Source organism: Mesorhizobium sp. LNHC229A00, assembly GCF_000502415.1.
GTDB lineage: Bacteria > Pseudomonadota > Alphaproteobacteria > Rhizobiales > Rhizobiaceae > Mesorhizobium.
The window spans coordinates 55521-113191 of the sequence record NZ_AYWQ01000012.1 but is presented as its reverse complement, the minus strand read 5'-3'; the positions used below and the strand labels follow the sequence as shown (position 1 = coordinate 113191).

Annotated in this window: 52 protein-coding genes, 1 tRNA gene and 4 pseudogenes (2 of these 57 cut by a window edge); 23 read left to right on the top strand and 34 right to left on the bottom strand. The window is 61.6% G+C overall.

Annotated elements, in window-relative coordinates; translation table 11 throughout:
* The 6 genes from pcsA to X742_RS148185 all read left to right on the top strand — a co-directional run.
* Window positions 1–288 carry the 3' portion of a phosphatidylcholine synthase gene (pcsA, locus tag X742_RS148160; protein ID WP_015317886.1) on the top strand. It extends 531 nt beyond the left edge of the window, so 288 of the gene's 819 nt are visible here — the last part of the coding sequence; the start codon falls outside the window, past its left edge; its stop codon occupies window positions 286–288.
* 27 nt (window positions 289–315) lie between these two features.
* Window positions 316–1293, top strand: a complete 978-nt coding sequence (locus X742_RS148165) for a quinone oxidoreductase (RefSeq protein ID WP_023773715.1) — start codon at window positions 316–318, stop codon at window positions 1291–1293.
* A gap of 217 nt (window positions 1294–1510) precedes the next feature.
* Window positions 1511–3088: an ABC transporter ATP-binding protein gene (locus X742_RS148170; RefSeq protein WP_023773714.1), complete on the top strand. Its 1578-nt coding sequence runs from the start codon at window positions 1511–1513 to the stop codon at window positions 3086–3088.
* A complete protein-coding gene (locus tag X742_RS148175) occupies window positions 3085–4215 on the top strand; it encodes an ABC transporter permease (RefSeq protein WP_031248185.1) in 1131 nt (376 codons plus the stop codon). Before X742_RS148170 ends, X742_RS148175 begins: the two co-directional genes overlap by 4 nt.
* The gene (locus X742_RS148180) at window positions 4215–5135 is read left to right on the top strand and encodes an ABC transporter permease (protein WP_031241293.1); all 921 of its coding nucleotides are present in this window, start codon (window positions 4215–4217) and stop codon (window positions 5133–5135) included. The genes X742_RS148175 and X742_RS148180 overlap by 1 nt, the downstream gene beginning before the upstream one ends.
* 51 nt (window positions 5136–5186) lie before the next feature.
* A complete protein-coding gene (locus X742_RS148185) occupies window positions 5187–6254 on the top strand; it encodes a BMP family ABC transporter substrate-binding protein (RefSeq protein ID WP_023773711.1) in 1068 nt (355 codons plus the stop codon).
* 78 nt (window positions 6255–6332) lie between these two features.
* Here the strand turns inward: X742_RS148185 and rimO are convergent, their stop codons facing one another.
* From rimO to X742_RS148205, 5 genes are all read right to left on the bottom strand, one after another.
* Window positions 6333–7646, bottom strand: coding sequence for a 30S ribosomal protein S12 methylthiotransferase RimO (rimO, locus tag X742_RS148190; RefSeq protein WP_023773710.1), 1314 nt, complete (start codon window positions 7644–7646; stop codon window positions 6333–6335).
* Between the two features lie 158 nt (window positions 7647–7804).
* A complete protein-coding gene (locus X742_RS148195; protein WP_023773709.1) occupies window positions 7805–8491 on the bottom strand; it encodes a TerC family protein in 687 nt (228 codons plus the stop codon).
* A 184-nt stretch (window positions 8492–8675) separates the two neighbouring features.
* Entirely contained in the window at window positions 8676–9083 is a 408-nt protein-coding gene (locus X742_RS148200) for a DUF930 domain-containing protein (RefSeq protein WP_032922542.1), read from the bottom strand.
* A 72-nt stretch (window positions 9084–9155) separates the two neighbouring features.
* Window positions 9156–9836 carry a DUF2161 domain-containing phosphodiesterase gene (locus tag X742_RS0137685; protein WP_031248184.1) on the bottom strand — a complete coding sequence of 227 codons (681 nt, stop codon included), beginning with the start codon at window positions 9834–9836 and terminating at the stop codon, window positions 9156–9158.
* Window positions 9837–9932: 96 nt separating this feature from the next.
* Window positions 9933–10739, bottom strand: coding sequence for an alpha/beta hydrolase (locus X742_RS148205; RefSeq protein ID WP_023773707.1), 807 nt, complete (start codon window positions 10737–10739; stop codon window positions 9933–9935).
* Window positions 10740–11069: 330 nt separating this feature from the next.
* Between X742_RS148205 and X742_RS148210 the strand changes: the two genes are divergently transcribed.
* The 3 genes from X742_RS148210 to X742_RS148230 all read left to right on the top strand — a co-directional run bounded on the left by X742_RS148210 (window position 11070) and on the right by X742_RS148230 (window position 15340).
* Window positions 11070–11303, top strand: a complete 234-nt coding sequence (locus X742_RS148210; RefSeq protein WP_023773706.1) for a hypothetical protein — start codon at window positions 11070–11072, stop codon at window positions 11301–11303.
* 2563 nt (window positions 11304–13866) lie between these two features.
* Complete coding sequence (locus X742_RS148225) at window positions 13867–14991, top strand: acyltransferase (protein WP_198019227.1); 1125 nt, start codon at window positions 13867–13869, stop codon at window positions 14989–14991.
* Between the two features lie 58 nt (window positions 14992–15049).
* Window positions 15050–15340: a hypothetical protein gene (locus tag X742_RS148230; RefSeq protein ID WP_023773701.1), complete on the top strand. Its 291-nt coding sequence runs from the start codon at window positions 15050–15052 to the stop codon at window positions 15338–15340.
* Window positions 15341–16220: 880 nt separating this feature from the next.
* Here the strand turns inward: X742_RS148230 and X742_RS148235 are convergent.
* Window positions 16221–16550 carry a hypothetical protein gene (locus X742_RS148235; protein ID WP_023773699.1) on the bottom strand — a complete coding sequence of 110 codons (330 nt, stop codon included), beginning with the start codon at window positions 16548–16550 and terminating at the stop codon, window positions 16221–16223.
* Between the two features lie 7 nt (window positions 16551–16557).
* Window positions 16558–16794 carry a helix-turn-helix transcriptional regulator gene (locus X742_RS148240; protein WP_023773698.1) on the bottom strand — a complete coding sequence of 79 codons (237 nt, stop codon included), beginning with the start codon at window positions 16792–16794 and terminating at the stop codon, window positions 16558–16560.
* Between the two features lie 120 nt (window positions 16795–16914).
* Between X742_RS148240 and X742_RS148245 the strand changes: the two genes are divergently transcribed.
* Complete coding sequence (locus X742_RS148245; protein ID WP_023773697.1) at window positions 16915–17109, top strand: hypothetical protein; 195 nt, start codon at window positions 16915–16917, stop codon at window positions 17107–17109.
* Window positions 17078–17581 carry a hypothetical protein gene (locus X742_RS148250; protein WP_023795152.1) on the top strand — a complete coding sequence of 168 codons (504 nt, stop codon included), beginning with the start codon at window positions 17078–17080 and terminating at the stop codon, window positions 17579–17581. Before X742_RS148245 ends, X742_RS148250 begins: the two co-directional genes overlap by 32 nt.
* Window positions 17582–17778: 197 nt before the next feature.
* Here X742_RS148250 and X742_RS148255 read toward each other — a convergent pair.
* Window positions 17779–17868: transfer RNA gene (locus X742_RS148255), tRNA-Ser, on the bottom strand.
* 265 nt (window positions 17869–18133) lie between these two features.
* Here X742_RS148255 and X742_RS148260 point away from each other — a divergent pair.
* From X742_RS148260 to X742_RS01000000170380, 8 genes and pseudogenes are all read left to right on the top strand, one after another.
* Window positions 18134–19354, top strand: a complete 1221-nt coding sequence (locus tag X742_RS148260; protein ID WP_023773695.1) for a septal ring lytic transglycosylase RlpA family protein — start codon at window positions 18134–18136, stop codon at window positions 19352–19354.
* 94 nt (window positions 19355–19448) lie between these two features.
* Window positions 19449–20612, top strand: a complete 1164-nt coding sequence (locus X742_RS148265) for a D-alanyl-D-alanine carboxypeptidase family protein (protein WP_023773694.1) — start codon at window positions 19449–19451, stop codon at window positions 20610–20612.
* Between the two features lie 80 nt (window positions 20613–20692).
* Complete coding sequence (gene tmk / locus X742_RS148270; RefSeq protein WP_023773693.1) at window positions 20693–21367, top strand: dTMP kinase; 675 nt, start codon at window positions 20693–20695, stop codon at window positions 21365–21367.
* Window positions 21364–22419, top strand: coding sequence for a DNA polymerase III subunit delta' (locus tag X742_RS148275; protein WP_023773692.1), 1056 nt, complete (start codon window positions 21364–21366; stop codon window positions 22417–22419). Before tmk ends, X742_RS148275 begins: the two co-directional genes overlap by 4 nt.
* Window positions 22420–22558: 139 nt before the next feature.
* A pseudogene (metG, locus tag X742_RS01000000170385) lies at window positions 22559–24188 on the top strand (methionine--tRNA ligase).
* Window positions 24188–24982: a TatD family hydrolase gene (locus X742_RS148280; RefSeq protein WP_023773691.1), complete on the top strand. Its 795-nt coding sequence runs from the start codon at window positions 24188–24190 to the stop codon at window positions 24980–24982. The pseudogene metG and the gene X742_RS148280 overlap by 1 nt, the downstream one beginning before the upstream one ends.
* On the top strand, window positions 24979–25800 hold the full coding sequence (locus X742_RS148285) for an MBL fold metallo-hydrolase (RefSeq protein ID WP_023773690.1): 822 nt from the start codon (window positions 24979–24981) through the stop codon (window positions 25798–25800). Before X742_RS148280 ends, X742_RS148285 begins: the two co-directional genes overlap by 4 nt.
* 258 nt (window positions 25801–26058) lie before the next feature.
* Window positions 26059–27482 (top strand): annotated as a pseudogene (locus tag X742_RS01000000170380) (ISNCY family transposase).
* Between the two features lie 808 nt (window positions 27483–28290).
* Here X742_RS01000000170380 and X742_RS148290 read toward each other — a convergent pair.
* The 5 genes from X742_RS148290 to X742_RS148310 form a co-directional block, all read right to left on the bottom strand.
* A complete protein-coding gene (locus X742_RS148290) occupies window positions 28291–29175 on the bottom strand; it encodes an aldose 1-epimerase family protein (protein WP_023773688.1) in 885 nt (294 codons plus the stop codon).
* Window positions 29176–29362: 187 nt separating this feature from the next.
* Window positions 29363–30079, bottom strand: a complete 717-nt coding sequence (locus X742_RS148295) for a Bax inhibitor-1/YccA family protein (RefSeq protein ID WP_015317911.1) — start codon at window positions 30077–30079, stop codon at window positions 29363–29365.
* Window positions 30080–30102: 23 nt separating this feature from the next.
* Entirely contained in the window at window positions 30103–30876 is a 774-nt protein-coding gene (locus X742_RS148300; protein ID WP_023773687.1) for an anti-sigma factor, read from the bottom strand.
* Window positions 30873–31421, bottom strand: coding sequence for a sigma-70 family RNA polymerase sigma factor (locus X742_RS148305; protein WP_084569587.1), 549 nt, complete (start codon window positions 31419–31421; stop codon window positions 30873–30875). Before X742_RS148305 ends, X742_RS148300 begins: the two co-directional genes overlap by 4 nt.
* Before the next feature lie 71 nt (window positions 31422–31492).
* Window positions 31493–32104: a histidine phosphatase family protein gene (locus tag X742_RS148310; protein WP_023773685.1), complete on the bottom strand. Its 612-nt coding sequence runs from the start codon at window positions 32102–32104 to the stop codon at window positions 31493–31495.
* Between the two features lie 130 nt (window positions 32105–32234).
* Here X742_RS148310 and X742_RS148315 point away from each other — a divergent pair, with 130 nt between their 5' ends.
* Window positions 32235–33419 carry an amino acid aminotransferase gene (locus X742_RS148315; RefSeq protein ID WP_023773684.1) on the top strand — a complete coding sequence of 395 codons (1185 nt, stop codon included), beginning with the start codon at window positions 32235–32237 and terminating at the stop codon, window positions 33417–33419.
* An 89-nt stretch (window positions 33420–33508) separates the two neighbouring features.
* Window positions 33509–34333 carry a nucleoside triphosphate pyrophosphohydrolase gene (gene mazG / locus X742_RS148320; RefSeq protein ID WP_023773683.1) on the top strand — a complete coding sequence of 275 codons (825 nt, stop codon included), beginning with the start codon at window positions 33509–33511 and terminating at the stop codon, window positions 34331–34333.
* Between the two features lie 62 nt (window positions 34334–34395).
* Here mazG and hflX read toward each other — a convergent pair whose 3' ends face one another.
* The 8 genes from hflX to dusB all read right to left on the bottom strand — a co-directional run bounded on the left by hflX (window position 34396) and on the right by dusB (window position 44519).
* Window positions 34396–35787: a GTPase HflX gene (gene hflX, locus X742_RS148325; protein WP_023773682.1), complete on the bottom strand. Its 1392-nt coding sequence runs from the start codon at window positions 35785–35787 to the stop codon at window positions 34396–34398.
* The gene (hfq, locus tag X742_RS148330; RefSeq protein WP_006202172.1) at window positions 35788–36033 is read right to left on the bottom strand and encodes an RNA chaperone Hfq; all 246 of its coding nucleotides are present in this window, start codon (window positions 36031–36033) and stop codon (window positions 35788–35790) included.
* A 144-nt stretch (window positions 36034–36177) separates the two neighbouring features.
* On the bottom strand, window positions 36178–37041 hold the full coding sequence (locus X742_RS148335; RefSeq protein WP_023773681.1) for a D-amino-acid transaminase: 864 nt from the start codon (window positions 37039–37041) through the stop codon (window positions 36178–36180).
* 87 nt (window positions 37042–37128) lie between these two features.
* Window positions 37129–38490 carry a sigma-54 dependent transcriptional regulator gene (locus X742_RS148340; protein WP_015317919.1) on the bottom strand — a complete coding sequence of 454 codons (1362 nt, stop codon included), beginning with the start codon at window positions 38488–38490 and terminating at the stop codon, window positions 37129–37131.
* Window positions 38480–40765, bottom strand: a complete 2286-nt coding sequence (locus X742_RS148345; RefSeq protein ID WP_023773680.1) for a PAS domain-containing sensor histidine kinase — start codon at window positions 40763–40765, stop codon at window positions 38480–38482. Before X742_RS148345 ends, X742_RS148340 begins: the two co-directional genes overlap by 11 nt.
* Before the next feature lie 129 nt (window positions 40766–40894).
* Window positions 40895–42355, bottom strand: a complete 1461-nt coding sequence (gene ntrC, locus X742_RS148350; RefSeq protein ID WP_023773679.1) for a nitrogen regulation protein NR(I) — start codon at window positions 42353–42355, stop codon at window positions 40895–40897.
* Window positions 42352–43494, bottom strand: a complete 1143-nt coding sequence (locus X742_RS148355) for a nitrogen regulation protein NR(II) (RefSeq protein WP_023773678.1) — start codon at window positions 43492–43494, stop codon at window positions 42352–42354. Before X742_RS148355 ends, ntrC begins: the two co-directional genes overlap by 4 nt.
* Complete coding sequence (gene dusB, locus X742_RS148360) at window positions 43491–44519, bottom strand: tRNA dihydrouridine synthase DusB (RefSeq protein WP_023773677.1); 1029 nt, start codon at window positions 44517–44519, stop codon at window positions 43491–43493. The genes X742_RS148355 and dusB overlap by 4 nt, the downstream gene beginning before the upstream one ends.
* Before the next feature lie 140 nt (window positions 44520–44659).
* On the opposite strand from dusB, the gene X742_RS148365 reads away from it, so the two are divergent.
* Together X742_RS148365 and X742_RS148370 are read left to right on the top strand one after the other, a co-directional pair.
* Entirely contained in the window at window positions 44660–45889 is a 1230-nt protein-coding gene (locus X742_RS148365; RefSeq protein ID WP_023773676.1) for a bifunctional 2-C-methyl-D-erythritol 4-phosphate cytidylyltransferase/2-C-methyl-D-erythritol 2,4-cyclodiphosphate synthase, read from the top strand.
* Window positions 45886–46395 carry a CinA family protein gene (locus X742_RS148370; protein ID WP_023773675.1) on the top strand — a complete coding sequence of 170 codons (510 nt, stop codon included), beginning with the start codon at window positions 45886–45888 and terminating at the stop codon, window positions 46393–46395. Before X742_RS148365 ends, X742_RS148370 begins: the two co-directional genes overlap by 4 nt.
* Here the strand turns inward: X742_RS148370 and X742_RS148375 are convergent.
* From X742_RS148375 to X742_RS1000000176755, 13 genes and pseudogenes are all read right to left on the bottom strand, one after another.
* Window positions 46371–46829 (bottom strand): type II toxin-antitoxin system RatA family toxin, encoded by a 459-nt coding sequence (locus X742_RS148375; RefSeq protein ID WP_023773674.1) that lies wholly within the window; start codon window positions 46827–46829, stop codon window positions 46371–46373. The genes X742_RS148370 and X742_RS148375 overlap by 25 nt on opposite strands.
* A 10-nt stretch (window positions 46830–46839) precedes the next feature.
* Window positions 46840–47805, bottom strand: coding sequence for a lipoyl synthase (gene lipA / locus X742_RS148380; protein WP_023773673.1), 966 nt, complete (start codon window positions 47803–47805; stop codon window positions 46840–46842).
* 137 nt (window positions 47806–47942) lie between these two features.
* The gene (locus X742_RS148385) at window positions 47943–48200 is read right to left on the bottom strand and encodes a GlsB/YeaQ/YmgE family stress response membrane protein (RefSeq protein ID WP_023773672.1); all 258 of its coding nucleotides are present in this window, start codon (window positions 48198–48200) and stop codon (window positions 47943–47945) included.
* Window positions 48201–48299: 99 nt separating this feature from the next.
* Window positions 48300–49748 carry a dihydrolipoyl dehydrogenase gene (gene lpdA / locus X742_RS148390; protein ID WP_023773671.1) on the bottom strand — a complete coding sequence of 483 codons (1449 nt, stop codon included), beginning with the start codon at window positions 49746–49748 and terminating at the stop codon, window positions 48300–48302.
* A 16-nt stretch (window positions 49749–49764) separates the two neighbouring features.
* Window positions 49765–50400: an SGNH/GDSL hydrolase family protein gene (locus X742_RS148395; RefSeq protein WP_023773670.1), complete on the bottom strand. Its 636-nt coding sequence runs from the start codon at window positions 50398–50400 to the stop codon at window positions 49765–49767.
* Between the two features lie 4 nt (window positions 50401–50404).
* Entirely contained in the window at window positions 50405–50818 is a 414-nt protein-coding gene (locus tag X742_RS148400) for a hypothetical protein (protein WP_023773669.1), read from the bottom strand.
* A gap of 14 nt (window positions 50819–50832) precedes the next feature.
* Window positions 50833–51177, bottom strand: a pseudogene (locus X742_RS0137660) (2-oxo acid dehydrogenase subunit E2); the annotation flags it as partial.
* Window positions 51147–52430 (bottom strand): pyruvate dehydrogenase complex dihydrolipoamide acetyltransferase, encoded by a 1284-nt coding sequence (locus X742_RS0137655; RefSeq protein ID WP_245275586.1) that lies wholly within the window; start codon window positions 52428–52430, stop codon window positions 51147–51149. The pseudogene X742_RS0137660 and the gene X742_RS0137655, both read right to left, overlap by 31 nt.
* Before the next feature lie 18 nt (window positions 52431–52448).
* Complete coding sequence (locus X742_RS148405; RefSeq protein ID WP_023773668.1) at window positions 52449–53879, bottom strand: pyruvate dehydrogenase complex E1 component subunit beta; 1431 nt, start codon at window positions 53877–53879, stop codon at window positions 52449–52451.
* A gap of 14 nt (window positions 53880–53893) precedes the next feature.
* Window positions 53894–55006, bottom strand: coding sequence for a pyruvate dehydrogenase (acetyl-transferring) E1 component subunit alpha (locus X742_RS148410; RefSeq protein WP_023773667.1), 1113 nt, complete (start codon window positions 55004–55006; stop codon window positions 53894–53896).
* 191 nt (window positions 55007–55197) lie between these two features.
* Window positions 55198–55521 carry a septum formation initiator family protein gene (locus X742_RS148415; protein WP_023773666.1) on the bottom strand — a complete coding sequence of 108 codons (324 nt, stop codon included), beginning with the start codon at window positions 55519–55521 and terminating at the stop codon, window positions 55198–55200.
* 149 nt (window positions 55522–55670) lie between these two features.
* Window positions 55671–56945: a phosphopyruvate hydratase gene (gene eno / locus X742_RS148420; RefSeq protein WP_023773665.1), complete on the bottom strand. Its 1275-nt coding sequence runs from the start codon at window positions 56943–56945 to the stop codon at window positions 55671–55673.
* Window positions 56946–57327: 382 nt separating this feature from the next.
* Window positions 57328–57671: pseudogene (locus tag X742_RS1000000176755) on the bottom strand (PRC-barrel domain-containing protein); it runs 123 nt beyond the window's last position.

The following is a 57671-nucleotide window of genomic DNA, read 5'->3' as shown; positions in this document are numbered from 1 at the left end:
GTGGTGGTGGTGGCCGGCATTCTGACTTTTGTCCCGATAAACTTCATCCATCCGGTGCGGGTGAAGAGGCTGCGGCCGATCAATCTCGGCATGACGCTGTTGTGGTGTGCTTTCGGCGCGCTCGCGCTTGCGCAGGCCGCACTCGCCGCTTTCTACGACCAGATCGGCGTGCTGGGCGAGCAAGTCGGCACTTTCACCAAGATCGGCATCACCGTTACCGGGCTCTACCTCGCAACCATTGGTGGCCTCATGCAGTTCTTTCCGAACCTCGGCGCCAAAAAGGCCTGACCCGCCGCTCTTCAAGGAATCCTCTCCATGTCCAAAGCCATCCGCATCCACGCCAATGGCGGTCCGGAAGTCCTGATCTATGAGGACACCGATCCTGGCCAACCTGGTTCGGGGCAGATCCTGATCAGGCATACCGCGATCGGCCTCAATTTCATCGATGTCTATCATCGCTCGGGTCTTTATCCGCCGCCCGGCGGATTTCCGCTCGTTCCGGGCAGTGAAGCCGCCAGCGTGGTGCTGGAAGTCGGCGGGGGCATCGACTGGCTGAAGCCGGGCGACCGGATTGCCTATGCCGTGACGACGGGCGCTTACGCGCAAGAACGCGTCATTGATGCCAGCAAGGTCGTCAAGATACCGGACGGCATCAGCGACGAGCAGGCCGCCGCCATGATGCTGAAAGGCATGACCGCGGAATACCTCCTGCGCCGCACCTTCAAGGTGAAGGCGGGCGACACCATCCTGTTTCACGCCGCGGCCGGCGGGGTCGGCCTGATCCTCGGCCAATGGGCGAAGCATCTCGGCGCGACTGTCATCGGCACCGCCAGTTCCACCGACAAGATCGAACTCGCCAAGGCGCACGGCTTCGACCATGTCATCAACTACAAGGAGCAGGATTTCGTCGCCGGCGTAGCAGCCATCACCGGCGGCAAGAAGTGCGACGTCGTCTACGATTCGGTGGGTAACGACACATTTCCGGCATCGCTCGAGTGCCTGAGGCCGCTCGGCATGTTCGTCAGCTTCGGCCAGTCCTCGGGACCCATCCCGCCGTTCTCGATGTCGCTGCTGGCGCAGAAGGGCTCGCTGTTCGCAACCAGGCCGACGCTGTTCGTCTACAATGCCAGGCGCGAGGACCTCGATGCCTCCGCCGCCGCACTGTTCGAGGTCGTGCTCAGCGGCGCCGTCGAGATCAAGATCAATCAGCGCTACGCGCTGAAAGACGCCGGCAAGGCACATGCGGACCTTGAAGGCCGCAGAACGACAGGTACGACTATCCTGGTTCCCTGACGACAATCTGCCTGGGTTTCCAGCGCGCTGCCGCAGCCGCAGGCATGGTTTGCCCGAAAAGCCGGCCCGCCATATGCTTGTGCGAAGGAAGGCTGATCTTTGTCCTTGAGTTTCCGCTGAAATTCTTGAAGCTCTTTCAAGTTGGGTGCTGCTTTCGCACGAGAGGCGGCCGCGCATACGATGCTTGCGGGAACACAGAACATGTCCGGTAATCCGGATGGGAGGCACTGTGAGTGCAAATCATGATGGGGCGAACCTGCTCGAGGTTCGTGGCCTGACCAAGATATTCGGCACGCTGACAGCGTGCGATCATGTCGATCTCAACATCGCCAAAGGTGAAATCCACGCTTTGCTCGGTGAGAACGGCGCCGGCAAATCGACACTGGTCAAGATGCTGTTCGGCTCGCTGGAACCCAATTCCGGCGACATTTTCTGGAACGGCCAGGCAGTGCGGATCACCAGCCCAGGCGTTGCCAAAAAGCTCGGCATCGGCATGGTTTTCCAGCATTTTTCGCTGTTCGAAGCCCTGACGGCCGCCGAGAACATCGCGCTGTCGTTGGATGACGGCTCGCCGATCGGCAGCATCGCGGCCAAGGCGAGGGCGCTTTCCTACAGCTATGGCCTGCCGCTCGATCCGGAATCGCTGGTCGGCGATCTGTCCGTCGGCGAGCGCCAGCGCATCGAGATTATCCGCTGCTTGCTGCAGACGCCACAGCTCATCATCCTGGACGAGCCGACATCGGTGCTGACCCCGCAGGAAGCGGACAAGCTGTTCGAGACGCTGGAACGCTTGCGCGCGGAAGGCAAATCGATCCTCTACATCTCGCACCGGCTTGAAGAGGTCAAACGCATCTGCGACCGCGCCACGGTGCTGCGGCACGGCAAGGTGGTTGGTCACTGCAACCCGCGCGAGGAGACAGCCTCATCGCTCGCCCGCATGATGGTCGGCAACGAAGTACAGGCCGTGGTGCGGGCGCCGGTCGAAGGGATCGAAACCGCGCAGCCGCTGCTCGAAATCCTCAACCTCAACCGCAAGCCGGCAACGCCGTTTTCGATTCCGCTCAAGAACATCAGCCTCAATGTCCGCGCTGGAGAGGTGATCGGCATTGCCGGTGTCGCCGGCAATGGCCAGGGCGAGTTCTTCGAATCCGTCTCCGGCGAGGTTTTGCAGCAGGATGCCGCTTCGGTGCGCATCCGCGGCAAGAACGCTGGCGGCCTCACCATTACCGGAAGGCGCCTGTTGGGGGCTGCGTTCGTGCCGGAGGAGCGTCTCGGTCATGGCGCCGCGCCGCGCATGAAGCTCTCGGAAAACCTACTGCTGTCGCGCCATGCCACGGACGGCAAGGCTTTTGTCGGCACCGGCGGCATGGTCAAGAGCGGCGCCGTCTATGCCGCCTCGCAACGCATCATCGAGGCGATGGATGTGCGCAAGAGCGCGCCGGATCCTGAAGCGGCAGCACTTTCGGGCGGCAATCTGCAGAAATTCATCGTCGGCCGCGAACTCGACCGCCGCCCAAGCGTGATGGTGGTGAACCAGCCGACATGGGGTGTCGACGCCGGTGCCGCCGCCCACATCCGTCAGGCTCTGATCGAACTGTCGCGCGGCGGATCGGCGGTGCTGGTGATCAGCCAGGATCTCGACGAGCTGTTCGAAATATCGGACGCAATCGCCGTCATGCACAATGGAGAATTGTCCAGGCCGATGCCGATCGCAGAAGCGACTTTCGAGAAGGTCGGCTTGCTGATGGGCGGCGCCGAGCCAGGCCACGCCGAACATACGCTGGAGACGGCATGATGCGCCTCGAACTCGTCAAACGCCCGCAGCGCTCGGCGCTGTTTTCGGCACTGTCGCCGTTCATCGCCTTCGCGCTGACCATCATTGCCGGCGCGGTTCTGTTCGCGCTGCTCGGCGTCAATCCGCTGAATGCATTCCAGATCTATTTCATCGAGCCGGTCAGCCAGGTCTGGCAGTTGCATGAGCTGGCGATCAAGGCGGCGCCGCTGATCCTGATCGCTGTCGGCCTGTCGGTCTGCTACAAGGCCAATATCTGGAACATCGGCGCCGAGGGCCAGTTCATCTTCGGCGCGATCTTCGGCTCCATCATTCCCGTGCTGTTCCCGCAATTCGAAGGCCCGTTGGTGCTGCCGCTGATGCTTCTGCTCGGCATGGTCGGCGGTGCGGCCTACGCGGCGATCCCGGCCTTGCTGAAGACCCGGTTCAATACCAACGAGATCCTGACCAGCCTCATGCTGGTCTATGTCGCGCAGCTGTTCCTCGACTGGCTGGTGCGGGGTCCCTGGCGCGATCCGCAGGGCCACGGCTTTCCGCAGACGATCCAGTTCGGCGACTCGGCCGTGCTGCCGGAACTGATGCCTGATGCCGGACGCGCCAATTGGGGGTTTGTGTTCGCCCTGGTGGCCGCGGTGCTGATCTGGATCCTGATGGGCCGCATGCTCAAGGGCTTCGAGGTCCGCGTGCTGGGCTCCAGCCCGAGAGCAGGGCGCTTCGCCGGCTTCGGACTCAACCGCATGGTGTTCTTTGCCTTCCTGCTATCGGGAGCGCTGGCCGGCCTTGCCGGCATCTCTGAAGTCTCCGGCGCCATCGGGCAACTTCAGCCCGTAATTTCGCCCGGGTACGGCTTCACGGCTATCATCGTGGCATTCCTCGGCCGCCTCAATCCGCTCGGCATCGTCGCCGCGGGCCTGGTGCTGGCCCTGACCTATCTCGGTGGCGAGGCCGTGCAAAGCGCGCTCGGCATTTCCGACAAGGTGGCGAGGGTGTTCCAGGGCATGCTGCTGTTCTTCGTGCTTGGCTGCGACACGCTCATTCACTACCGCATTCGCTTGATCGGTCTGGCGCTGACGAAACAGGAAACGCCCGCGAAGCTCGAGACCGCGCCAAAGTTGAAGGAAGCCCGCTGATGGACATTACCGTCAACATCCTCCTGACCATCGCCACGGCGGCGACGCCGCTATTGATAGCGGCGATTGGCGAATTGGTGGTCGAACGTTCCGGCGTGCTCAACCTCGGTGTCGAGGGCATGATGGTCATGGGCGCCGTCGGCGGCTTCGGGGCTGGCTATCTGACGGGATCGCCCTGGATCGGCCTTTTGGCGGCGATCGTCGTGGGCGCGCTGTTCTCCTTGCTTTTTGCCGTGATGACGCTGTCGCTGGCCACCAACCAGGTGGCAACCGGCCTGTCACTGACGCTGCTTGGTCTCGGCCTTTCCGGCATGATGGGAACAGGCTTCGTTGGCCAGCCCGGCGTCAGGCTGCCCAATCTCGATATTCCCGGCCTCAGTTCCATACCGATCGTGGGCAGGCTTCTTTTTGGCCAGGATCCGATCTTCTACATTTCGATCGCGCTGACGGCCGCGGTGATGTGGTTCCTGTTCAAGACGCGTACTGGCCTCACGCTGCGCTCGATTGGTGACAGCCATGCCTCGGCCCATGCGCTCGGCATCAAGGTCATCCGCTACCGCTATCTCTCGGTCATCTTCGGCGGTGCCTGCGCCGGTCTGGCCGGCGGGCATCTGTCGCTGGTGTATACGCCACAGTGGGTCGAGAACATGTCCGCGGGCCGCGGCTGGATCGCGCTCGCACTAGTGGTGTTCGCGTCATGGCGGCCATGGCGGGTGCTGGCCGGTGCCTACATCTTCGGCGCGGTGTGGATCGGCCAGCTTCATGCACAAGCTTTTGGCATTCCAGTGCCCTCGCAGATGCTTTCTTCTCTGCCCTATCTGGCAACCGTCGTGGTTCTCGTTCTAATCTCGCGCAACAAGCGTCTGACGATGATGAACACGCCGGCATCCCTGGGGCAGCCATTCGTTCCGGATCGTTGACAACAAGAACAAGACGGGAAGCTCCAAGGCTTAACTCAGAGAGGTAACACAATGAAAAAACTGCTTATTGCCCTGATGACGACGACAGCGGCTTTGTCGCTAGCCGCGTCCGCGGAGGCCGCCGACAAGTTGAAGGCCTGCTGGGTCTACACCGGCCCGATCGGCGATTTCGGCTATTCCTACCAGCACGACCAGGGCCGCCTCCAGGTCGAGAAGGCGCTTGGCGACAAGGTCGAGACTGCTTACCTGGAAAACGTCTCCGAAGGCCCCGATGCCGACCGCGCTTTCGAGCGCCTGGCGCGCGAAGGCTGCAAGATCATCTTCGGCACCTCGTTCGGCTTCATGGACGCCGAAGTGAAGGTTGCCAAGAAGTTTCCCAAGGTGATGTTCGAGCACGCCACCGGCTATAAGACCGGGGACAATCTCGGCATCTACAATGCCCGCTTCTATGAAGGCCGCTATGTGCTCGGCCAGATCGCCGCCAAGGAATCGAAGTCCGGCGTCGCCGGCTACATCGTCTCCTTCCCGATCCCGGAAGTGGTGATGGGGATCAACTCCTTCATGCTCGGCGCGCAGTCGATCAATCCGAACTTCAAGGCCAAGATCGTCTGGGTCAATTCGTGGTTCGATCCGGGCAAGGAAGCCGACGCCGCCAAGGCGCTGTTCGACCAGGGCGCCGACATCATCGTCCAGCACACCGACTCGACCGCTGCCCTGCAGGTGGCCGAGGAGCGCAAGCTGCACGGCTTCGGCCAGTCGTCCGATATGATCAAGTTCGCGCCCAACGCGCAGCTGACCTCGCTGACCGACGAATGGGGGCCCTACTACATCAGCCGTGTGCAGACAGCCATTGACGGCAGCTGGAAGCCGGACAATGTCTGGCTCGGCATCAAGGACGGCGCGGTTAAGCTCGCGCCGTACACCAACATGCCAGACGACGTGAAGGCGATGGCCGAAGCGACCGAAAAGAAGATCGCCGGAGGCTGGAACCCCTTCACCGGGCCGATCGCCAAGCAGGACGGCTCGGCATGGCTGAAGGACGGCGAAGTCGCCGACGACGGGACGCTGCTCGGCATGAATTTCTACGTCAAGGGCGTCGACGACAAGCTGCCGCAATAGACAGCACGCCACGTCTCGATTGGGAGAGGGCGCCGCGAGGCGCCCTTTTTCATTTGGATGGACAACTTGACGGAAGGCTCAGACAGCCGAGCCGTAGAGGTCGTAAGCGTCCGCACGCTCGATCTTGACGGTGACGATGTCGCCGGCGCGCATCGGGCGGCGCGACTGGATATGGACCGAGCCATCGATCTCGGGCGCATCATATTTGGTGCGACCCTTTGCCGATTTGCCGTGCGCTTCGTCGATCAGCACCGGCAGACGCTTGCCGACCTTCCTGGCCAGCTGCGCTGCCGAGATCTTCTGCTGGCGCTGCATGAAGCGATGCCAGCGCGCTTCCTTGATCTCCTGCGGCACCTGCTCGAGCCCGAGCTCGTTGGAGCGGGCGCCTCTGACCGGCTCGTATTTGAAGCAACCGGCGCGATCGATTTTCGCTTCATCCAGCCAATCGAGTAGCATCTCGAAGTCGTCATCCGTTTCGCCGGGGAAGCCCACGATGAAGGTCGAGCGGATGGCGAGATCCGGGCACACGTCGCGCCAGCCGCGAATGCGCTCGAGCGTCTTTTCGCCATGGGCGGGCCGGCGCATGTTCTTCAGCACCTGTGGCGAGGCATGCTGGAAGGGGATGTCCAGGTAAGGAAGGATTTTTCCTTCGGCCATCAGCGGGATGACGTCGGCGACATGCGGATAGGGATAGACATAATGCATGCGCACCCAGATGCCGAGCTTGCCCAATTCCTCCGAGAGGTCGAGGAATTTCGCCCGCACTTCGCGGTCGCCGAACATGGACGTCTGGTACTTGATGTCGATGCCGTAGGCGCTGGTATCCTGCGAGATGACGAGCAGTTCCTTGACGCCGGCATTGGCCAGTTTCTCGGCTTCGCGCAGCACATCGGCGGCCGGCCGCGAGACGAGATCGCCGCGCAGTGCCGGAATGATACAGAAGGTGCAACGGTTGTTGCAGCCTTCCGAAATCTTCAAATAGGCGTAATGGCGTGGCGTCAGCTTGACGCCTTGCGGCGGCAGCAGGTCGATGTAGGGATCGTGTGAGGGAGGGGCTGCCTCATGGACGGCGGCCATCACGCTCTCATAGGCCTGCGGGCCGGTGATCGCCAGCACGTTGGGGTGCCTCTCGCGGATCACGTCCGGCTCTGCGCCGAGACAGCCGGTGACGATGACCCTGCCGTTTTCCGACAATGCCGAGCCGATGGCGTTGAGCGACTCGTCGCGGGCGGAGTCGAGAAAGCCACAGGTGTTGACGACAACGAGATCGGCGCCGTCGTGCTTGCGGGCGATCTCGTAGCCCTCGGCCCGCAGACGCGTGATGATGCGCTCGGAATCGACAAGGGCTTTGGGACATCCGAGACTGACGAAGCTGACGCGCGGGGCGGACATGGGCAATTTTCCAATGGACGCGAACCGGAAACACCGATCCGGCCCGCAGTCTCAACATATGACGGTTTGCATGGCTCCTGGCAGGAGCTCAATTCGGGCGGCGCAATAGCACGGCTTGCTCAATCAGGCAAACGGAGCCCCGCGGCCCGGCATGTGTGTCAGTGCCCGCTTGACCCGAACCAGGGTGACAGGAAGGCGAAATGATCGGGGAATTGCTGCACGGCCCCGTCCAGCAGCATCTTGACCGCGACATAGAGGATGATGACCAGGCCGATATAGGCAATCCAGCGGTATTTGTGCAGCAAGCGCGCGACGAACGACGCGGCAAAACCCATCAACGCGATCGACAGCGCCAGTCCGACAATCAGCACCGTCGGATGGTTCATAGCCGCTCCCGCGACGGCCAGAACATTGTCGAGCGACATCGAGACGTCGGCAATGACGATCTGCCAGGCGGCCTGCGAGAAGGTTTTGCTCGGCCCCTTGCCGCCAATGACGCCATCCTTGTCGAAGTCGCCGTTCGACAGCGCTTCGGTGGCGTCGCGCTCATCGTCGTGGCTGACACGCAATTCGCGCCACATCTTCCAGCAAACCCACAGCAAAAGCAGGCCGCCGCCGATAAGCAGCATGGGACCAATGGTCAGCAGCCATTGCGTGATCAGGGCGAAGAAAATGCGAAGAACGGTAGCCGCCGCGATGCCGACAAGAATGGCTCGCTGACGCTGGCTGGCCGGCAGGCCGGCCGCGGCAAGGCCGATAACGATGGCATTGTCGCCCGCGAGCGCAAGGTCGATGGCGATGACCTGAAGGAGAGCCGAAAAGCCCGCGGCGGTAAATATTTCCATCGACATGGAAGCCCTTCGTCGAGTGTTCGTCGTCGATCGTCCGAACGGGCCTAAAGGCATGGTCCACTGGCGTCAAGTCGCGGCAACGGGCAACGCTGGAAACCATTTTCGTGGCGGTGGACTTACAGGAGGTTCTCAACAGCCGCCGCGCGCAAGCCAGAGACGGTCGCAAGCTCGCGAGAACCTAATCGTAGAGATTGTATTTCGGCCAGTCGGCTTCCGGAATCTCGTCCCCGATCCGATAGCGGAGCTGGAGAACTTCCATATGATCCGGCCCCGTCTGGCATTTGAACTTCAGCCGGTACCACTGCCCCTTGCTGCGGAACGCCGCACCGGAGCTCCGAATTGCGTCGGCGCTCATCTCCGGCGTCGCGAAGGCGTAAGCGACGACGCGGTCGGCCTTGAACTTGCGATCATCGTGGGTGATCCGGTCCAGGATTTCGGCATCGCAACGCTGTTCGAGGCGAGTTTGCGGGTCAAGTTTCATCAGCCCGGCGCGCAAGGCGTTGTCCATCGCACTGGCCGGAAAAGCCAGCGTCAGGGACGCAATGGCCATCATGCAGAGTGTCTTCATGGGCGGGACAAGCAACATGTTTTGTCTGAAGAATCAACCAATAGCGGCGGTTCATGCTCGGCAAACCCGGTATTCAGAGGTCCGGCGCAATCAAAATCTCGTGTCGGCCTTCATCTGCTCGACCTGCGGCCAACGCATCAAGGAGGCGCGGCCGGCGTCGGTGAGGTCGTAGACGCCGCGATCGACGCGCGCGAACCAGCCATAGACATTGTGCTGCAGAATTTTCGGCGCGAGCGGCGTCAACGCCTTCAGATCGCGCGGGCGCTTGGGTCCGTCCGCCAACGCCGCGGCGCAGGTGAGGGCGCTCTGCCGGTAGGCGGTCATGATCGGAGTGCGCGATCCGCCGCCAGCGACAGGATCGCCGCGGCGGCGCTGGTGCTCGTCGACGAGGCGAGAACGCCGTCGCGCATTTTTGCGCGGCGCCGGGGCGACCGGAGTGACAAGCACTTCGACCCTATCATTGGCGGTCACGCCGAGCAGGCCGAAGCCAAGCCGGCGACAGAGATTGCGAAACCTGGCATCGCTTTCGCGTCCCTTGCCCCGCGCCGACATGCGCGCCGCCAGCCAAACTTCATCGCAAGCAGCCGCACGGTCGACGCCTTGCAGAACCAGTTCGAGATTGAACTGCAGCTTCAGCTCGCAGATGACGACAATCGGCGGCTCTCCCTCGCGCAAAGCGACGATGTCGCAACCACCGATTTCCCCTTTCACGACGAAGTCGAGGTTTTCGAGGAAACGCTTCACCGGCGCGTAGAGTGAGGTCTCGTTCATAGCGCAAGGTCTAGCTGATTCGAGATGAAAAGCCTCGCAGGCGAATGGTGGCGCGTGCCTGCCCAGAGCCGGATTTCGGAAGCGATGCGGCAGGGCTCAACAATGAATTTTTGCCAGGAAGGCCAACAGCGCACGATTGAACTGGTCGGGACGCTGCAAGGGCGCGAAGTGACTGACGCCAGGCAGCACGATCAATTCCGATGCCGGTATGCTGCGGGCCAGGTAGATCGCGTGCTCGTCCTTGATGAATTCGTCGTGCTCGCTTTGGACAACCGCAACGGGCGCGCGAACCTCTCGCAACTGGGCGGCGCCATAGTTGGGTTCGCTCTTCATCATCAGGCCCACAGCTTCGACAAACGCGTCGAATTCACCTGGCGTGGCCGACAGCTCGGCATAGTCCTTTTTGTGCCGGCCGAAACACCGCTCGATGACCGGAGTGGCCTCAAAATCCTTCGTGCCGCTGGGATCCATATTGCAGCCGAAGAAGAACACGCCCGCGATCCGATCGGCGGCCTTCATGCCAAGGATCAGGGCAACGCAGGCGCCATCGCTCCAGCCCACCGCGATAGCCTTGTTCAATTGCAGGCGTTCCATTACCGCCAGGACATCCGAAGCCATCAGTTCGTATTTGTATGGCCGTTCGTCGCGGGTGCTGCGCCCATGGCCGCGACTGTCGATGGTGACGACCTGATAACCGTGCTTGACCAAAGCAGGGACTTGAAATCCCCAATTGCCGCTATGGCCAAGGCCACCATGCAACAGGATCACGGGATAACCCGTCCCAAACGTCGCGTACCAGATCCTTGCACCCTCGTGCTCGACCTGGCCTTCATCCGCCGCAGCCGGCAAAGGAGCGGCGCCATTCGCTTCGAATTTCGCCAGGTCGTCGTCGCGATAATCCATTGCCTAACAGCCTCCAAACGCGCACGCCTAGATTTACCGTCGGCAACCGCCAATACCAACCCGCGAGGGAATTTCTGCTGCCATCAAGCGACACGACAGGGGCGTTTGCATTGCCGTGCTCATGGCTTGCCATGTGACAAACGCACTCGCCGGGGGTCACATCCTAGTCGCGATCTGGCGCTACTTGGTCGGCGCGCGCTTGTCGAACGCAGCTCAACGCGGGTCCTCCCAGGACAAACCCCGGCGGGGTTTTTCATTTTCAGAACCATATTGTCGGTCGCGAGTTGTCCTTGCTATCGTGGCATTGCGGTCAGCACAGGGACGCCCATCATGGATGCAAGCGAAATGAGTGCGATCGGCGATACCCTCATGAGGATCGTCACGCCCGACATGTCTCCCAAGCAGCTTGTCAAAGCTGCCCGGAAAGCGCACCCCAAGGCCTCCAAGAAGGATATTGCGAGAGCAGCCTTCTTTTCGATCATCGCAGACGCCGACCGGGACATCGGCAAGGCCAGGAACCTGCAGGCGTTTGCCATCGCGGAGCGCACACAGCAGTCCGACTGAGCAAGGTGGCGACCTTCGCTTTGTGCAACATGCGGGCGGCCCGGCGAGGAGGGGTGGGACGCCGCCGGGCCTGACCAGCGGTGTTGGGTTGGGATGATTACCCGCCAGCTTGACCGTTAATACGCCAGCTTCCAGAAACGGCATCATTCAAACGGCGGAGACGGCCGGGCTGCATCAACCGTCGGGGCCACCAGACGAACGCGCGCAACGAAAAGCGGCTTCAAAAACCGAGCGAAAAAATCTGGCTGATATGTCTCCGGCTAAAAGCCAAATAGCAAACGCCAATCGTTCGCAGCCGGGGCGGAGCGGTCGCGGCGGCTGTCGATCTGTTGTTTTGGTAGCTTGGAGATGTCCCCTCAACTCCTAGCCGAATCGCCCGCCGCGCTCCTCCCGGAGGCGGCGGGCTTTGCTTTGTTGGAACCCGAGCCCCCCGACTTTGTTTTGGTTCGAGAACAGGAGGCGCATGTGGAGCCGAAGTCATCACGCGAAGTGCCAGGTCCAGAACCCCGCAAGGACCGAGGAAGGGACACCCGAAAAGCGGTTGCCGAAACACCTGACAAGACCAATGACTGGGACCGTGACGCCGTGCATGGAGATGGCGACACGATCGACATTCAGCCTGAGCCGGGCGTGGAGTCGAAATAGCCGTCTACGGTTGGGGTCGTCCCCGCAACCAACTTCGCCGCCCATCGTTGACCTATGCTGGTTGATCCCAGCACTCCAGAACTTGCCCGCCGGTTCCCACCTGGCGGGCCTTTTGCTGGGTGGGTTGGAAAATATGTGCCGGTCATGAAGGTGCGGGACTGGTCGGCTTACCCTGCTGTCGGTTCCCCCCTTTTGAATTGCCTCCTGCCCCGGCTGAAGGCCCTTTTTGCATGCCACGCGGCCTGGAGCTGCCGCCATCGGAAACAGCCGGGAAACAATGCGGTCGGCACGGCGATAGTTCAGACGGACCAAGCGATTGCCATAGCATCGCAGTTGGCCGTGCCACATCATCACAATGACGGACGACGTACCCTGCCACATGTGAAAAGCTTGACAGGTCGCACGAGGGGAATGGCCGGTGAAGGATCAAATTGTCGGATCATTTCGACACCATCCGAAGCCTAAATGCATCGCGTGGATCGCAGCGTCCGCAACGCTGGAAACGGAGCGAACCGAGCGAGACGCCAAGACTGCTGGCCTCAGGCGATTGAGGGCTTACTCGGAATGGCTCGTTCGCGACGATCTAGCCTCGATGCGCGATCAGATAGACTGCTCGGCTCTTCTGTAGAGTGGTTAGCCGGCTGTAGCACGGCTCACGCTTGCGAGAGAGATTTAGCAGAACTCGCTGCTATAGCGCTTCCCATTGCCGTTTGCCGGGCTGTCTGGGCGCTGGCGATGCCATCGAAGGCGCATTCCATGCTCAGAGCATCAATCGAAACGGATTCGCTATCAGTCTTCTGTTTGTCACGCTGAGCGGGCTGGCTCCGCCCGGCGGGCTTTTTTGGCCCTTATGAGGTCCTGCGGTTTTTTGAACCAGGCGCAAAAGGTGGAATGGTGCGGAACGGTGGATGTCGTTCGTTCTAGTTGCAACAACTGCAGTAACGNTGAACCAGGCGCAAAAGGTGGAATGGTGCGGAACGGTGGATGTCGTTCGTTCTAGTTGCAACAACTGCAGTAACGGTTGATTCAACCATTGCTGGTATTTATTCATCGTATGGTGGCGGCTCCGACAGTGCGGCGGGGGCTGGGTTGCCGGAGCCGCCTGCGCAGTCCGGTTGGGATTTGACCGCGCTGTCTCAGAATAGGACAGCGCGGTCAACGATTCGTTAATCGTGACAGTTTCGCCGGCCGGGCGTCAGCAGTAACCTGTAACTTGCGACGTTTAGCAATGACCGCCTTGGACGCAATGGAACGATTCCGTGTTTCGGCAGCGGCCCGCCGGCTTGGATTTCTCCCGTTTTATTGCACTCTCGCCTCAACCCTCTCAAGGCACTGAACGGGAATATCAGGCCATGTCGCCTTGGCGCATTCCGATGCCGTAACGGCCACCACGGGCTCGCCTCGCACACTGGCCGCTTGGGTGGGCGTGGATGCAAGGAGGAATGTTTGCGTTAGCAGGGCTGACAAGGCTGCAACTTGAACAAGCACGGCGGCAAAGGCGATTTTCTTGAGCATGCCGAGAGAACGCGGTGGATAGCTACCGGTTCCCTGTGCCCACCACGCTCAAAGTCAACGTGGATGGTGACCGCGAGGCGCTTTGCGGCACTTGCGGTCACCCCTTATCGGCATCCCTCAAATCGGCCCAGATGCCCGTCTCGAACTCGACCATGGCCCCGGCAGATGATTTGGTGAAGGTCTTTTGGTACCACCGCAGCGGGATAGCGGTGGTCCCTATCTGATTCATAGACGTTGTGGCGGAGGGAGTGTCTTCTAAACCTCAGTCCTTCAACGTTTGCTGATATACACGCGACGACAACCATTCGAGCGGTAGCCCAGGCTTCCTTCGGAACAAGCACATGTACAGCGCATGGTCTGCTGCGGGCTAGACGGGTTCGCTAAATGCCGATATTTCAAGCACATGGATAGCGAATCTTATCGCAGTAACGCTCTCGACGGTCTCCGTGGCATTGCTGCGACGTCGGTGATTTTTTACCACGCAATCCTTCACCATCAGGTTCTAATAGATACTATTCTAATCCCGCCGATCCAGAGCCTAAGTACCTTTGGCGACGTAGCGACCAAGATAGTACTTGCGGCGGTCAACGGAAACAGCGCAGTCTTGCTGTTCTTTGTTCTTAGCGGGTTTGTGCTCCGGCTGTCGCTGGAGCGAGACAAAGCTAGGCCGATCGTGGTGGTTGTCAATTTTGTCGTTCGTCGGCTATGTCGGCTCTACCCCGCCATGTTCTTCTGCATGGGCTGTTTCCTTGCGGTAGCGATTCTCTATCAGCAGCTAGGTTGGGCAGGCTTTCCGGTACCTAACCTCGGGGCTGCGCTCGTAAATGCTTCGCTTTTCAAGATTACGTGGCACGGCCCGTCAGGCACCATTCAAGCAGAGTTTCTGGCGGTACCCTTCATCTTGGCTGCGTTCTTCATTGGTCGAACATTCGGTCCGATCGCCGTGCTCGCCTGCGTCGCTTATTCGATCTTTGCCTTCGGCAATCCGGCAATGGTCTTGTGGGCTCCAAACATGCACAGCTGGCTGTCCGCATTCATGGTCGGAATGCTCGTCGCTGATAAGCGGCTGAAGCCGTTCTTCTCGGAGATGACGGGGCCAGCACTTGTTTTGCTTTGTGTAGGCTTCTTCGTCCTGAGAGCTGCAACCGACATGAATGGCATCCAGAGCGCCGTAGGGCAAACCGCGCTCTGCGGCGCTCTGGTCGGCGCAGTTTACTACGCGTCGCCGAAGTTGGCCGTCGTCCGCTTTTTGAACTGGCATCCGGTCCTGTTTTTGGGCCGCATCAGCTACAGCCTTTATCTGCTTAACGTCATATGGCTATTTGTCGCCTGGTCGATTGTTGTTCCACTCGGCGTGGAAACGACGCACCCGCTTTTTACCGGCATGGTTGTTGGGACCGTGGTCCTACTACTCACGATCCCGCTGGCAGCTTTCTCGGAGCGCTTGTTTGAACAAGGCGGCGTTTGGCTCGGGCAGAGGCTGACAATCCGACAACCGGCGAAAAATCTGGCATTCCTGCCGGCTTAGGTAACGGCATCGCCAGAACATGGAGTGCATCGGACGCGACTGAGGGAAGCTAAAGGCCATGTCATTCACCGCCTTCCAGACCAATGCGTTTCAGAACGACGCCTTCCAGACGGTGTTCCAGGTGCCGCTCTACCCGGGCGACGGCGGGCGCGCCGGCTATTATCGCCGCCCGCTCAAATACGTTCGCGACGGCCAGGTCGTCGACCTCAGCGGCACCGCCACGCCGACCACCGATGAAATCATCGGCTCCTTTGAACTGACGCCGGCAATCATGGCCGCGGATCTCCGATCTGGACTACCGCGGAAATTGAAAAGTGTCGGTCGCTTTATCCTGACTACAAGGCGATGAGGAAGGCGCTCCCTCATCGCACCCTAGAAGCGTTGAAGCATCGCTGCCGAGCCGAAAACCTAACTATCAAGCGGCACATATGGACGGCTCGGGAAGACACACAGTTTAGAAAAATGTACCGCACCGCCAGTGCCGAAGAAATGCGTAAGGCGTTCCCACACACGGGGTCTAGAGTGCTGCGCGACCGAGGGGCGCGGCTAGGACTGGTCCGACCGCAGCAGCCATACAAGAGTACCGGAAACCCTCTTCTCGACGCAGTACGAGAGCGCAGCAGGCATCAGGGCTTTACAATGGTAGATCTTGACCACTACGCTCGAGCGCGCGGCTATTTCAAACGAAAAAATTGGAACGGGTCCCGAGGCTTCATAAACTACGCCGCCATAGTCCGCGCCGTTCGCGTCCTTGGCGGAACGCTCAGCGTCCAATGGGGTGATGAATGAGCGCGTTCTTTCGCAAGCGAATCGAAGCGCGATCAAGCACCTGTTCACACGCTTGCTCAGATGGATGGCGAAGCCGACTTCGAACCCGAGACAATCGAGGAGCAGCACGACTGCGAGGCGGACCCAGCAGAACGAGGAATCGCTGATAAGGCGGAGGCGGCACGGCGTTTTCGGATGATGAAGCACTGAAAGAGTTGGCGACCGACGCATACGCCTGAGTAACCACTTGAAAGCGTCGGTCGCCATTTAGGGCAGGGCCACACCGGGATTGGGGACCCGATGCAACGCCTTCATGCACAACACAACGTCATGGTGAATGACCGGTTACTTATCCACAGGCGCACAGCCACATACTGAAGATTCCGCCCAGCTGATGTAATGCTCCTTGAAGATGGCTTGCCGGGGCTTGGCCGACATAGCGCGGCGAGCGACCAGTTCAGTCATTTGCTGATCTCGATAGACAAATTCACTGCGGCATTCGCGACCGTCTCTAGTGCGTGGGAAGCACAGAAATTTGTCATCCAAAGCTCGAGGTCGCTGGGGCTGCCTAACTTTGGCATCGAGCCGTCTCCGCCTGCTACAGCTCGCGTGAGGTTCGTTGCAGTAAGAAAACCTAATATCCAGCTGACATAGTAGGTGCGTGTGGTTTCCTTACTGCGGAGAAAATCGCCGCATGTTTTTAGCCCTGCGCCAAGGTTCTTGTAGATTATGTCATCCGCGCGAGCGGGATTGACCAGGACAGCGCTCGCGATAAGCAGGACTTTGAGCATGACTTCTTCACTTCCTGTTTAGCCGAACGCCTGGACTTCCGTGGTTCAGGAATTCGATGCCTGCGGCTTCAAGCGCCCGCTGCACCGCCTGAACGTTTTGTGCTCGGCCAGCTATAGCAGAGGCTCCGGCCGCCTCCATGCTTCGGATTGTATTGACGTGAACGCCGGCTTCGTTCGCGGCCTCTTGCTGCTCCATGCCGATGAGGGCGCGTGCAGCTTTTAGCTGATTTCCAGTGGTGAGCATCCAAGTTCCTCTTTGAGCAAATTGTGTATCACAAATAGAAAGCCGTTGACAAGCGACAAAATCCGTTTAGGTTAATGATACACAGCTCATCATGTGTGAGACACAACTAGGAGAACCCACATGCCGAACATCACTATTCGGGCTGCCGCCGAAGGCATGCCCACACTCAAACGCCGCCGGATGATGATCAACCTGACCGGTGCCGGCCTTGCACTCGCAACTGTCGGCGCCGCTGGCAAGGCGCCGACAGCGCAGGTCGACAGCACGAGACAGGCGACCGAAGATGTCGCCCGATCTGCGCGCCGTGATCAATGACCACAGGAAGGCTTGGGCTCATTGGCAAAGCGTTTGCGCCTGCACTGACAGCGCTATCCTCGGCCGCGAGGCAACCGCGCAGGAACATCAGACGTGGGAAGATGGCAGCGACGGCGAGTATTCGGCGCTCTATCACGTCTGCCGGTTCCCTGCTCGCACTCCGCCCGACCTTGCCGCGAAAGGCCGGTACCTCAGAAAATTCCACCCATGGCGCTACGGCGAGCTCGACAATCAGCTTGCAGGCCTTGCTGCGTTCGATGATCGACACCGGGAAAGGCGGTACAAAATGACCGCCGCCGACAACTATAAAACCCGTTTCTCGGCGTTGGAGCCCTTGATTTGCGACGCTGACAACACGATGGACGTGTTGATGGATATGCTGGAACGACATTTCGCAGGGGGAAGGCGCCAACGTTGTCCTTACCGCCCCCGAGGCCAAACGCCTGTTTTTTGTCGGCTGCATGGCAACTAATGCTTCCCGCAATGCCAAGCTTGCTCATTACGAGGCGTGGGCGCCCCGCGAATCGAAGTGAGATCCTTCCGCAGACCCCAAGCCCGCCACGGTTCGCCCTGGCGGGCTTCATCGTTTGCGCACGTTAGGAACCAAGTTAGGAAGCGAATGAGGCAAAGTCAGAAAGCGATGGTTTTTCAAGTCGATAACAGAAATTCTGGCGGAGGGAGTGGGATTCGAACCCACGGTGAACTTGCGCCCACGCCGGTTTTCAAGACCGGTGCCTTAAACCGCTCGGCCATCCCTCCAGCGACTGCTGGCCACTGCTCTAGTGTGCCCGACAAAGGCCTGTCAACCGGCTTGGGTGAGCAGGTCGCCCCCTGAACCTAGGGGCAGGGCAAACAGCGTCACAATCTTGCCCGGTTCCGGCCACAATCGGTTAATACCGTGATAAACAATTCCTGCGCAAAAAGGATCGGGGGTTCGAAGCGTCGTTGACATTGTCGAGCGAGTGCTTTGGCTCCTCGGATGGTGGATGCGACGTCTTCATCGAGACTTAGGGGGCGATCAAGAATGCAGGCTGTGACGCATCCGCGTCTTCGTCGCGTTGCCACGGGTGCGTTGCTCGCGGCGTCGGCTGCATTGCTCGCCGCTTGCGCGTCGCAGCCCGAGCCGAAGGGGATGGTCTACAAGAAGACCCGCTCCAAGGAATATTTCGCCGAGACCGAATACGGAGTGAAGGCCAGTCCGCGCGTTGCCTTCATGCGCCGCGGCGGCGGTCGCGACCAGCTTGGCAAGCCCTATCAGGTGCGCGGCAAGTGGTATTATCCCAAGGAAGACAAGAAGTACGCGAAGGTGGGTCTGGCCTCATGGTATGGCGACGCCTTCCATGGCCGGCTGACCGCCAATGGCGAAGTCTACGACATGGCGCATCTGACGGCGGCGCATCCGACCATGCCGCTGCCCAGTTATGCCCGCGTCACCAACCTCGAAACCGGCAGTTCGGTCATCGTGCGCGTCAATGACCGCGGCCCTTACCATGAGGGCCGCATCATCGACGTCTCGGAGCGAGCCGCGCAGATGCTCGACTACGACAAGGTCGGCACCGCGAAGGTGAAGGTCGAATATGTCGGCCGCGCGCCGCTCGACGGCAATGACGACCAGTACCTGATGGCCTCTTACCATCCAGGCAACCGCGTACCTGATCCATCGGATGGCCTGCCGACCGGCGTCATGGTGGCCATGAACGGGCCTGCGCCGAGCCTTCCAGCCGGCGCGGCCGCCGTGCCGTTTCCAGGTCAGCTGACCGATGCCGCGGCTCCGGTACAGGGACGGATTGCCGCGCAGCCGGCCTTCGGCGATCTGGCGCTGCCCGATTTTGGACCGATCGTGCCGGAACGGCCGCAGATCAGCCTGCCGCCGCAGTCGCCGTTCGCCATGGCCTCGCTGTCCTATGCGGATGAACGCGTCCGTCGCGCGGATGTCTTTGCCGCCCTGGACAACAGCGGCATGTCGCCCGCGGACATCCTGCGGTCGTGGAAAAAGACCGGCCGCCAAGCGGCACCGTCCAGCGCCGACTATGTCGCCGCCGGCACGTTCGACGACGTCACCGAAGCCACACATGTGGCCTCGGCGCTAAAGCCCTTCGGCAGAATAGAAATCCAGCGCTCCGATCTCGACGGCAATGACTGGTATGCGGTCAACCTCTATCCGGACGGCCATGGCGGCCTGGACGAGTTGCTGAAGGCGGCGTGGTCTCATGGCGCGCCCGACGCGCTGGTCGTGCGCGACTGATCCAGCGGCGGTTTTGCGCCCGGCAGTTGATCCCTCACCGAAAAAGCTCGATAGTTTCGGCACGCCGGAGGGGCCGGCCAACGGGTCGATTTTCATGCAGTTTCGCTTGCTACACCCTTTCGCCGTTTTTTTTCTCCTCAGCCTCCTGCTTACGCTTTCGCCGGCCCAAGCGCAGCTCTTCGAGACCAAGGCCGCGCAGGCCTTCATGATCGATGCCGATACCGGAACGGTGCTGTTTTCGAAAGATGCCGACAAACCCATTCCGCCGGCTTCGATGGCCAAGCTGATGACTATGGAAGTGGTTTTCAACGCCCTCAAATCCGGCCGCCTCAAACTCGACGATACGTTCGTGGTCAGCGAAAATGCCTGGCGCAAAGGTGGCGCACCGTCGGGGACCTCGACGATGTTCGCCAAGCTCAAATCGGCGATCCGGCTCGAGGACCTGATCCAGGGGGTGACCGTGCAAGCCGCCAATGACGGCTGTATCGTCATCGCCGAAGGCATGGCCGGATCCGAGGACAACTTTGCCGGAGAGATGACCGAACGCGCGCGCCAGATCGGCCTCAAGACCTCGACTTTCGTCAACTCGACCGGCCTGCCGGCAGACGGCCAGCAGACAAACGTGCGGGAATTGGCGCAGCTCGCCCTTCATTTATGGCGCGAATACCCCGATTTCTACCGGTATTACGGCTTGAAGGATTTCACCTGGAACAAGATCTCGCAGAGGAACCGCAACCCGTTGCTGGCGATGGATATCGGCGCCGACGGCCTTGCTGTCGGCGCGAGCGAGACATCCGGTTTCGGCATCGTCGCTTCGGTCAGCCACAACGGCACGCGGGTGATCGCGGCGATGAGCGGGCTGGCAAATGACAAGGAGCGCGCAGAAGAGGCACGCAAACTGCTCGATTGGGGCGTTCGCTCGTTCGAGAAGACCGAAATCTTCGCCAAGGACGAGGTGGTCGGAGAGGCCCAGGTTTTTGGCGGCATGAAATCCGGCGTGACGCTTAAGGCAAAAGGTCCGATCGACATCTTCCTGCCGATCACCAACCGCGACAAGCTGACGGCCAGGATCATCTACACCGGCCCGGTCGCGGCACCGGTGGAGGAGGGGCAGCCGGTGGGCGCACTGCGCGTCTGGATCGGCGACACGCTGAGCCAGGAAACACCGTTGTTCGCCGCCGAGTCGATCAGCGTCGGCAGTTTGCCGCAACGCGCCCTCGATGCCGTCAAGGAACTGGCGATCGGCTGGCTTCGATAGCACCGACGGCATGGACGTTTTCCCGAACGCGGACTATCTAGAGCGCAACAATCCACTCGAACACGAACAAAGGCCCTCGGTTGGCGCGCGGATTTTTCATCACCTTCGAAGGCGGCGAAGGCGCAGGCAAGTCGACACAGATCGAGCGGCTGGCCACCAAGATGCGCGCCAAGAAGTATGATGTCGTACGGACACGTGAGCCGGGCGGCTCGCCGGGCGCCGAAGCGGTCCGGCATGTGCTGCTTTCAGGTGCCGCCGAACCGTTCGGGCCCAAGATGGAAGCGCTGCTCTTCGCAGCCGCGCGTTCCGACCACGTCGAGCAGGTCATCCGTCCGGCGGTCGAACGCGGCTCCATTGTGCTTTGTGACCGCTTCCTGGATTCCTCGCGTGTCTATCAGGGCGTTACGGGTGGGATCGATCCGGCATTCATGGCCATGCTGGAACAGGTCTCGATCAACGGCATGATGCCCGACATGACGCTGATCTTCGATATCGACCCGGCCGAGGGTTTGAAGCGCGCGACATTGCGGCGTGGCAGCGATGCCGCCGCCGACCGCTTTGAAAAGGAGACGCTTGCCATCCACCAGGCTCGCCGCGAAGCGTTCCTGGCGATCGCCGCGGCAGAGCCGGAACGCTGCATCGTCGTCGATGCGTCCGCCGATCCGGACACGGTGGAAGATGTCGTCACGGCGACCGTGTTCTCGGCACTGGGGGCAAGGGCGTCCGAGCGCAACAGGCAGGTCGCACCCGTATGATCTTCGAACGCATCGCGCCGGAACAGCATGATACGCTGGACGGTGTGCCGGAACCCTCCGAAACACCGCGTCTGGTCGGACACGGACAGGCGGTCACCATGCTTGCCGCCGCCTATCGTGCGGGAAAGCTGCCGCATGCGCTTATCTTCGCCGGTCCGGTCGGGATCGGCAAGGCGACGCTCGCCTTCCATCTCGCCCACCACCTGTTGAAGCATCCGGCCTTCGACCAGGCGCCTGGCAACCTGGCGGTTCCCGATCCGGCCTCGCCGCTGTTTCGCCAGATCGCAACCGGCGCGCATCCCGGCGTACTGCATCTGACCCGCCCGCTGAACGACAAGACAAAGAGTTTCAAGACCGTCGTCACCGTTGACGAAATCCGCAAGGTCAGCCGCTTCCTGTGGCTGACTTCGCACGACGGCAGCTACCGGGTGGTGATCGTCGATCCGGCCGACGACATGAATGCCAATGCGGCCAATGCCTTGCTGAAGAATCTTGAGGAGCCACCGGCACGGACTCTGTTCATTCTCATCGTCCATGCACCGGGCAGTCTGCTGCCGACGATCCGCTCGCGCTGCCAGGTGGTGCGGCTGACACCGCTTGACGCCAACGAACTGATGTCGGTGCTGGAGACAGCGGAGCCGCCGCCGCCGGACGATCCGGCCGCGAGGGCCGCATTGGTCGAGCGGGCAGGGGGAAGCGCCCGCAACGCGATCCTATTGACGCAGTATGGCGGGCTGGAGATCGCGCGGACGCTGGATGGCCTGGTGGCGACGGGAAAGAGCGATATTGGCGGCGCCTATCGCCTGGCCGAAGCTGTCGCGGGCAGGGACCAGGCGATACAGTTCGACATCTTCAACCGCCGGGCGCTGGACCTTCTGTCGGATGCGGCAAGCCAGGCGGCGCGGGCTGGCGATCTCAAGCGGGCCAAAACGCTGTCGGATAGTTGGCATGAGGCGCTGGACGCGATATCTGAGACGGACACCTACAATCTCGACAAAAAGCAGCACGCCCTGACCATGATCGACCGCCTGAATTCTGCAATGCGAATGTGACGGCTTTTTTGGTGCATGCCGTTGCCCCTGAAACCGGGGCCACTTTTGGGCGGCATGCATGGTCTCGGGATGGCAATCGCCATTCCGATGCGATATCCACCGCCACGGCCTCCATTCAGACATTCATGACGGTTCATCCATGTCACGCGACACATTCTACATCACAACCGCGATTTCCTATCCGAACGGCAAGCCGCATATCGGCCATGCCTACGAGCTGATCGCCACCGACGCTCTTGCCCGCTTCCAGCGGCTCGACGGCAAGCAGGTCTTCTTCCTTACCGGCACCGACGAGCACGGCATCAAGATGCTGCAGACAGCCAAGCGCGAAGGCATTTCGGCGCGTGAACTGGCAGACCGCAATTCAGCCGAGTTCAAGCACATGGCGACCGCGCTCAACGCCTCCAACGACGATTTCATCCGCACCACGGAGGAGCGCCATTACGCTGCTTCGCAGGCGATCTGGAAGGCGATGGCCGCCAATGGCGACGTCTATAAGGGCGGCTATGCCGGGTGGTACTCGGTGCGCGACGAAGCCTATTACGGCGAGGAGGAGACCGAGNGACGTCTATAAGGGCGGCTATGCCGGGTGGTACTCGGTGCGCGACGAAGCCTATTACGGCGAGGAGGAGACCGAGGTCCGTCCTGACAATGTCCGCTACGGGCCGCAGGGAACGCCGGTCGAATGGGTCGAGGAAGAGAGCTATTTCTTCCGCCTGTCGGCCTATCAGGACAAGCTCGTCGCCCTTTATGAAGGCCAGCCCGACTTCATCGGCCCCGCCGAGCGCCGCAACGAGGTGATGAGCTTCGTCAAGTCGGGACTGAAGGACCTGTCGATCTCGCGCACCACTTTCGACTGGGGCGTGCCGGTGCCGGGCGATGAAAAGCATGTCATGTATGTTTGGGTCGACGCGCTGACCAACTACATCACCGGTGTCGGCTATCCCGATGAAAAAGATGAGAAATGGAAGTTCTGGCCAGCCGATGCGCACATCATCGGCAAGGACATCGTGCGCTTCCACGCCGTTTATTGGCCGGCCTTCCTGATGTCGGCCGGCATCCCGCTGCCGAAGCGCGTCTTCGGCCACGGCTTCCTGTTCAACCGCGGCGAGAAGATGTCGAAGTCGGTCGGCAACGTTATCGACCCGTTCGCCATGGTCGAGCATTACGGGCTCGACCAGGTGCGCTACTTCTTCCTGCGCGAAGTGCCGTTCGGGCAGGACGGCAGCTACAGCCATGAGGCGATCGTCAACCGCACCAATGCGGATCTGGCCAACGGTCTCGGCAATCTGGCGCAGCGCTCGCTGTCGATGATCGCGAAGAATTGCGGCGGCGTCGTGCCGAAGCGCGGCGACCTGGCGGAGGCCGACAAGGTGATCCTGGATCAAGCGGTCGACGCTCTCGCCACCGCGCGCAAGGCAATGGCCGAACAGGGCATCCATCTGGCACTGGCGGCAATCTTCGGCGTGGTTGCGGAAGCCGACCGGTATTTCGCCGGACAGGAACCCTGGGCGCTCAAGAAAACCAATCCCGAGCGCATGGAAACGGTGCTGTGGACGACGGCCGAGGTGGTCCGGCGCGTAGCGGTTCTATGCCAGCCCTACATTCCGGGCTCGGCCGGCAAGCTGCTCGACCTGCTGGCGGTGCCGGCGGACAATCGCGATTTCGTGCATGTCCATGCCGACCATGCGATTGTGTCCGGGACGGCGCTGCCTCCGCCTGAGGGCGTGTTTCCGCGCTATGTCGAGCAGACGGACGCGAACGCCTGATGCTCGTCGACAGCCATTGTCATCTGGATTTTCCAGACTTTGCCGAAGAGCGGGCGGCCATTGTCGCCCGCGCCAAGGCGGCTGGTATCAGCCGGATGGTGACGATCTCCACGCGCGTGAAGCGGTTCCAGCAAGTTCTTGAGATCGCGGAGACTTTCGACGAAGTCTATTGCTCGGTCGGCACCCACCCGCACAATGCCGCCGAGGAGCTCGACGTCACCACCGCCGACCTTGTCCGCCTGTCCACTCACCCAAAGGTGGTGGCGATCGGCGAAGCAGGCCTCGATTATTTCTACGACAAGGCACCACGCGATGCGCAGGCGCAGGGTTTTCGCGCTCATATCGCCGCCGCCCGCGAGACCGGGCTGCCTCTCGTCATCCATTCACGCGATGCCGACAACGATATGACCGCCATTCTCGAGGACGAGACAGGGAAGGGCGCCTTCCCGTTCATCCTGCATTGCTTTTCGTCGGGACGGCGACTCGCCGAGGTTGGCGTGTCGTTAGGCGGCTATGTGTCGTTCTCGGGCATCCTGACCTTTAAGAACTCGATCGAATTGCGCGCCATCGCCGCCGATTTGCCGCGTGACCGGCTGCTGGTGGAGACTGACGCGCCATATCTGGCGCCGGTACCGTTCCGCGGCAAGCGCAACGAGCCGGCCTACGTCGCGCAAACCGCCAAGGTGCTGGCCGAGACAATCGGCGTCAGCGAGGCTGAGATCGCGGCGGTGACAACCGACAATTTCTTTCAGCTGTTTGGAAAAATGTCTCGCCAGCAGGCGCTCGAGACATGAGCGACCGGCTGCGCCTGACAATTCTCGGCTGCGGGTCGTCGCCAGGCACGCCGCGCATCACCGGCGACTGGGGTAATTGCGACCCCACCAATCCCAGGAACCGGCGCATGCGCACGGCGGCACTTGTCGAGCGCATTGCCGCCAATGGCGGCCGCACCACCGTCGTCATCGACACCGGCCCGGACTTCCGCGAGCAGATGCTGATGGCTTCAGTCAGGCGCATCGACGGGGTCATCTACACGCATCCGCATGCTGACCACATCCACGGCATCGATGACCTGCGCGGCTATGTGCAGGAACAACGGCATCGCATCGCAATCCATGCCGACGAGCCGACCATGCTGCGGCTGCGCGAGGCGTTCGGCTATTGCTTCCAGACGCCGGCAGGCAGTTCCTATCCGCCGATCGTCGACGCCCACATCATCGATCATACCAGGCCGGTCGTGATCAAAGGAGAGGGGGGTGCCCTCACCTTCGAGCCGCTGCCTCAGATCCATGGCGACATCATTTCGCTGGGTTTCCGCATCGGTGGGCTCGCCTACTGTCCCGATGTCAGCGACTTTCCCAAGACCACCGTAGAACGGCTGCGAGGCCTCGACATGCTGGTCATCGACGCTTTGCAATACAACACGCACCCAAGCCATCTTTCGCTTGGCGAGGCGCTGGACTGGATCGAGGCGCTTTCGCCGGGGAGCGCCGTGCTGACGCACATGCACGTGCCGCTCGATTACACCGCCGTGATGGCCGAGACGCCCGACAGTGTCGAACCAGCCTATGATGGCATGGTGATCGAAATCCCATACGAGTCAAACCCGTAGGGGCTGCTGCTCAGTTGGCGTTTCAAATCGTCGTCTGAACGCTCGAGCATGCGTGAAGTGCCCGTGGCACCCAATGCGTAAGTTCCATAATCTATCTTATGCGACTTTTATTTGTAGCAGCTATTTAGTAATGCGACAGTTGCCCCAGTTAGAGATGCGACACTTCCCGCTTCCGAGGCTGGTCAACATGAAGCTGGAAAGGAAGGCTGGCGACTTCACAGAGCATGGCGTGAGAGCGGGCTTATTGCGGGAGCCGTCATGCCTTTGGTCACCTTGTCGCAAAAAGAGCTGCATCGTCTCGAAGCCATCCAGAAGATCCGCGGCCGACGGCTGAGCGTCGTCCAGGCGGCGGAGCTTCTTCATCTCAGCCGCAGTCAGGTTCACCGGCTGTTGCAGGCCTATGACCAGGACGGCGCCGGCGGGCTGGCGTCGAAGAAGCGCGGCCGGCCGAGCAATCGGCGCCATGATGAGGACTTTCGCAACACCACACTGGATCTCGTGCGCGATCGCTACCGGGACTTCGGCCCGACGCTTGCCAGCGAGAAACTGCTTGAGTGGCACCAGATCGCCGTCAGCACAGAGACGCTACGCAAGTGGATGACGGAAGCTGGCATTTGGACATCGCGCCGGGAGCGCAAGAAGCAGCTTCACCAGCCACGGGGTCGGCGCGACTGCCTCGGCGAGTTGGTTCAGATCGACGGCTCGCACCATTGGTGGTTCGAGAGCCGCGGCCCTAGATGCGCCCTGCTCGTTTACATCGACGACGCGACGGGCAAGCTGCTGCATCTGCGCTTTGCTGGTTCCGAGAACACGTTCGACTACCTGATCGCCACCAAGGCGTATTTGCAGGAATGGGGCAAGCCGATCTCCTTCTACAGCGACAAGCATGGCGTGTTTCGCACGACGCATGGTTCGGAGAAGGATCGAACGACTGGCCTGACGCAGTTCGGACGCGCGCTCTACGAGTTGAACATCGACATCATCTGCGCCAACACCCCGCAGGCCAAAGGCCGTGTCGAGCGGGCCAATCAGACGCTGCAGGACCGGCTTGTGAAGGAGCTGCGCCTGCGCGGCATCAGCACGATCGAGGCGGTCAATGCCTTTGCGGCGGAGTTCGCCGCCGACTTCAATGCGCGCTTTGGCAAGGAACCACGCAATCCGAAGGACATGCACCGTACCCTCGCGGAGCATGAGAACCTGGATAGCGCCATGTGCCGCAAGGAGTTCCGCACGCTGTCGCAAGCGCTGACACTGCGGTACGACAAGGTGCTGTTCATTCTCGATCCGAGCGTCTTCGTAAGCGCCTGGCCGGGAAGAAGGTCGTCGTCTGCGACTATCCCGATGGCCGCCTCGAGATCATGGAGGGCAGCACGCCCCTACCCTATAGAACTTTTGACAAGCTGCGCTCGGTTCACAGATCGGAGATCGTCGAGAACAAACGCCTGGACGAAGCCCTTGCAATGGTGGCCGAGATGCAGGCTGGCCGCGACCTCCAGCGCAGCCAGCATGGACCCCGCCGCACCGGCCAGACAAACCATATGTTCGGCATTCCCGATGGCAGCCAGAGCAATGGCTACCAGAAGCGTGGCCGCAAGCCTGGTCGACGGACGGATTTCATGAACGATCCTGCCGTGATCGCTCGGCGGGAGCAGGCGTTGACGAGGCTGGAAGCTGCGGAATGAGATATCGCAACCATCAGCAACATTGCAACGGTCGTAGACGGGTGGAAGGCGGACGGAGCTTTATCGTGATCTGACAGCGCTCTCAACAAATTCGTCCATCTGCGTCTCCGAAATTTGCATGAAGGTGAGTCAAAGCCGAATGTTCCGCTTTGGCCGTCAGGGTCAACGCAAGGCTCAATATCAATACAGGGCACGCTGTCGTCTTTGGCAAAAACTACCGTCTCATTTTTCAAGACTTCCGGTCTAAGATGCAGAGCTGTGTGAAGTTCATAATTTTCATCGGGGGGTGAGTTAGCAATCCATACAAGCTGCCTAGCAAGCGTGAGCAAACCGGCCCGATTGGCATAAACCTTGACTTCGTCAGATGAAATCAGAACGCCGATACGGTGGCCAGGGGTCGGATCGGGTCGTGACAATTCATCTGCTCCTGTATCAGGGCCACACATTCATTTCCTGCAAAGAGCATTTTCACCGATAAGTCTCAAGGTCCGCAACGGCTCGGATCCTCTCTTCGTATTCATGTCGTTAAAGGGCTCTCAAAGCTAAAGCCGAGCGCTTCCTAGAACGCACCCGATCGGGCTGCGCAACCCTGGACCAGCTGACGCCCGATCGGGCGCTTAGGTCGTGCCAGGTAGGAGCCTCACTGTCGCATTTCTAACTTGCTGGCGGTGTCGCGTCTCTAAATCGCTTTGACACTATTTGTAGCAGCTATTTAGTCGGACGGATTTCAATGAACGATCCCGCCGTGATAGCCCGGCGAATACGGCCCGGTCCGGCTTTGCGCCCGCTTCATGGCTTGCAGGAAAACTTACCGAGGCCCCTGCTCCAGGCTGATCCGGTAACTCAGCGAACGCTTCGCGCCCGGCGCGATCAGCATCAGGCCGGGCTTGTCGGTGAACTCTCCATCGAAATCCAGCGGACTGGCAATGCCATGCCAGGGCTCGATGCACAGGAACGGTGCGCCGCCGGGTTTGGACCAGATGCCCAGTTCCTGAAATCCCTGCCATGAGACCTCGATCGCCGGACCGTCATCGGCACCATAGCGAACGCTGTTGCTGGCCGGCCGGTCCAGGATCACGGCGTCGTCGGCAAACAGGCGTTCGGACAGCTCGAGCACATTGCCTTTGAGCGGCGTTGGCTGCCGCGTTGCGATGAGCAGGCCATCCTTCAGCCGGCGGATCGGCGCGGGCTCTGCTTGGGCAAACGTCAGGCGATAGGCGTCCTTCGCCATATCGGGCAGAAGCGGCCAGTTGAACGCCGGATGCGCCCCGATCGACGCCGGCATCGTTTCGTCGCCCGAGTTGGTAATCTCGAATTCTATGTCGAGTTGCCCCTCGCCGAGCGTATAGGTCACGGCCAGTCGAAATGCGAACGGGTAGTGCGTTCGGGTTTCCGCGTCGTCGGTGAGCACCAGCGTGCAGGATCGAGGTCCCCTCTGCGCCCACATAAAAGGCTTGTCGCGGGCGAAGCCGTGCTGCGTCATCGGATAGGCCTGGCCGCGATGGTGCAGTTGATCGCCCTTCAGCCGGCCGACGATCGGAAACAGCACTGGTGAATGGCGCCGCCAGGCCGGTCCAGCCTGCCACAGGAACTCAAATTCTCGTGCATCCCGCAGGGTAACCAACTCTGCGCCGTGGGCCACGATGGTTGCCGATATGCCATCGCCATGAAGCGTCAGACTGTCCTGTTCCATATGTCCTCGCGGTTCGTCCGGCGTGGACGGCAGGCTAGCAAATGGCCGGGCGTGAACTCAAGGTGGCGCACCGCATTTGCATTCACGCGATCGCGGTGAACCTTGATGGTGGACCTTCGAAAGAGGCTGGCCGGAGGTTTCCCTCCGGCCAGCCAAGACTCAAAGCTGCTGCCTGCCACGGTCCGGACTATTCGCGCTCGCCGGTGAAATTCAGGAGCAGCTGGAAGATGTTGATGAAGTTCAGATAGAGTGAGAAGGCACCGAAGACGGCGAGCTTCTGGCGCGACTCCGCATCGAAATTCTCCGCGTATTGCTCCTTGATCGTCTGCGTGTCCCAGGCCGTCAGGCCGATGAACACGGCGATGCCGATCACCGAAATGGCGAACTGCAGTGCGGTCGAGCCGAGGAAGATGTTGACGATGCTGGCAATCACCACGCCGATCAAGCCCATGATCAGGAAGGACGAGAACTGCGTCAGGTCGCGCCTTGTCGTGTAGCCGTAGAGGCTGGTGGCGCCGAACATGGTGGCGGCGATGAAGAAAGTGCGCGCGATGCTGGTGCCGGTGAAGACGAGGAACACCGAAGCCAGCGACAGGCCCATGACGGCACAGAAGGCCCAAAACATCGCCTGCGCGCTTGCCGCCGACATGGTCTGCATCTTGAACGAAAATAGGAGCACGAAGGCGAGCGGCGCCAGCATCACCACCCATTTCAGCGGGCTGGAAAAGATCGGCACATAAAGCGCCGGCGTCGACGACACGAGGAAGGCGACAAGGCCGGTAACCACCAGGCCAAGGCCCATATAATTGTAGACGCGTAGCATGTGCTGGCGCAGGCCCTCGTCGTAGACGGCTCCAGTCCGGGCGCCTGTGCCCACGCGGTATCCAAGATTGGGCGTATTCATTCGAGGTCTCCTTTGTGGATTGGTCAGTAAAGCGTTCTGGCGAGCGTTTCGGCGGCGCGGTCGAGGTCATGAACCTCGCTCTTCGCGACAACCGCGTAAGCGACATCGCCGATCTGGAAATAGGCCGAGGAGATGTCGCCGGAGGGCGCGACGGTCGGCTTGACCACATCGAAAGTGCCCGGCCGAATCGCGAACAGCGAAACCAGGCCCATCTCCTTCGTTTCAACCGCAATCTCGACACTCGGGCCGAAGCGCGACGGATAGATTTGCACGTCGCGGACCTTCCAACCCTTCGGCAGCGCCGGCATGACGATGGCGGTGGCGGCGCGGATCTCGCCGGCATTGTAATTGGGCGCCTCGGTCTGCGAGGGCATGTTTTCGCGCAGCAGCGTCGTCCTGTGTGCCTGTACCGCCTCATCGACATAGGCGGGCGGCTGCGGCGAGGCGACGACCTCGGTCACCGACATCGGCCCGACGATGCCGTTGGCCAGCCAGCCGGCGGCGACGAAAGCCGCGACCGCTGCCGCGCGTTGCAGCACACCGAAGATGCGGCCCCGGCCAAGCCCCCTCTCCAGCTGCCGAGCCGCGTCGGCCGTGGCCGGCCGCGCCATGCCTTCGGAGCCGGCCAGCGCCACGCGCAGTTCGTCGCGGGTGCGCAGATCCGACATCACACGCGCGGCCGTGTCCGGACGCGCCGACAGGAAGGCTTCGACCGCGATGCGGCGGCTAACGTCGAGCTGGTCGTCGACATAGGCGTCGAGATCGGCGTCCGTAACCGGGTCAACAAGAGCGGTCATGAGTCACCTCCCACGATCCTGAGATGATTTTTGCCCCGGGCGGGCCCCTCTTCCATCTGCCGCAAGGCCTCGCGCGCCCTGCCGATACGCGACATCAGCGTGCCCAGCGGCACGCCGCTGGCGTTGGCGGCCTGCTGATAGGAGAGCCCTTCGATGGCGACCAGGTGCAGCGCCGAGCGCTGCTCTTCCGGCAGGCTGAAAAAGGCTTGGCGAACCTGCGCCAAGCGCACGGAGTGTTCCTGCGGCGCCGGGGTGCTGCCGTCGGCGAGATATCGGGCCTGTTCGAGGCGTGCCGCTTCCGAGCGGCGCGAGCGCACGCGGTCGATGAAGGTGTTGTGAACGATCGACAGCAGCCAGGCGCGCAGATTTCCGCCGGAGCGGAACGTGCCGCGCCGCTCATAGGCGCGCACCAGCGCGTCGTGCACGAGATCCTCGGCGTCGACGCCGTCGCGCGTCAGCGAACGGGCGTAGCGCCGCAGGGACCCGAGCTGTCCTATGATGTCAAAGCGCGGCATCGACCGTTTCATGCCCTGTTTACGGAGCATGTGGGGATTTTAATCCTGGCCGTGCCGATTTTTCTTCGCGGGAGATATCGGTTGCAGGTATCTCGTCCCGCCTAGGTGCCGTGAGCACCCTTAGGTCCAAGTGGTTTTGCCGGTTTGGAAGCGGTGACACCGCAGGCGCGCAAAACCCATCGGCGGCCGTCGCTGCGAAAATCGGTGATGCTCAGTGGCTCGACGTCGATCTTCGAGCTGGCGGCAAGCGGCGCACCGAGAACATGCAGAATCGCGGCGCGGATGACGCTGGCATGCGTCACGGCGATGGTATGGCCACGTTCGGCGATCACTCGATCCATCAATCCGGCGATCCGTCGGACAACCTCGGCCAGCGGCTCGCCACCATGCGGGGCCGCATTCGGATCCGTGAGCCATGCGGCGATTTCTTCAGGCTGTCGCGCCTGCACCTCTTCAACGCTCTTGCCCGCCCATAGTCCATAGTTCTGGTCGGCCAGCATCGGATCGACGGACGCGTCCAGCGACAGCGCCTCGGCGGTCTGACAGGCGCGAAGCGCCGGCGCTGTCCACACACGGTCGGCGCGACGCAGCGTCCCTCGCACCGCCCTTGCCAATGTCAGCGATCCTGGCTCCAGCGGTTCATCCAAGGGAAACCGCCCTTTCCGGGTCGCCGCCGTGGCACCGGCGCAGATCATGGTCAGACGGACGAGCATGGCATGCCTTCTCTGAAGTGGTTGAAAAGCCGCACCAACAGGTGCCGCCTTTCGCGCCGGCGCGATCAAAACCGCTGGTGAAACCTGGCCAATTTGCGTATCACTCCGCCGCGCCAACGGAACCAAAATGATGTTCGAAGACCTGCAGCCAGCTCCCGCCGACAAGATTCTTGCGCTGATCGGGCTCTATCGCGCCGATCCACGTCCTGGCAAGGTCGACCTCGGCGTCGGCGTCTACAAGGATCGCGACGGCAAGACGCCGGTCATGCGCGCCGTGCGGGAGGCCGAGAGGCGGCTGCTGCAGGGCCAGGATAGCAAGACCTATCTCGGTCTTGCCGGGGATACCGGGTTCAACACTGTGATGGCCAAGCTCGCCTTCGGTCCGGGCGCGGACCTGTCGCGCATCCGGGCGGCACAGGCGCCCGGTGGCTCCGGCGCGCTGCGGCTGGTGGCAGAACTGCTCAAGCGGACGCGTTCGGATGCCACGGTCTGGGTCTCCGACCCGACCTGGCCGAACCATATGCCGGTGATGCGTGCCGCCGGCCTGCAGATTCGCGAATATCCTTATTTCGATGCTGCCTCGGGAGCGGTTCGTTTCGACGACATGCTGGCGGCGCTGCGGTCGGCCAACAGCGGCGACGTGGTGCTGCTGCATGGCTGCTGCCACAATCCGACCGGCGCCAATCTGGACGCGGCCCAGTGGGAGGCCGTCACCGATCTCGCCGTCGAGCGCGGCCTCCTGCCATTTGTCGACATCGCCTATCAAGGCTTTGGCGACGGCCTGGAGGCCGATGCCCTCGGCTTGCGGCTTCTGGCCGCGAAAGTTCCGGAAATGGTTGTCGCGTCGAGCTGCTCGAAAAATTTCGCGGTGTACCGCGACCGGGTCGGCGCGGCGATGGTCCTGGCCAGGAACGGCGCGCAGGCCGACGTCGCGATGAGCCAGATGCTGTCGGCGGCGCGCGCCATGTATTCGATGCCGCCCGACCATGGCGCCGCAGCGGTGCGCATCGTCCTGGAAGACGTCGCGCTGCGTGCCGACTGGGAAGCAGAACTGGAAGAGATGCGTCTTCGTATGCTGAGGCTTAGGGTCGCATTCGCCGAGGCGCTGCGCCGGCAAACCAATTCCGACCGCTTCGACTTCGTTGCCAGCCATCGCGGCATGTTCTCGCGGCTCGGCCTCACGGAAGCGCAGGTCGAAAGGCTGCGCGCCGAGCACGCCGTCTACATGGTCGGCGACAGCCGCATCAACGTCGCCGGCCTGCCCGAGGACGGCATGGATGACCTCGCCAAGGCAATTGTTTCCGTGCTGGACTGACGGGGCGGGTACGGTGCGCCTGTGGACAAGGTCCCCTCGCCGGCTGACAGCGTTGGCCGAGTGGCGGTTCGCGCGATAGCATCCGCTCCATGACGCCATCGAAAGACATTTCACGCCTGATCGAGATCATGGCGGCGTTGCGGGCGCCGAAGACCGGGTGCCGGTGGGACATCGAGCAGGACTTCTCCACAATTGCGCCCTATACGATCGAGGAGGCCTACGAGGTGGCGGATGCCATCGCGCGCGGCGATCTCGACGATTTGCGCGACGAACTCGGTGACCTCCTGCTGCAGGTCGTCTACCATGCCCAGATAGCGCAGGAAGCCGGCGAATTCGCCTTCCCTGACGTTGTCCAGGCCATCACCACCAAGATGATCCGCCGCCATCCGCACGTTTTTGGCGACGAGAAGGCCCGCAGCGCCGGCATGGCCAAGGGCATGTGGGAGAAGATCAAGGCGCAGGAGAAGGTCGAGAAGCGACAAGCCCGCCTCGCGCGCGGCCTCGACCCGGAGGACAACGGCAAGGGGTTCCTGGACAGTGTTCCGGTCGCCCTGCCCGCCTTGACGCGAGCGCTGAAGCTTCAGGAAAAAGCCGCCCGGGTCGGCTTCGACTGGAGCGAGGCTGCTCCCATCCTGGACAAGATCGAGGAAGAGATCGGGGAGTTGCGCGAGGCTCTCGCCAAGGGCGAAACGGCCTCGATCAAGGACGAGTTCGGCGACATGTTGTTTGCCGTCGTCAATCTCGGCCGTCACCTGAAGCTCGATTCGGAGGCGGCGCTCAGCGGCACCAACGAGAAATTCCGCTCACGCTTCCACTATGTCGAGCAGGCCCTGGAAAAATCAGGCGGCTCGCTGGAGGAAGCCAGCCTGGAGGAGATGGAAGCGCTCTGGCAGGAAGCAAAAACTGCAAGGTAAGCCTATAGCTCCGGCAATTCCGGACGGAAAACCGCGATAACTTTTCCTCGAATTTCTGCGCGTTAGCTGTTGTTTTTGCGACGCAATCGGCTTTCAATCTCTTCGCGGGCGCTTTGCGTCGCCTTCAGCGAAATAGTGGCGCTGCCATCGTCATTGTCGGTTCGCGAAACGACATCGCCGTTGCGATACAGCCAGTCGACCAAGCCGAATTGTGCGGGCTCGATCGTCACCGTCAGGTCTTGCAGTTCGCCGGCCATCCGCGTTTCGACAACCGCTTTCAGCGCATCAATGCCTTCGCCTGACACCGCCGATACGGCAATCGGCGGCTCTTTGGAACCGTCGGCGCTGTCAGCGAGCAGCCGCTGCCTATTGCCTTCGTCCAGCAGGTCGATCTTGTTCCAGACTTCGATCACGCGCCTGGTGTCGCTGGCGTCGACGCCGAGATCGGCGAGGATGCGCTCGACATCCTCGGCTTGCGCGGCCGTGTCGGGATCGGAAATGTCGCGCAGATGGATGACGAGATCGGCCTCGACCACCTCTTCCAAGGTCGCCCGGAACGCCGCGATCAGATGCGTCGGCAGGTCCGAAATGAAGCCGACCGTATCGGAAAGAATGATCGGCGTGCCATGCGGCAGCCGCACGCGGCGCAGTGTCGGATCCAGCGTGGCGAACAGCATGTCCTGCGCCAGCACCCCTGCTCCGGTCAGCTTGTTGAACAGCGTCGACTTGCCGGCGTTGGTGTAGCCGACGATCGCCACCACTGGAAACGGCACCTTCTTGCGCTTGGCGCGGTGCAGGTCGCGGGTGCGGCGCACGGTTTCCAGCTCGTGCTTCAGCTTTATGATCTTTTCCTGCAACTGCCGACGATCGGATTCGATCTGCGTTTCACCGGGGCCGCCGAGGAAGCCGGCACCGCCACGCTGACGTTCCAGGTGGGTCCAGCTGCGCACCAGGCGGCCCTTCTGGTAGTTGAGATGGGCAAGCTCGACCTGCAGCGTGCCTTCCTTGGTGCGCGCCCGTTCGCCGAAGATCTCCAGGATCAGCCCGGTGCGATCCAGCACCTTGGCGTTGAATTGCTTCTCGAGGTTGCGCTGCTGCACCGGCGTCAGCGGATGGTCGACGATGACCACTTCCGCGTGCCCTTCCTTGACGATCCCGGCGAACTCCTCGACCTTGCCGCTGCCCAGCAACGTCGCCGGGCGCGGATCGTTGACGGTCACGACCGCCGTGTGGATCAGATCAAGGTCGATGGCGCGGGCAAGGCCGACTGCTTCGTCGTGGCGCGCCTCGGCCGAGCGCGTCAGCCGCGGACGGTTCGTGTCATCGTCGTTACGGGGTTGGCGGGTAAGCACAGGCACAATGACAACGGCCCGGGTCGGACCCTTGGCTTCCGTCCCGGGATGATGCGCTGGTTTTCCGCGAACCGTGCCGTCCGCGTCCTTCTCACGTGCCAATCAGGCGCCCTGGCTTTCCTCGCCATCGAACATCTGAACCGGTTGGCTCGGCATGATCGTGGAAATGGCGTGCTTGTAGACGAGTTGGGAGTGACCGTCGCGGCGCAGCAGGACGCAGAAATTATCGAAAGAAGTGACCACGCCGGTCAGCTTCACGCCGTTGATGAGAAAGATGGTGAGCGGGTTCTTGCTCTTGCGAACTGAATTCAGGAACAGGTCCTGAAGGTTTTGCGATCGTTCCGCCATTGTTTTTGTCTTTCGCCGATCCCCTTCGGTTTGCAGCCAATGCGCCAAATTAGCGGGCACATGTCAAGCGCGCAAACACCCTCTTGTCGTCAGTAACGACAAGCAGAACGAGATATATTGATGTTCATTCCACCTGTGCGGTTATCAGGCTGGACTTTTTTCCGCAATGTCAAAAAAGGCATGCCGCAACGAAAGTGTTATTGAGCCGGGGTGGCCATTGGCTATGGGATCGCCGTCAATGGCCACGATCGGCATGGCAATAGTCGTCGCGGAACTGATGAATGCTTCGCGGGCCGCTTTGGCCTCGGCGACGGAAAATTCCCGTTCCTCGATCTTCAGGCCGAGCCTTGCCGCGACTTCGAACATGGTGGTGCGCGTGATGCCGCGCAGAATGCCATGTTCGGCCGGCCGGGTGACCAGAACGCCATCCCTGGTAACGATCCAGGCATTCGACGACCCGCCTTCCTTGACGTTGCCGTCGGCATCCACGAACCACGCCTCCTGCGCGCCCGCTTCCTTGGCCTTCTGCTTGGCCAATACATTGGGCAGCAGCCCAACGGTCTTGATGTCGACACGGTCCCACCGGTTCTCCGGCACGGTGATGACGGCGATACCGGCCTCGGCTCGCTTGGCTCCCGCGGCAGGATCGGCCTTCCTGGCTGTCACCACCAGCGCGGGCTTGGTGTCCGCCGATGGGAAGACAAATTCCCGGCTGGCGACACCACGCGTCACCTGAACATAGACAAGGCCGTTGACGACATGATTGCGGTTGACCACTTCGCGCAGGATCAGCGGCAACACATTGCGTGTCACCGGCCAGGCGATCGACAGTTCGGTCAGCGAGCGGTTCAGCCGGGCAAGGTGGTGCGGCATGTCGACGATGAAGCCGCGCGCCACCTCGCAGACCTCGTAGACGCCGTCGGCGAACTGATAGCCGCGATCCTCGATATGCACTGCGGCATCGGCGTGAGTGATGTAGCGCCCGTTCACATAGGCAATGCGCGGCATGGTCACCTCGGGGGATTCGGTTCGGCCTGTTTAAGCGATTCCGCGGGTGCAGGTAACCGACAATCGCGTGGGCCACCGAGGATCCGGTCAGACGCCCAGCGACTTCAGCTTGCGGTGCAAGGCGGAACGCTCCATGCCGATGAACTCGGCCGTCTTCGAAATGTTGCCGCCGAACCGGTTGATCTGGGCGATCAGATAGTCCTTTTCGAACTGTTCGCGTGCCTCGCGCAGCGGCAGCGCCATTATGTGCTGGTCCGACTGGTTTGGCGTGCGCGGCATGACATCGCCGATTTCGGACGGGAGCAGATCCGCGGTGATCGGCGCGTCCACGTCCTCGCCGCGCGCCAGGATCATCAGCCGCTCGACGTTGTTGCGCAACTGACGCACGTTGCCCGGCCAGTTGTGCGCCTGCAGCACGGCCAGGGCGTCGTCGCCGATACGGCGTGGCTTGATGCCAGCCTGGCGGGCGATCTGCTTCATGAAGTTATCGACGAGATAGGGGATGTCCTCGCGCCGCTCGGCCAGTCCCGGCACCATGACCGGAACCACGGCGAGCCGGTGGTAGAGATCCTCGCGGAAACGCCCGTCGGCGATCATCGCCTCGAGGTTCTGCGAGGTCGAGGAAATGATGCGGACGTCGACCTTGACCCGCTTAGTACCGCCCACCCGCTCGAATTGCTGTTCGACCAGCACGCGCAAAATCTTGTTCTGCGTCTCGCGCGGCATGTCGGCCACTTCGTCGATGTAGAGAATGCCGCGATGGGCCTCCTCCAGCGCCCCCACCTTACGTTCGACCCCGTTCGATTCGGTGCCGAACAGTTCGATCTCCATGCGTTCAGGCGTGATATTGGCGGCGCTCAGCGTTACGAACGGCCCGCCCTTGCGCGTCGACAGCGTATGGATGGCGCGGGCGGCCAGCTCCTTGCCCGATCCGGAAGGGCCAACGATCATCACCCGGCTGTTGGTCGGCGCAACGCGCTCGATGGTCTGGCGCAACTGGCTCATCGCCGAGGACATGCCGATCAAATCGAAAGTCTCGCCGCTGCGCAGCTTGAGGTCGGAAACTTCGCGGCGCAGTTTCGAGGTCTCGAGTGCGCGTTCGGCAATGAGGATCAGCCTGTCGGCCTTGAACGGCTTTTCGATGAAATCATAGGCTCCGCGACGGATGGCGGAAACCGCCGTTTCGATGTTGCCGTGGCCTGAAATCATCACCACGGGCAGGTTCGGGTGCATGGTCTTGATCTCGTCGAGCAACGCCAAGCCGTCCAGACGCGAGCCCTGCAGCCAGATATCCAGGAAGATCAGCCTCGGTGCTCGGTCGGCGATAGCCGCCAGTGCGCTGTCGGCATCGAATGCCGTACGGGTTTCGTGACCCTCGTCACTCAGGATGCCCGCGACGAGTTCGCGGATGTCTTCCTCGTCATCGACGATGAGAATATCAGACGCCATTGTCGACCTTTTCAGTTTCTCTTTCGTGGTCCGCCTTGCTTTCGGCGCGCGGCAGCGCGCTGGTCGCAGGCGGCAGGATGATGCTGATCATCGCGCCGCGCCCGCCGTGGAAATCCGCAGGCGCGTCATGGAGTTCCAGCCTGCCGCCATGGTCCTCCACGATCTTCTTGACGATAGCGAGACCAAGCCCGGTGCCCTTTTCACGTGTTGTCATATAGGGCTCCAGCAACCGTTGGCGATTCTCGCGCGGCAGGCCTTTGCCATTGTCGATGACGTCGATGCGAATCGCGCCATTCTGACGGCCGGCTTGAATCCGGATTATGCCGTGCGAACCGTCCTTATGTTCCAGCCCGTCGATCGCCTCGGCGGCATTCTTGATCACATTGCCGAAAGCCTGGGCCATCAGGCGGCTGTCAAATGTACCCTTGAGCGGCTCGTTCCCGAATATCCGCTCGAAGGTGATGTCGGCGCGGCTGACTTCGACCAGGAAGGAAGCCTCGCGCAGTGATTCGCGCAGGTCGATGGCCTTCATCTCGGGCTTTGGCATGCGCGCGAAAGCCGAGAACTCGTCGACCATGCGGCCGATATCCTCCACCTGGCGGATGATGGTGTCGGTGCACTGGTCGAAAACCTCGCGGTCTTCGGTGATGACCTTGCCGTAGCGGCGCTTTATGCGTTCGGCGGAAAGCTGGATCGGCGTCAGCGGATTCTTGATCTCGTGGGCGATGCGCCGCGCCACGTCGGCCCAAGCGGATGAGCGCTGGGCCTGAACCAGATCGGTGATGTCGTCGACGGTCACGACATAGGATTTTTCCTCCGAGCCATCGGCGCCGGCCTCGATGGTGACCTGCACATTGAAGGTCCGCTCGGCGCCGGCGCGATAGAACGTCACCTGTTCGCGGTGGACCGGCTTGCCGGATTTACGGCCGATCTCGAAGACGCGGCCGACATGCGGCAGGATCGCGGACAGATTCTGCCCAAGTGCCGCGCTGGCGGAAACGGCCAGCATCGATTCGGCAGAACGATTGACGATGGTGATGATGCCGTAAGGGTCGACGCCGATGACGCCGGCGGTGACGCCGGCAAGCACGGCTTCGGAAAAACGGCGCCTCTCATCGATCAGGTCCTTCGCCGACAGGATCTCGTTGCGTTGCGATTTGAGCTCCAGCAGCATCTTGTTGAACGTGTCGCCGAGCGAGGCGACATCGCCATCGGATGGCCGCACCGGCACCGCGACGTCGAGATTGCCGGTCGCGACTTCGTCGGCAGCGCCGATCAGCTGACGGATCGGCCGCACGAGCCGGTCGGCAACAGCTATGCCGGTCCAGATTGCCGACAGGATGATGATCAGGGTCAGCGACAGATAGGGCAGCGCAAACGCCACTTGCGAGGTACGCCTGTTGTCCTCGAGATTGCGATACTCGTCGGTGTTGGACCTGACGATCTGCCGCGCCTTGATCACCTCGGGGTCGACCAGACGGATGGTGTAGAGATAGAGGCCATCGATCTCGCGCAGCTTGACGATGGCGCCCATGATGTTGCGCGTGCGCGGCTCGATCAGCACCGGCTTGCCGTCGGTGGCGGTGGCCACCGCTCCTTCCGGCGGTTCCGGCATGGCGAAATCGGCATCAGTCTTGGCGCTCATGACGAAGGAGCCATCGGGCTTGATCAGCGCGGCATGCGCCAGCGAGCGACCCACGGCTTCCTTGTTCATGAGGTCGAGAAACCCGGTGCGATCGAGGCCGTAGAGCGTGCGGGAGGCATCAAGATCGTAGGCCATCGACAGCGTCGTACCCTGCAGGTTGCGCGCGTTCTCCTGCACATAGGCGTCGGCGATCGACAGTGACGAGTTGACGATGGTCTTGGTGCGGATCTCGAACCAGCGATCAAGGCCGATATCGAGCGTGATCGAGGCGATGATCGCCACCATGATGGCGGGAATGGCGGCAACGAGGGCGAACATGGCAACGATGCGCACATGCAGCCGGGAAGCCGCCTTCCCATGCCGGCGCGCCATGACGATGCGATGTACCTCGCGTCCAACCAGCGCGATGAGGAAGAGCACGAAGGCGGCGTTGAGAGCGATCAGCGCCCAGGTCGTTTTGGCGTCAGGCGCAATCGGTGTCGCACCGACCAGGATGGCGAACGAAATAGCCGCCATGACCAAGGCACCGACGACCGCCACCACGCCAGGCAGTGCCAGCAGCCGGCGCCCGTCACGCGCGCCAGGTTCGCTGAAGAGCGGTTTGTTGAGTACAGGTGTTTGCGGAGCCATGTCGCCGTCTAGAGCCAGTGATTGCGTCCGATCTATGCAACGCATTGTGGCGATTATGCAACAAGTGTGACAACTACAGGACTCTTTCCCCGGTCGGTCCCCTGAAAAGATCCTGTATGCAGCGCGGGCTCAGGTCTGGCGGGAGGACTTGTAAACGTTGACGCCCAATTCGCGAATCTTCTTGCGCAGGGTGTTGCGGTTGAGTCCCAAAAGCTCCGCGGCCTTGATCTGGTTGCCGCGGGTTGCCGTCATTGAAGCCAGCACCAACGGATATTCGACTTCGGACAGGATGCGCTCGTACAGACCGGCAGGCGGCAATTCGCCTGCAAAGGAGGCAAAATAGCGCTGCAGGAAGTGCTCCACCGCCTGCCCAATGGAAAGATCGTCGGGAATGAGATTGCCGCCGCCTGGTACCACGTGGCGTTCGCCTGTCTTGAGCTCCGTCTCGATGATCTCGGCGGAAATCTCGTCCTGCGAATAAAGCGCGGCGAGCCTGCGGACCAAGTTTTCCAACTCGCGCACATTGCCTGGCCAGGGATAGCGCTTCATCAGTTCGATGCCGCCGGAAGAGATGCGCTTGGTCTGCAGCCCCTCCATTTCGCCGAGCTTGAAGAAATGGCGCACCAGATCGGGCACGTCCTCCGAGCGTTCGCGTAGCGCCGGCAACCTGAGCGGCACGACATTGAGACGGTAGAAAAGATCCTCGCGGAAGAGGCCCTGGTTGATCAGCGTACGCAGGTCCTTGTTGGTGGCGGCGACAATGCGCACATCGGTCTTGATCGGCGTGCGGCCGCCGACAGTCGTGTACTCGCCCTGCTGCAGGACGCGCAGCAAACGCGTCTGCGCCTCCATCGGCATGTCGCCGATCTCGTCGAGGAACAGCGTGCCGCCCTCCGCCTGCTCGAAGCGGCCGGTCGAGCGGCTCTGCGCGCCGGTGAAAGCCCCCTTCTCGTGGCCGAACAATTCCGATTCGATGAGATCGCGCGGGATAGCCGCCATGTTGATGGCAACGAACGGACCGCCACGACGGCGCCCATATTCATGCAGCGCTCGTGCCACCAGTTCCTTGCCGGTGCCGGATTCGCCCGAAATCATCACCGTCAGGTCGGTCTGCATCATCCGCGCCAGCATGCGGTAGATGTCCTGCATGGCCGCCGAACGGCCGACCAGCGGCATCGTTTCGGGCGGCTCTTCTTGCCTGGCATCGATCTTCGGCCGCCGGGGCTCGGACAAAGCGCGGTTGACGATGTTAAGGAGTTCGGTCAGGTCGAAAGGCTTCGGCAGATATTCATAGGCGCCAGTTTCGGAGGCGCGGATCGCCGTCATGAAGGTATTCTGGGCGCTCATGACGATGACGGGCAGTTCCGGCCGCGCTTTCTTGATGCGCGGCAGCATGTCGAAAGCGTTCTCGTCCGGCATCACGACGTCGGTGATGACGAGGTCACCCTCGCCGGCCGCGACCCAGCGCCACAGGGTCGACGCGTTGGAGGTGACGCGCACCTCGTGACCGACACGCGACAGGGCCTGATTGAGAACGGTGCGGATCGCAGCATCGTCGTCGGCGACCAGAATATTGCCGCGAACGGTCATTTGCGGTCTCCTTCACCGTCTTGATCAGCGCCAAGCGCCGTTTCCTTCCAGGCCGGCATGAGGACCCGGAATGTTGTCGCGCGCGGCGTCGAATCGCATTCGATGATGCCGCCATGTTCACCGACGATCTTGGCGACCAGCGCCAGCCCGAGCCCCGAGCCGTTCGGCTTGGTGGTAATGAAGGGATCGAACAGGATCGGCAGGATATCCTCCGAGACGCCGGAACCATTGTCGCGCACGCAGAACTCCAGCGGCAGCGATACGCGGTCCTGCGTGCCCGGAACCGAAACGCGGATACCGGGCCGGAAGGCGGTGGACAGCACGATCTCGCCCTGGGGGTCGCTGCCGATCGCCTCGGCGGCGTTCTTGATCAGGTTGAGGAACACCTGGATCAGCTGGTCGCGATTGGCAAATACCGGAGGCAATGACGGATCATAGTCCTCCAATATCTTGATTTTCCTTGCGAAACCGTTCTTTGCGATCGCTTTAACGTGGTCGAGCACCACATGGATGTTGACGGGATAGCGGTCGATCGGCCGCTCGTCGGAAAACACCTCCATGCGGTCAACCAGCGACACGATACGGTCCGTCTCGTCGGTGATCAGCCGCGTCAGCGCGCGATCCTCATCGGAAGCGGACAGCTCTAGCAGCTGAGCCGCCCCCCTGATACCGGAGAGCGGGTTCTTGATCTCATGCGCCAGCATCGCCGCCAGACCGGTCACCGAGCGCGCGGCGCCGCGATGCGTCATCTGCCGGTCGATCTTGTCGGCCATCGACCGCTCCTGGAACATGACCACGACGGAGCCCGGAAACTCCGGCACCGGCGCGACATAGAGATCGACGACCTTTTCGATGCCGAGGCGCGGCGACGAAACGTCGACCCGATATTCGTTGACGGGCGCGCGGCGCTCACGCACCTGGTCGACCAGTGTCAGCAGGGGGCTGCCGAAGGGTATGAGCTTGGACAGGGTGTTGCGCGCCAGCATGGTCGCGCTGGAGCGAAAGAAGTCCTCGGCATCGGCATTGGCGAAGGTGATGAAGCCTTCCTCGCTGATCATGATCACCGGGCGGCGGATCGTGTTTAGTACGATCTGGGCAGCACCCGCCATTTCAATGCCTTGGCCAGAGTTTGCGGTCATGCGGCGCTCCGCAGGTTCAAGGTTTGCGGATCGCGCGAAAACACGTCACGCAGCAAGGCAATGACGCAGGCAGGTTCGGACGCGGTCAATATCGCTTTCCTACTCTCCCCAGCGACACCTCCGGCATGTCGATCGAGATACCAGCCCAGATGCTTGCGCGCCTGGCGCAGGCCGCTCTCGATGCCGTAAAGCGCCAGCATGTCCTCGTAGTGGGCGACGACATAGTCGGCAATCGCTTGCGGGGTCTCGGGAATGCCGGGCGAAAATGTCCCGGCGGCAGCCGCAGCGATGCCGCCGGCGACCCACGGCGCGCCATAATGGGCGCGACCGACCATCAACGCGTCGGCGCCGGACTGTTCGAGAACGGCGGCTGCCTCGCCTGGGGAGCAGACATCGCCATTGGCGACGACCGGAATGGAAACAGCCTCCTTGACGCGAGCGATGGCGCGCCAGTCCGCCTTGCCCAGGTAGAACTGGCAGCGTGTGCGGCCATGGACCGTGACCATCCTGACGCCTGCCTGCTCGGCCCGGCGCGCCAGGACAGGAGCGTTGAGTGCGCCTTCGTCCCAACCCAGCCGCATCTTGACGGTCACCGGCACCTTGACCGCTCCTACCACGGCCTCGATCAGCGAGAGCGCGTGGTCGAGGTCCAGCATCAATGCCGAACCGGCATAGCCACCGGTAACCTTCTTGGCCGGGCAGCCCATGTTGATGTCGATGATGTCGGCGCCCTCGCCCGCGGCGATCCGCGCGCCTTCGGCCATATGCATGGCCTCGCGCCCGGCAAGCTGAACCATATGGACCGGCAGTCCGGAATGGCGTATCCGCAGGTCACAACCCGCCCTGCCCTTGGCGAGTTCGCCGCTGGCCACCATTTCGGACACAACCAGGCCTGCGCCATGCCCATGGGCGCGCCGCCTGAACGCCTCGTCCGTGATCCCCGACATCGGCGCGAGGAAGACGCGGTTGCGTATTCTGACGCCGCCGACGTCGAGAGGCTGGGCCAATCCGATCAAGTTAACCATGCACAAAAACCAAGCACGTCCATTCGTTGCACATTCTCTAGCCAGATCGAAAGAAATGTGCAACGCGGAATGACGCCACATTGAGGCGCAATTGGGAAAATGCTGGCCTTCGGCCTTGGCCGCGACTAGGACCGGACTGCATGACTGGCGCAACCGAAAATCAGGCTCCGGATCCGGGTGGCAAAGTCGCGGTGGTTATCGTCGCGGCCGGTCGCGGCGCGCGCGCCGGACAAACCGATGGTCCGAAGCAATATCAACGAATTGGCGGACGCGCCGTCATCGCTCGTGTCATAGACATTTTTCTGGCGCACCCGCTCATCGGCCGGATCGTCGTGGCTATCCATGCCGAGGACCGCGAGCTTTTTCAGCAAGCGGTCGGAACCGATGCGGATCGGGTAACGGCAATTGCCGGAGGCGCGACCAGGCAGGATTCGGTTCGGCTCGGGCTGCAGGCGCTGAGAAGCTACGCGCCGGACAAGGTTCTCATCCACGACGCCGCGCGCCCCTTTGTCGACATGGATCTGATCGACCGCACCATCGCGGCCATCGGCGAACGTGAAGGCGCGCTTCCCGCCCTGCCCGTCGCCGACACGCTGAAACGCGAATCGGAGACCGGTATGGTCGGCGAAACGGTGCCAAGGAGCGGGCTGCACACGGCCCAAACGCCGCAAGGTTTTCCCTTCCTCGCGATCATGACTATGCATGAGCAAGCCTACAACAGCGGCAAATCCGACTTTACCGACGACGCGTCGATCGCCGAATGGATGCAAATGCCGGTGAAGCTCGTTCCCGGATCGCCCGACAATGTCAAACTCACATGGGCACGGGACATCGCCATGGCGCACCAGCGACTTTCCAGCGAGCGGACACACTTTCCCGATATCCGCACCGGCAATGGCTACGATGTCCACGCCTTCGAGCCCGGCGACCATGTTACGCTTTGTGGCGTCGCCATCCCGCATGACAGGAAACTGTCGGGCCATTCCGACGCGGATGTCGGCCTGCACGCCCTGACCGACGCGCTGCTGGCGACCTGCGGGGCCGGCGACATCGGCACGCACTTTCCTCCGTCCGATCCGCAGTGGAAAGGCGCTGCATCGCGGATATTCGTCGAACATGCCGCAAGACTAGTGCGCGAGCGCGGCGGACGCATCGCCAATGCCGATATCACGCTGATCTGCGAGGCGCCGCGCGTCGGCCCGCACCGCGAGGCGATGACATCAGTCCTTTCGCAGATGCTGGGCATTTCCGCCGAGCGCATCTCGGTCAAGGCGACAACCAACGAGAAGCTCGGCTTTGTCGGTCGCGAGGAAGGTATCGCGGCTATCGCCACCGCCAGTGTGGTGTTTCCAGGCGAGGTTCCGGAATGACCAACAGCGAACTGGCGGTCGCCCTGTTTGAGGCGTGCCGGGAGCGCGGCATCATGCTAGCGACCGCGGAAAGCTGTACCGGCGGGATGATCGTCGCCGCGCTGACCGACATTGCCGGTTCTTCCGCCGTGGTCGATCGCGGCTTCATCACCTATTCCAATGAAGCCAAGATGGACATGCTCGGCGTTCGCGCCGCCACGCTCGACGTGCATGGTGCGGTTTCCCGCGAGACAGCCATCGAGATGGCCGCCGGAGCGCTCGCCCGTTCGCGTGCCGGGTTGGCGCTGGCCGTCACCGGCATTGCCGGTCCGGGTGGCGGTTCCAGGGAAAAGCCTGTCGGGCTGGTCTGGTTTGGTGTTGCGGTGAACGGCCGACCCGTGACGGCTGAACGAAAGCTGTTCGCCGACGACGGCCGTGACTTCATCCGCCGGGAAACCGTCCATCATGCACTTGAGCTCGGCTTGCAGGCGCTTGGCGAGAGTCAGGCCGCCGGTTTCTTGCCGTAGATGATGTCGGCGCGCTTTTCAAAGGCCTCGGCGAACATGCGGAAGGCACGATCGAACATCGTGCCCATCAGCGCACCCAGGATGCGGCTCTTGAATTCATAGTCGATGAAGAAGCGCACGGCACAGCCGGCGCCATCCGGCTCGAACCGCCAGACATTGCTCAGATATTTGAACGGGCCGTCGATATACTTCACGTCGATGGCATGTTCGTCGGGCTTGAGCAGCACCTGCGTCGTGAAAGTCTCCCGGATCGCCTTATAGCCGATGCTCATGTCGGCCACGAGGATGGTGCGGCCGTCACGCTCCTTGCGCGAGCGGACCGTCAACGCTTCGCAAAGCGGCAGGAATTGCGGGTAAGTTTCGATGTCGGCGACCAGCGCGAACATCTGCTCAGGCGTGTGGGCGACGCGGCGGGTGGCTTCGAATTTCGGCATGAAACCGGCGTTAGACCAATTTCTGGAGCTGCGCTTCGCGCGCGGCGCGCAGCCGGGCGAAATCGTCGCCGGCATGGTGCGAAGAGCGTGTCAGCGGGCTCGATGCCACCAGCAGGAAACCCTTGGTTTTGCCGATCGTCTCGAAGGACTTGAATTCCTCCGGCGTGACGAAGCGGATCACCGGGTGGTGCTTCTTCGACGGCTGCAGATATTGGCCGATGGTCATGAAGTCGACATTGGCCGAACGCAGATCGTCCATCAATTGCAGGATTTCGTTCCGCTCCTCGCCAAGGCCGACCATGATGCCGGACTTGGTGAAAATGGACGGATCGAGTTCCTTGACCCGCTGCAGCAGCCGGATCGAGTGGAAATAGCGGGCGCCTGGCCGAACCTTCAGATAATTCGACGGCACGGTTTCGAGATTGTGGTTGAAGACGTCGGGCCTGGCCGCCACGACGATCTCCAGCGCGCCTTCCTTGCGCAGGAAATCGGGCGTCAAGATTTCGATGGTCGTCAGAGGCGTTGCCGCCCGGATCGCTCGGATGACATCGGCGAAGTGCTGCGCACCGCCATCGTCGAGATCGTCGCGGTCAACGGAGGTGATGACGACGTGGCTGAGGCCCATTTGCTTGACGGCATGGGCGACACGCGTGGGCTCGTCGGAGTCGAGCGCGGTTGGGATGCCGGTGGCGACATTGCAGAAGGCGCAGGCGCGCGTACAGATCTCGCCCATGATCATGAAGGTGGCGTGCTTCTTTTCCCAGCATTCACCGATGTTCGGACAACCGGCCTCTTCGCATACGGTCACCAGCTTGTGCGATTTCACGATCTCACGTGTCTCGGCATATCCCTTCGACACCGGCGCCTTGACGCGGATCCAGTCCGGCTTGCGCAATACCTCCTGGTCGGGCTTGTGGGCCTTCTCGGGATGCCGCGGCCGCGGCGCGTTGGCGATCGTGTCGAGGACAGTGACCATCTGAACCCTGGCCTTTCTTGCGACCGCCCTTCGGCGATCGTCACTTTAACGTCATCTAAGACTTTTCAGGACAAAGAAAAAGGCTGCAGCGGCGCATGCCGCTACAACCGTTTTCGCATAGCCGAAAACGATATCGACTAACGGCGCACCAGGCGACCGACCCAGATCAGCAGGCAGGCACCGATGAAGCCGGTGATCAGATAGGCGGTCCAGCCGACGCCGAACACGCCGATGTTGAGCGCCTGCAGGACTGCGTTCAGCACCACCGCGCCGACGATGCCCATGATAATGTTCATTAATATGCCGGTGTTGCTCTTCATGACCATTTCGGCCAACCAGCCTGCCAGGCCGCCGATGATGATTGCTGCGATCCAGCCCACGCCGTTCAAGTGCATATGCCTTCTCCTTGCGCCAGTAAAAATGCATTCGGAAACGAACTGCTTCGCCGTCCAGATCCCACGGCTTTGACAGCTGAGTCTCCCGCAGGGAATCTATCATGCGTTCAAGGCGCGGCCATAGGCGTCGAGCACGCTTTCCTTCATCATCTCGGATAGCGTCGGATGCGGGAAGATGGTGTGCATCAGCTCTTCCTCGGTCGTTTCGAGGTTCATCGCCACGACAAAACCCTGGATCAGTTCCGTGACTTCGGCGCCGACCATGTGCGCGCCGAGCAACTGACCGGACTTCTTGTCGAAGATGGTCTTGATGAAGCCTTGGTCTTCCCCAAGCGCGATGGCCTTGCCGTTGGCCGCGAACTGGAAGCGGCCGACGCGGATATCCTTGCCCTCGGCCTTGGCTCTTGCTTCCGTCAGTCCAACCGAGGCGACCTGCGGATTGCAGTAGGTGCAACCAGGGATCTTGAGCTTGTCCGTGGCGTGAACACCGGGGAAGTTCGCGATCTTCTCGACGCACACGACGCCCTCGTGCTCGGCCTTGTGAGCAAGCATGGGCGGACCGGCGACATCGCCGATGGCGTAGATGCCAGGCACATTGGTCTTGCCGTAACCGTCGATGACCACGCAACCGCGCTCGGTCTTAACACCGAGTGCTTCAAGGCCGAGGTTCTCGATATTGCCCTGAACGCCGACGGCCGAGATCATGCGGTCGGCGGTGATCTTCTCGACCTTGCCGTCCTTCATCTCGACATGCGCGGTAACCGAGTTCGCCCCCTTCTCGACCTTGGTCACCTTGGCCTCGAGGATGATCTTCATGCCTTGCTTCTCGAACTGCTTTTGCGCGAATTTCGAGACTTCGGGGTCCTCGACCGGCATCACCGCCGGCAGCAGCTCGACTACCGTGACGTCGGCGCCCATTGTGCGATAGAAGGAGGCGAATTCGATGCCGATGGCGCCTGAGCCCATCACCAGCAGCGACTTCGGCATCTCCTTCGGCACCATGGCTTCGAAATAAGTCCAGATCAGCTTGCCGTCCGGCTCGATGCCGGGCAGAGCGCGTGGCCGGGCGCCGGTCGCCAGGATGATGTGCTTGGCGGTGTAGGTGCCCTCGCCCTTGACGCCTTTCGGCACCGGCGGCTGCGGCTCCATCGGCTTCTTGGCCGTCTTGGAAACCACGATCTCACCGGGTTTGGATAGTTTGGCCTCGCCCCAGATGACGTCGACCTTGTTCTTCTTCATCAGGAAGGCGACGCCGCCATTGAGCCTGAGCGACACTTTTCGCGACCGATCGACGACGGCGGCGGTATCAGCACTGATCTTGCCGCCATCGAGCTTCAGGCCGTAATCCTTCAGATGATCGGAATAATGCATGATCTCGGCCGACCGCAGCAGCGCCTTGGTCGGAATACAGCCCCAGTTCAGACAGATGCCGCCCAGATGCTCGCGCTCGACGATCGCCGTCTTAAAGCCGAGCTGGGCGGAACGCACCGCGGTGACATAGCCGCCCGGGCCGGAGCCGATGATGATGACGTCATAGTTCTCAGCCACGGGTTTTCTCCTTCAATCAGAGTTCCAGCATGACGCGCACGACCGGCGTCAGCGCCTCGCCAATGTTTCGCGTATTCTCGGCATCGAGGTGGACGCCATCGAGAGGTGTTGTTTGCGCCGCCGTGCCAGCGTCGAAGAAGCCGCAGCCGACCTCGTCGGCGAGCGCGGCGTATTGCGGCGCAAGCTGCTTCGAGGCCTCATCGCCGCCGGCGAACATCTCCCTGAAGTCGGCATTTTCGGTGCGGCTGACAAGAGGCGGCGAAACGATCAGGATCTGCGGTGCCGGCCAGTCGAACGGATAGTCGTGGCCACGCACGATATCGATCAGCCGCTGGATGCCTTGCTTGGCGGCAACCGGATTGCCATGGATCCATGGCTTCATGTCATTGGCGCCGAGCATGATGACGATCAGGTCGATGGGCGCATGCGTCGTCAACACCGTCGGCAGCAGCCGCGCGCCGTTGCGGTCGGCTCCGGCGAGATGATCGTCGAAAGCGGTGGTGCGGCCATTGAGCCCCTCGGCGACGACTTGAACGCCTTCGCCGAGCCCTGCTTGCAGCACGCTTGGCCAGCGATCCCCGAGCGCATGACGCCCACCTTCGGCGTTGTAGCCCCAGGTCAGCGAGTCGCCGTAACAAAGCACCGTCTTCATCCGTTCAACCTGCCTTTGTGTCGGCCACGCCGCGCTTCACGCGCCAGCGTACGAACAACCAATGGATGACGATCGTCACCAGGCCCGGCAGGCCGAGACCGGCAACCATCGGCATGTCTTTCCTGACCACCGCGGCGCTGCTGTCGCTATAGAGGATCAGCGCGACCAGCAGGATGAGAAGCGCCACAAAGGCAATCAGCGTCCACTTGCCCGCCCTGGCAACAGCCTCGACCGGATCGTTCGTCAATTGCGCGACGAAGAAGATGAAGGTGACGACAAAAGTCACCAGCACCGAGAACATGAAGACGATGATGTATTCTTCCTCGGCGCCGGTGGCGACAGCCAACCATTGCGCGATAAGGCCGCCGGCCAAGCCGGAAATCAAAAAGGCGAAAAGGCTGGTGAAGAATATCCGCACAGCCTTTTCCTTTCCTAGACCAGCATGCCCATCGGATTCTCGATCAGCTTCTTGAACGCGACCAGCAATTCGGCCCCCAGCGCGCCATCAACCGCACGATGGTCGGTCGACAGCGTCACCGACATCACTGTGGCAATCTTGATCTCGCCATTCCTGACCACCGCCCGCTGCTCGCCCGCGCCGACCGCCAGGATCGTCGCATGCGGCGGGTTGATGACGGCGGCAAAGTCCTTGATGCCGAACATGCCGAGATTGGAGACGGCGGTCGTGCCGCCCTGATATTCCTCCGGCTTCAGCTTGCGGCTGCGGGCGCGGCTGGCCAGGTCCTTCATCTCGTTGGAGATGACCGACAGCGTCTTGTNACGGTCGCGATCTTGATCTCGCCGTTCTTGACCACCGCCCGCTCCTCGCCCGCGCCGACCGCCAGGATCGTCGCATGCGGCGGGTTGATGACGGCGGCAAAGTCCTTGATGCCGAACATGCCGAGATTGGAGACGGCGGTCGTGCCGCCTTGATACTCTTCCGGCTTCAGCTTGCGGCTGCGGGCGCGGCTGGCCAGGTCCTTCATCTCGTTGGAGATGACCGACAGCGTCTTGTCGTCCGCATGCCGGATGATCGGCGTGATCAAGCCACCGGGGATCGACACGGCCACCCCGACATCGGCATGCTTGTGTTTGACCATGGCGCTCTCGGTCCATGAGGCATTGGCATCCGGCACCGCCTTCAGCGCGATCGCCATCGCCTTGATCACCATGTCATTGACCGACAGCTTGTAGGCGGGCGCCTCACCCTTTTCGGTCTTTTTCACCGGCGCTGCGGCATTGAGCTGAGTGCGTAAAGCCAGCAGCGCGTCGAGTTCGCAGTCGAGCGTCAGATAGAAATGCGGGATGGTGGTTTTTGCTTCGACCAGGCGCCGCGCGATGGTCTTGCGCATGTTGTCGTGAGGGACGAGTTCGTAGGAGCCTTGCTCGAACAGTTTCAGCACCTGCTCGTCCGACATCGCCTTCACCGGCGGGGCGGAGGCAGGCGCGCCGGCCGGAGCCTTGGCAGCCGGTGCCGCCTTGGCGCCACCACCGGCAATCGCGGCATCGACGTCAGCCTTGACCACACGGCCGTGCGGGCCGGTGCCTGTGACCGCGGAGACGTCGACACCCGCATCCTTGGCGATACGGCGGGCAAGCGGCGATGCAAAGGTGCGTTCGCCAGCCGCGTTGCCATTGGCGGCCGGAGCCGCCTGCGCCATGGGGACCGCGGCCTCGGCCTTCGGCGCTTCAGCCTTCGGCGCTTCGGCTTTAGGCGCATCGGTTTTCGGAGCTTCGGTTTTCGCCGGTGTGGCGCCGCCGCTTTTCGCCGCCGCGCCGGCATCTTCGCCTTCCGCCGCAAGTACCGCGATCAGCGCGTTGACCTTGACCCCTTCGGTGCCCGCCGGCACGACGAGCTTGGCAACCGTGCCCTCATCGACGGCCTCGACCTCCATCGTCGCCTTGTCGGTTTCGATCTCGGCGATCACGTCGCCGGGCGAAACCTTGTCGCCTTCCTTGACCAGCCACTTGGACAGATTGCCCTCCTCCATCGTGGGCGAGAGTGCCGGCATGGTGATGTTGATTGGCATATTGTCCTCCCACCCGGTTCAGCGATATGCGACGGCTTTGACGGCCTCGATGACTTCGCCGACATTGGGCAAGGCCAGTTTTTCGAGGTTGGCCGCATAAGGCATCGGCACGTCCTTGCCGGCAATGGTGATGACCGGTGCGTCGAGGAAATCGAAGGCGCGCTGCGAGACCTGGTTGGCGATGTGGTCGCCAACCGAATTCTGCGGGTAGCCTTCTTCGACCACGACCAGCCGGTTGGTTTTCTTAACCGAGGCGATGACTGTGTCGAGATCGAGCGGACGGATAGTCCTGAGGTCGATGATCTCGGCGTCGATGCCCATGCCGCGCAGCTCGGCTTCAGCCTTCACCGCATAGGTCATGCCGATGCCGAAGGATACGATGGTAACATCCTTGCCTGCCTTGTGGATGCGCGCCTTGCCGATCGGCAGCACGAAGTCGTCCAGCTTCGGAACGTCGAAGGACTGGCCGTAGAGGATTTCATTCTCGAGGAAGATGACCGGGTTCGGGTCGCGGATCGCTGCCTTGAGCAGGCCCTTGGCGTCGGCGGCCGTATAGGGCATCACGACCTTCAGGCCTGGAATGTGGCTGTACCAGGCGGCATAGCACTGCGAGTGCTGTGCCGCGACACGGGCCGCCGCGCCATTTGGCCCGCGGAACACGATTGGCGCGCCCATTTGGCCGCCCGACATATAGAGCGTCTTGGCGGCGGAATTGATGATCTGGTCGATCGCCTGCATGGCGAAGTTGAAGGTCATGAACTCGACGATCGGCTTCAGCCCAGCCATCGCCGCACCGACACCAACCCCGGCAAAACCATGCTCGGTAATCGGCGTATCGACGACGCGACGCGGCCCAAATTCCTGCAGCAAGCCTTGCGTGATCTTGTAGGCGCCCTGGTATTCGGCGACTTCCTCACCCATCACGAAGACATCGCCGTCGCGGCGCATTTCCTCGGCCATGGCATCGCGCAGCGCCTCGCGTACCGTGGTCGAGACCATTTCAGTGCCGGCAGGAATGTCCGGATCGGCAGCGAGTTTGGCCGCCGGGGCGGCGGGGACGGAGGCTTTCGGCGCCTCTCCAGCATCCTGCGGCGCCCGTTGCGAGCCTTCCTCGGCCGCGTCGGCGCGCTGGCCACCAGTTGACACCGCGTCCTGCGTGGAGGCGGGAGCCGCCTTGGAGCCCTTGTCGATGTCGCCAGAACTTTCGCCATCCTGCAGCAGAACGGCGATGGGGGTGTTGACCTTGACGCCTTCGGTGCCGGCGGCGATCAGGATCTTGCCCAGCGTACCTTCGTCGACGGCTTCGACTTCCATCGTCGCCTTGTCGGTTTCGATCTCGGCGATGACGTCGCCGGCGACGACCTTGTCGCCCTCGTTCTTCAACCACTTGGAAAGATTGCCCTCTTCCATGGTCGGCGAGAGGGCGGGCATCAGAATTTCGATCGGCATGTCCTGGCCCTCCCTTACAATACGATATCGGTCCAGAGCTCGGACGGATCCGGCTCCGCGTCGTGCTGGGCAAATTCGGCGGCGTCGGCGACGATGTCGCGAACCTCCTTGTCGACGGTCTTGAGTTCGTCCTCGGTCGCCCACTTCTTCTCGATGAGCCGCGCCTTGACCTGCTCGATCGGATCATGATCGGAGCGCATCTTCTGGACTTCTTCCTTGGAGCGGTATTTCGCCGGGTCGGACATCGAGTGGCCGCGATAGCGATACGTCTGCATTTCCAGAATGATCGGCCCGTTGCCGGCACGGCACCACTCGGTAGCCAGATCGCCAGCCGCCTTGACCGCACGCACATCCATGCCGTCGACCTGGATACCCGGAATCTTGAACGACGCGCCACGATGCGATAAATTGGTTTCCGCCGAAGAGCGCGACACCGAGGTGCCCATGGCGTAGCGGTTGTTCTCGATGATGTAGATCACCGGCAGCTTCCACAGCGAGGCCATGTTGAAGCTTTCGTAGACCTGGCCCTGGTTGGCGGCGCCGTCGCCGAAATAGGTCAGCGAGACATTGTTGTTGTCGCGGTAGCGGTTGGCAAAAGCCAGACCTGTTCCAAGCGACACCTGTGCACCGACAATGCCGTGACCGCCATAGAAATGCTTCTCCTTGGAGAACATGTGCATGGAGCCGCCCTTGCCCCTGGACAAGCCGCCGCGGCGTCCGGTCANGAAATGCTTCTCCTTGGAGAACATGTGCATGGAGCCGCCCTTGCCCCTGGACAAGCCGCCGCGGCGTCCGGTCAGCTCGGCCATCACGCCACGCGGCGACAGCTCCATCGCCAGCATGTGGCCGTGATCGCGATAGGCCGTGATCATCTGATCGCCGTCGATCAGCGCCATCTTCATGCCGGTGACGACCGCTTCCTGGCCGATATAGAGGTGACAGAAACCGCCAATGAAGCCCATGCCGTAGAGCTGGCCGGCCTTCTCCTCGAAGCGACGGATGAGCAGCATGTGCCGGTAGGCGGCAAGCTCTTCGTCCTTGGTGAAGTCAATAGGCTTGGGTGCTGATAGACCGGACTTGCCGTCGGATTTCGATTTGGCAGGCGCTCTTCTGGCTGCGGTGGCCATGCATCACTCCCTGTTGGCGTCTCTTTGCGGACACTGGAGCAAGATCAAACTGCTCCGGGGAGATCGCCCTCCCCTTCGATTTATGGGAGGCTAACACGTAGAAAGGCGTTCCGCCATGTCGAAATTGCATAGCTGGCATGCGCCTAAGCAATTAAAATCATTGAAAATATTGTTGATTAACCTGAAACTGGTTACTTCGCCAGAGCCGGCAGCATGATGGTGATCTCGTCGGCCTGCGACAGATTGAGTGCCTTGCGCGCCTGCTCATCGAGCATGTCCTTCTCCAGCGTGCCGTCATGCATGAGCTTGACACGCCGCTCAAGGTCCATCCTGCGTGCCTTGATCGCATCGAGCTGCCCCTGCAAAGCGACCGTCTCGGCCTCGAGCTTGTATTTCGAATTGATGCCGAATTCACCGTGATAGGCATGGAAGCCGAAATAAGCCAGGAACAGCACGCACAGCGAGGGAACGATCAGCCGGCCGGTGTTTCTCTGCTTGTGCTGACGCGTCCACATGACCGATCCCCGTGCCGCGAACTCGAACGGCTCGAAGTCTTTTTCGCCTGATTGTGCTTAACGGACGGTTACGGGAGACCGCCGTGCCGGCCTGAAATGAAAAAGGGCGGGATGTCCCGCCCTCTCCGTATCAACAATGTGCGGCGGGATCAGTCCTTGATCACGGACTTGCCGGCATAATGCGCCTGCTTGCCGAGTTCTTCCTCGATCCGGATCAGCTGGTTGTATTTGGCCATACGGTCCGAGCGCGACAGCGATCCGGTCTTGATCTGTCCGCAATTGGTGGCGACGGCGAGATCGGCGATGGTCGAATCCTCGGTCTCGCCCGAACGGTGCGACATGACGGCGGTGTAGGCAGCCTTGTGCGCGGTCTCGACGGCGTCGAGCGTCTCGGTCAGCGAGCCGATCTGGTTGACCTTGACCAGGATCGAATTGGCGACGCCCATGCGGATGCCGTCGCGCAGGCGCGCCGTGTTGGTGACGAAGAGATCGTCGCCGACAAGCTGCGTCTTCTTGCCGATCAGGTCGGTCAGGTACTTCCAGCCTTCCCAATCGTCCTCGGCAAGGCCATCCTCGATCGAGATGATCGGATAGTCGGCGGCGAGCTTGGCGAGATACTTGGCCTGCGCCTTGGGATCGCGCGTTTTCTTCTCGCCCTCATAGACATAGTTGCCGTCCTTGAAGAACTCGGTCGCGGCGCAATCGAGGCCGAGCGCGATCTCTTCGCCCGGTTTGAATCCGGCCTTCTCGATCGATTCCATGATGAAGTCGAGCGCCACCGGCGCGCTCTTCAGATTCGGCGCGAAGCCGCCCTCGTCGCCGACATTGGTGTTGTGGCCGGCATCCTTCAGCTTCTTGCGCAGCGTGTGGAAGATTTCCGAGCCCCAGCGCACGCCTTCGCGCAGCGTCGGCGCGCCGACCGGAAGGATCATGAATTCCTGGAAGTCGATCGGGTTGTCGGCATGCGCGCCGCCATTGATGATGTTCATCATCGGCACGGGCAGGACATGCGCCTTGGTGCCGCCGACATAGCGGTAGAGCGGCAGCCCGGCGGCCTCGGCAGCGGCCTTCGCGACCGCCAGCGAAACGCCCAAAATGGCGTTGGCGCCGAGCCGGCTCTTGTTGGGCGTGCCATCAAGTTCGATCATGGTCTGATCGATATGGATCTGGTTTTCGGCTTCCATGCCGCCGATCGCCTCGAACAATTCGCCATTGACCGCCTCGACGGCCCTGAGCACGCCCTTGCCAAGGTAGCGGGCGCCGCCGTCACGAAGCTCGACGGCTTCGTGTGCTCCGGTGGAGGCACCCGACGGCACAGCGGCGCGGCCCATCGAACCGTCTTCGAGAACAACATCGACCTCGACGGTCGGGTTTCCACGGCTGTCCAGGATTTCACGCCCGACAATGTCGATGATGGCGGTCATTGCGATGTCCTCGATTGATCTGGAGAAAACGTCGCGCCCGTCTTAGCCAAAGCGACGCAAAAGGCAATCGGGGCCTGATCGAATAGTGCCGCCCGCCCGATTCACGAAGCGCAATTTCCTGTCATCATAAGTCATGCCACCGGACGCGCATTCCAGGTTAAGATTGTTATCGCGCGGGGCGAAACAGGAGGGGTTCGCCATGTCTGAGTTGAGCGGTATTGTCAGTCTGTTTCTGATCGCCGCGGCGTTTCTGACGTCATGCGACAACCAGCAGTCGCCGCCAAAGGCTACTGCCTCTTTGCCGGCTTTGCACGCTAGCGAGTAGCGTTACGTTTGAATCAAAAGGGGGCCGTAGAACGGCCCCCTTTTTCCAATTATGGCGTCAATGCCAGTAGGGCGCGACCTTGTAATATTCGTATGACTCGTCGCGCGCGCTCTCGCCATCCGCGCCGGCCAGTTCGTTGATCGAATGGGCAGGCGCTGCCTTCAGCTGTTCCTTGGAGAATGGTATGACATATCCGCCTCTTGCCTCATCATAGTCGAGGCTTGCCCAGGGGATGGCGTGGTACTTCTCGCCAATGCCGAGAAAGCCGCCAAATCCGATCACCGCGAACATGATGCCGTTCGACGTCTTGTCGAGCATNCTACACGACGCTCTTCCGATCTGTACTTCTCGCCAATGCCGAGAAAGCCGCCAAATCCGATCACCGCGAACATGATGCCGTT

Coding starts and splice junctions, on each gene's coding strand:
- X742_RS148165 (WP_023773715.1), top strand. CDS start 316: ATGTCCAAAGCCATCCGCATCCACGCCAATGGCGGTCCGGAAGTCCTG.
- X742_RS148170 (WP_023773714.1), top strand. CDS start 1,511: ATGGGAGGCACTGTGAGTGCAAATCATGATGGGGCGAACCTGCTCGAG.
- X742_RS148175 (WP_031248185.1), top strand. CDS start 3,085: ATGATGCGCCTCGAACTCGTCAAACGCCCGCAGCGCTCGGCGCTGTTT.
- X742_RS148180 (WP_031241293.1), top strand. CDS start 4,215: ATGGACATTACCGTCAACATCCTCCTGACCATCGCCACGGCGGCGACG.
- X742_RS148185 (WP_023773711.1), top strand. CDS start 5,187: ATGAAAAAACTGCTTATTGCCCTGATGACGACGACAGCGGCTTTGTCG.
- rimO (WP_023773710.1), bottom strand. CDS start 7,646: ATGTCCGCCCCGCGCGTCAGCTTCGTCAGTCTCGGATGTCCCAAAGCC.
- X742_RS148195 (WP_023773709.1), bottom strand. CDS start 8,491: ATGGAAATATTTACCGCCGCGGGCTTTTCGGCTCTCCTTCAGGTCATC.
- X742_RS148200 (WP_032922542.1), bottom strand. CDS start 9,083: ATGTTGCTTGTCCCGCCCATGAAGACACTCTGCATGATGGCCATTGCG.
- X742_RS0137685 (WP_031248184.1), bottom strand. CDS start 9,836: ATGAACGAGACCTCACTCTACGCGCCGGTGAAGCGTTTCCTCGAAAAC.
- X742_RS148205 (WP_023773707.1), bottom strand. CDS start 10,739: ATGGATTATCGCGACGACGACCTGGCGAAATTCGAAGCGAATGGCGCC.
- X742_RS148210 (WP_023773706.1), top strand. CDS start 11,070: ATGGATGCAAGCGAAATGAGTGCGATCGGCGATACCCTCATGAGGATC.
- X742_RS148225 (WP_198019227.1), top strand. CDS start 13,867: ATGGATAGCGAATCTTATCGCAGTAACGCTCTCGACGGTCTCCGTGGC.
- X742_RS148230 (WP_023773701.1), top strand. CDS start 15,050: ATGTCATTCACCGCCTTCCAGACCAATGCGTTTCAGAACGACGCCTTC.
- X742_RS148235 (WP_023773699.1), bottom strand. CDS start 16,550: ATGCTCAAAGTCCTGCTTATCGCGAGCGCTGTCCTGGTCAATCCCGCT.
- X742_RS148240 (WP_023773698.1), bottom strand. CDS start 16,794: ATGCTCACCACTGGAAATCAGCTAAAAGCTGCACGCGCCCTCATCGGC.
- X742_RS148245 (WP_023773697.1), top strand. CDS start 16,915: ATGCCGAACATCACTATTCGGGCTGCCGCCGAAGGCATGCCCACACTC.
- X742_RS148250 (WP_023795152.1), top strand. CDS start 17,078: ATGTCGCCCGATCTGCGCGCCGTGATCAATGACCACAGGAAGGCTTGG.
- X742_RS148260 (WP_023773695.1), top strand. CDS start 18,134: ATGCAGGCTGTGACGCATCCGCGTCTTCGTCGCGTTGCCACGGGTGCG.
- X742_RS148265 (WP_023773694.1), top strand. CDS start 19,449: ATGCAGTTTCGCTTGCTACACCCTTTCGCCGTTTTTTTTCTCCTCAGC.
- X742_RS148275 (WP_023773692.1), top strand. CDS start 21,364: ATGATCTTCGAACGCATCGCGCCGGAACAGCATGATACGCTGGACGGT.
- X742_RS148280 (WP_023773691.1), top strand. CDS start 24,188: ATGCTCGTCGACAGCCATTGTCATCTGGATTTTCCAGACTTTGCCGAA.
- X742_RS148285 (WP_023773690.1), top strand. CDS start 24,979: ATGAGCGACCGGCTGCGCCTGACAATTCTCGGCTGCGGGTCGTCGCCA.
- X742_RS148290 (WP_023773688.1), bottom strand. CDS start 29,175: ATGGAACAGGACAGTCTGACGCTTCATGGCGATGGCATATCGGCAACC.
- X742_RS148295 (WP_015317911.1), bottom strand. CDS start 30,079: ATGAATACGCCCAATCTTGGATACCGCGTGGGCACAGGCGCCCGGACT.
- X742_RS148300 (WP_023773687.1), bottom strand. CDS start 30,876: ATGACCGCTCTTGTTGACCCGGTTACGGACGCCGATCTCGACGCCTAT.
- X742_RS148305 (WP_084569587.1), bottom strand. CDS start 31,421: ATGCTCCGTAAACAGGGCATGAAACGGTCGATGCCGCGCTTTGACATC.
- X742_RS148310 (WP_023773685.1), bottom strand. CDS start 32,104: ATGCTCGTCCGTCTGACCATGATCTGCGCCGGTGCCACGGCGGCGACC.
- X742_RS148315 (WP_023773684.1), top strand. CDS start 32,235: ATGTTCGAAGACCTGCAGCCAGCTCCCGCCGACAAGATTCTTGCGCTG.
- mazG (WP_023773683.1), top strand. CDS start 33,509: ATGACGCCATCGAAAGACATTTCACGCCTGATCGAGATCATGGCGGCG.
- hfq (WP_006202172.1), bottom strand. CDS start 36,033: ATGGCGGAACGATCGCAAAACCTTCAGGACCTGTTCCTGAATTCAGTT.
- X742_RS148335 (WP_023773681.1), bottom strand. CDS start 37,041: ATGCCGCGCATTGCCTATGTGAACGGGCGCTACATCACTCACGCCGAT.
- X742_RS148340 (WP_015317919.1), bottom strand. CDS start 38,490: ATGGCGTCTGATATTCTCATCGTCGATGACGAGGAAGACATCCGCGAA.
- X742_RS148345 (WP_023773680.1), bottom strand. CDS start 40,765: ATGGCTCCGCAAACACCTGTACTCAACAAACCGCTCTTCAGCGAACCT.
- ntrC (WP_023773679.1), bottom strand. CDS start 42,355: ATGACCGTTCGCGGCAATATTCTGGTCGCCGACGACGATGCTGCGATC.
- X742_RS148355 (WP_023773678.1), bottom strand. CDS start 43,494: ATGACCGCAAACTCTGGCCAAGGCATTGAAATGGCGGGTGCTGCCCAG.
- dusB (WP_023773677.1), bottom strand. CDS start 44,519: ATGGTTAACTTGATCGGATTGGCCCAGCCTCTCGACGTCGGCGGCGTC.
- X742_RS148365 (WP_023773676.1), top strand. CDS start 44,660: ATGACTGGCGCAACCGAAAATCAGGCTCCGGATCCGGGTGGCAAAGTC.
- X742_RS148370 (WP_023773675.1), top strand. CDS start 45,886: ATGACCAACAGCGAACTGGCGGTCGCCCTGTTTGAGGCGTGCCGGGAG.
- X742_RS148375 (WP_023773674.1), bottom strand. CDS start 46,829: ATGCCGAAATTCGAAGCCACCCGCCGCGTCGCCCACACGCCTGAGCAG.
- lipA (WP_023773673.1), bottom strand. CDS start 47,805: ATGGTCACTGTCCTCGACACGATCGCCAACGCGCCGCGGCCGCGGCAT.
- X742_RS148385 (WP_023773672.1), bottom strand. CDS start 48,200: ATGCACTTGAACGGCGTGGGCTGGATCGCAGCAATCATCATCGGCGGC.
- X742_RS148395 (WP_023773670.1), bottom strand. CDS start 50,400: ATGAAGACGGTGCTTTGTTACGGCGACTCGCTGACCTGGGGCTACAAC.
- X742_RS148405 (WP_023773668.1), bottom strand. CDS start 53,879: ATGCCGATCGAAATTCTGATGCCCGCCCTCTCGCCGACCATGGAAGAG.
- X742_RS148415 (WP_023773666.1), bottom strand. CDS start 55,521: ATGTGGACGCGTCAGCACAAGCAGAGAAACACCGGCCGGCTGATCGTT.
- eno (WP_023773665.1), bottom strand. CDS start 56,945: ATGACCGCCATCATCGACATTGTCGGGCGTGAAATCCTGGACAGCCGT.